This is a genomic window from Mesorhizobium amorphae (assembly GCF_014843845.1).
Lineage (GTDB): Bacteria > Pseudomonadota > Alphaproteobacteria > Rhizobiales > Rhizobiaceae > Mesorhizobium > Mesorhizobium amorphae_A.
This window is the reverse complement of the sequence record NZ_JHQS01000013.1, coordinates 1-56,729: the sequence shown is the minus strand read 5'-3', so window position 1 is coordinate 56,729 and position 56,729 is coordinate 1. Positions and strand designations below refer to the sequence as shown.

Sequence of the window (56,729 nt, the reverse complement as noted above, 5' to 3'; positions counted from 1 at the left end):
TGGATGAGATTGAGCTTGGCCTTCGGCGCGCGCTCGATCTCGGCAAGTGTCGCGTCGCCCGACCAGTTGCCGACAACGCGCAGCCCTATCTCCTCGAGCAGGATGCGCGAGGCCCAGGCGTCGCCGCCGATATTGTAGTCGCCGATCACGTTGACGTCGTAAGGGCCGGCCTCGAACTCGACGTCCTTCTTCTCGAAGACCCAGTCGCGGATCGAGTCGTTGGCGATGTGATGGCCGAGCGATTGCGAGACGCCGCGGAAGCCCTCGCAGCGCACCGGCACGATCGTCTTTCCGTGCTCCTTGGCCTTGTTACGGGATACGGCTTCGGTGTCGTCGCCAATCAGGCCGATCGGGCATTCGGATTGCACGGTGATGCCATTGTTGAGGGGAAACAGTCCCTCAATCTCGTCGATGATCTGTTCCAGCTTCTTGTCGCCGCCGAAAACAATGTCCTTCTCCTGGAAATCGGAGGTGAACTGCATTGTCCCGAACGTGTCGATGCCCGTCGTGCCGACGTAGTAGTTGCGGCGTTGCGACCAGGAATATTGTCCGCAGCCGACCGGGCCGTGCGAGATATGGACCATATCCTTGACCGGACCCCACACCACGCCCTTTGAGCCGGCATAGGCGCAGCCGCGAATCGTCATCACGCCCGGAATGGACTTGATGTTCGATTTGACGTCGCATTCAGAAAGGACCTCGCCTTCCTCGCCAGCCTCGTCCTCGCTCTTTGCGACGCTGAGGTGCTTTTTGCGGCGCTTCGCCGCTTTGTCGGGATACTGCGACAGCACCTCCTCGATAAGCTTCGCATGGAGAGCACCGTCATTCTCGTAATCCAGGCTCATGGGACCCCTTTCAATTCAGGTGACGCCTCACCGACGAGGCGCCGTTCTTTGAAAGGCGCGCCAGCTCAAGGCCGCGCCTCATGTCGGCAGTGTTCGTTACTGTGCGGCCGCCTTCGGCGCTTCCTTGGCCTGAAGCTCGGCAAGCATCTGCTCGTCGGTCTTCATGATGCCGAAGTCGAGCAGCATCTCCTCAAGCTCCTCCATGGTGATCGGGGTCGGGATGGTGCCCTGCCCCGAATTGGCATGGATCTTCTCGGCCAGCGCCCGGTATTCCCCCGCCTGCTTGGAGTCCGGCGCATACTGGATAACGGACATCTTCCTGAGCTCGGCGTGCTGGACGATGTTGTCGCGCGGCACGAAATGGATGAGCTTGGAATTGAGCCTGGAAGCCAGCGCTTCGGCGAGGTCGAGCTCGCGGTCGGTTTGGCGCTCGTTGCAAATCAGGCCGCCGAGCCGCACGCCGCCCGAATGGGCATATTTCAGGATGCCCTTGGCGATGTTGTTGGCGGCGTAGAGCGCCATCATCTCGCCGGACATGACGATATAGATTTCCTGGGCCTTGCCCTCGCGGATCGGCATCGCGAAGCCGCCGCACACCACGTCCCCGAGCACGTCGTAGGAGACATAATCGACATCGTCATAGGCGCCGTTCTCCTCGAGGAAGTTGATCGAGGTGATGACGCCGCGGCCGGCGCAGCCGACACCCGGCTCGGGACCGCCGGATTCCACGCACTTGATGCCCTTATAGCCGACCTTGAGCACGTCCTGGAGCTCGAGGTCTTCGACCGAACCTTCCTGCGCCGCGAGGTGCAGGACCGTATCCTGCGCCTTCGAGTTCAGGATCAGGCGGGTGGAGTCGGCTTTGGGGTCGCAGCCGACGATGAGGATCCTCTGCCCGAGGTCGACAAGGGCGGCGAGCGTATTTTGGGAGGTGGTGGACTTGCCGATGCCGCCCTTGCCGTAAAAGGCGATCTGACGCAGACCTGACATGTAGCTTTCCTTCCTTCGTTCAATCCATCGCGGCTGCCCGCGACATGAATGCCGGTCGGCAGCTCTCGCCGCCTCGCACCAAAGGGTTTCAAGACTCGTGCCAACTTGGCCGATCGGGTCGTAGAAAAATTTCGTGGTTGCTTTTCAGGGATTTAACTTGAAGCCGAACAAGCGATTGTCCGAACAAGCCGTGTTGCAGACCAGACAATGGCGACACAAAGCGTCGGATAGCGATCCTCGAGACCGGTACCAGCTCACCTCGGAGACCTGGAACATGTTGGGGCAGCGAGTCGGGTGCGATTTGATGGGAGACCGGTCCAGAGGACATCGGGTCCGCGCGTGCTTGAGCAGCCGACGCTGAAAGGATTCCACCTGGCGCTCCAATCTGGGTGTCAGCCACTTGGCTGTCGGCGCCGGTTGTCGCGTAGAGCGCGGTCCGGGTCGGCCAAGCAGCCCCGACAGTGTGCGCTCCGCTAGAGCGCCGGCATGTGAGCCCCATATGCCGCGGCAGTGAAGTAGTATCTGCATTCTGTTGGGGAGAAGTGATTGCAAATCTCGCCAATGGCCTGCCACAGAGCGTCGGTTGTTCTGGATGGGACTTGGCGGCGCAGACGCCGTGAACCACTGGATGTAAGGGGTGACGGCGATGCGGCCATTCGTCAATTTGCTTTCCAGACGATGGTTTTCAATGGCCAGGAAATCATGACTCACTTCGGGAGCAGAGGCCGCCGCCGTTCCCCTCCAATGCGACCGCACCCGCCGCAATCGCCCGCGCTTTTAGTCCTTGGGGCTGCAGAGGGGAGTTCTAGAGATGGTCGTTAAGCCATAGTGGCTGCACTGCTGACGGCGGCGCAGGCAGGCTGCGAGCACAGACCGAGGGTCAGCAGCGGGTCACTACACTGCGGTGATCGGTCGCGCCGACGGGGCGCTGGTCGGCCAAGACATCGGCGGCAACACCATAAGCACAATGATCGGTGCGGCGAGCGGCGCGCTGATTGGCCCAGTGGGCGGTGATAGCGCCACCGCGACGCAACACCGCGACAACCAGCTCAGCCGCTACCCTCCTCTGGCCTATCTCCTTGCACCCTGCGACGACCGTTACTACAAGGGCGACTCTTCACCTCGACGGGAAGGGAGGTCGGTGATTGCGCCCTTTTCCCTTTCAACCGCAATGCTATGAATCTAAAAGAAGGGGTCGAAATGAGGACCAGCCTTGGCGCTATGAAAGTCCACGGGAAGCAGGCAGTAAAGCGGGTGCTTCGTTATGATTCCCGCAACTGGCTGCGCATCCGTCAGATCCAAGCCTTCACTACTTTTCCTCGAAGCAGCCAAATGCAAATCGCGCGACGTGATCGAAATCTCGCCAGGCTGGAACCGCTATTGGCGGGCGATGTGCCCGGACTACCGATCGGTGGACTTCCCCGACTTCGACATCTGTCGTGACCGCACCGACGAGCAATATTCTATCGTCATTGCCGACCAGGTGCTGGAGCATGTGCAGCGGCCGCAGGCAGCCGCCGCCAACATCCATGCCATGACCAAGTCCGGCGGCTGGGCGATGGTGGCGACGCCATTCCTCTTCCGGGTCCATGCCAGGCCGCACGATTATAACCGTTGGACGCCCGCAGGGTTGAAACAGCTGATGGTCGAAGGCGGCTTCGCCGAGAAGGACGTGCAAGCCTTCGGCTGGGGCAACAAGGCCTGCGCCAAGGCTCATATCGGCGGACCCGTGCGCGCCTATGGCCTGTGGCGGGACCTCAGCAACGACGAGGAATACCCGCTGATGGTTTGGGCGTTCGCCAAGAAGGCAAGAGCGCGCATTTGCAGCCGCAGCGTATGAACAGCTCCGAGGGAGTCCCTTCCTCGACGATGCGCCCATTGTCGAGCACGACGATCCTGTCCACGCTGGCAATCGTCGACAGGCGGGTGTGCAATCGCCATCATCGTCTTGCCCTCCATCAGAAAGGCGAGCTTGTCCTGGACCGCCGCCTCGGCTTCAGGGTCCAGCGCGGAAGTCGCCTCGTCGAGAAGGAGGATTGGCGCGTCCTTAAGCAGCACCCGAGCGATGGCGACGAGCTGACGCTGGCCGCCAGAAAGCTGTCCCCCGGGTCGCCGACGAGTTGGAGCTCACGGGATGAGGCAAAGGACGTGCTGAAGCTGGCCTTTAAGGGCGAAACGTTTTCAGCTACATAGCCACGAAAGGGTGTGAGGGGACCAAGCTGTGGCTAAGGAGACATTGGAGGAGCAACTCGCGGCATTTGATAAGATGCTGAGCGATGCTCTCGATGACGAGCTGAAGCAGGTGGGTGAGAGCATCAACGATGAGTCCGCGACCCTTCAGCAAGAGCGCGACCTCGATCGGGAAACTGCCCGCTTCAAAGCTAATGCCCTCGATCGGGCGCCTGGCCTGCTGCCGGTTTTTCGGACACGCTGTTAAGCTAGCATAGCTTGTTCCTCGAACTCGACGGGACTGAGATAGCCCAGTGTCGAGTGCCTTCGCCGGGGATTGTAGAAGCGCTCGATGTAATCGAACACGTCGGCCCTGGCGTCATCCCTCGTCCTGTAGATCTTGCGGGCCGTGCGCTCGGTCTTGAGCGACGAGAAGAAGCTGTCCATCGCAGCATTGTCCCAGACGTTGCCCGACCGGCTCATTGAGCAGGTGATGCCGTGATCGGCCATCAGGCGCTGGAACTGCTCGCTGGTGTATTGGGCGGATTCAAACGGTCGCTACCGATCTTTTTGACCTACCGCAGCCACTCGTCAAGCGCCTCCGCGGGCGTTTTCCAGTGCAGTGTTTTTCGTGGCCTGGAGTTTAGGGCTGCCGCCACGGCGGCGATCTCCTCGGCGCTGTGCGCGCTGAGATCAGTGCCTTTCGGAAAGTACTGGCGCAGCAGTCCATTGGTGTTCTCGTTGGTGCCGCGCTGCCATGGGCTTTGTGGATCGCAGAAGTAGACCTGGACGCCGGCATCGATCGTCAAGCGCGCATGCTGAGCCATTTCGGCTCCTTGATCCCACGTCAGCGATCGGCGCAGCTCTTCGGGCAAGGTGATTATGGTGCGCGTGATCGCGTCGCGCAGGCCGCGCTCGATAGTCTCACGATGGCCGAGCGCATCCGGCACGTCGGGATAGTCGTCGGCGCTTGGCTGAAAGGTTCAATGATACCCTGCCAGCAACTCAACCCGCCTTGGCGGATGCGGAGCTGGACGCAATCATGAATGATTTCACGATCTTGACTTCGTTATCTGGGTTCAGCCCCGCTGGACCCTGCCCTTCGGCGAGAATGGGGGTGGCGCGGACAAGGATCAGCGTGGGGGGCGCACAAGCCGAAGGCGCGGAGCCTCGGGAGACCGCGCCCTTGTGCGTGCCTGGGGCGAAGCCCCAATGGCCTGAGCCCCGTATTTTCTGTACACTTTAACCACGCTGCCCGGGCGGCGTTTGGTAAGGAGAATGAATGGGAACAGAGATCGCATTGTCGATCGGCGGAATGGACGTCGCGTGGAGTAAGAACCATCGGGGGATCGACCATGGCTCATTGTTCCAACAGTCCGACCGTGGACGGGCACCTTCAGATCAGACCGATTACGAATATTATCAAGACCGGGATGACCCGGAACTTGCTTTGATGGAGGCGTCCTTTGTCCGCAAGCTTGCCGACATGGTTCCACGTCTCGAACTGCTTGGCCACACCCTGCCTTCGATCGAATTAGAATATGCCCGTGCGGTTGAGTACTGGGCGGAAAATCAGTCTGAAGAAGAGCCAACAAAGGAAGCGCTGAGCTTTCAAGAATTCATCGCGTTTGCAACGAAGCATGCTGTGGGTGATCTCGACGACACGCTCGACTTGAAACTCGACGATGAGAAGAGAAAGGGACGCTTCGCCTCGTTGTCCTTGGTGGATAACGTGCCGAACGCGAATCTTTGGGATAGGAGCTTTTATTCGGAACGCTCGTATTTCGGGAGCATTCTCGACTTCCTTCACCCATACAGCATTTTACGCGTGCTCTCGAATAACGCAGAAAACCTCGAACTTAATGTGACGTGGCAGTACGGCCCGCTCGTGGAAGCTGGCTGGGCCGAACTTGACGAGTTCGTGGGCGATGCGCGGCGAAGAGAGCGATTCCTAATTGCAACCGAAGGCAGCTCAGATGTCCATGTGCTTCAGCATGCCTTCAACCTCCTGCGCCCTGGAGTTAGTGACTTCTTCCGTTTTGTCGATGTGAGTGAGGGGCACCCTTTCTCTGGCACTGGCCAGCTTCGCAAGTTTGCCGAAGGGCTCGCGAAGATCGATGTGCAGAATCAGACCGTGTTTGTCTTCGACAACGATGCCGAAGGCGTTGAGGCATCGCAAAAGGTGGCCTCCATGAAATTGCCCGCAAACATGCGCAATATGGTGCTACCCGATCACGATACACTGAGGTCGTTTCCGATCCTTGGTCCCGACGGAGTGCAAACGCCGATATCAACGGTCGCGCCGCCGCGATTGAATGTTACCTCGATCTCGCGCTTCCTGGTCGGCCGACCGCACAGGCGACGCGGAGCAACTTCAAGAAAGAACTCGGCCGCTGGCACGGCGCTCTCGATTTCAAGGAGAGCTATCTTCAGCCATTCCGGACGCTTACCCCTGAAACACTGCCGAGTTCTGGGTATGACACGCAGCGTATCGAAGTGGTGCTCGATGCGATCATAATGCAATGCCGCGACATCGCCGGCTCGAACCGTGTAGGGAGTGACACTTGAACGAGTATGGGCACGGCATCGAGCACCTCATTGAGCCGATTGCGCTCGAGTTCTTCGCAACGTTTTCGCGCTTCGAATTCGCCCTGAAGCGCGGAGGGTATGTGTAAGGCCAGGTCGGCGGGAGAGCGAGTCCGAATTGGATAAATTCGGCACAGACCTTGGCGATCCATTCTTTCAGAGAATGAAGGGCGAGGACGGCGCACGCATCTTTTTCGAAGCTCCGCCCAAGCGACTCACAGTCACGCTGGTGCAAGGCGTCGAGTTCACAGAGTAGGCCAATATCGTGAATTCACAGATGCTACTTGAAGCCATTGGCCTCGTCCGCAATATCGTGTTCCACGGCGAGAAGCCCTATATCGGCGAGCGCGATGGCAAGCTTCTCCGCGCATCGCTTTTTGTGCTCGACAGCACGTTTGCGGCGGCGCAAGTCCGGGACGATCTGCGCACTGTGTGCGATGCCTTCCGCTACGCTCCCATCAACGCACATTAAAGGGATGCGGCTTGGGGCTTGGCCCAAACTTCTCTGATTGTCGGAAACGGAAGAAAAATCGGCGAGGGACGCGGAAGGGGCTGGCCCTAGTCTTCGTTTCTTGCGAGGGATCGATGCCCTCTGGCCGAGACTTCGGCTCGGTTCACGAGAGCCCGCTCAGCCTAAGCCGACGCGACATAATGAGACCTTCCCTTCGTTTGGGTATTTATGGGTCCTTTATTGGGTGACCACGGCTTCTTGATTTTTTGGGTATTTTTGGGTATATTTTTGGGTATGACTCTGAAGATCGATTCCCTGCAAATTACCCCCGAAATCCTCTCTCTCGTATCGGAGATCGATGAGTTCAAAGGGGCCTGGCGCGCGCTGGGCACGCTCGCGCCAGAGCGCCTGTCGGCTTTGCGCCGTGTTGCGACCATCGAGAGCATTGGCTCTTCTACCCGTATCGAAGGCAGCAAGCTCACCGACGCCGAAGTTGAGCGGCTGCTTGCTAACCTCGATATTAAAACCTTCGAATCCCGCGACGAGCAGGAAGTCGCCGGATATGCGCAGGTCATGGAAACGATCTTTGCGCATTTCGATGCGATCGATCTTACCGAAAACCACGTCACGCAGCTACATCGTGACCTACTGGCATTCAGCAATAAGGATGAGCGCCATCGCGGCGCGTACAAGACGCTCGCCAACAATGTGAGTGCGTTCGATGCCGACGGAAAAGAGATCGGCGTCATCTTCGAAACGGCGATGCCTTTCGATACGCCAAAGCGGATGAAGGAACTTATCGAGTGGACGCGCGGTACGCTCAATGAGCAAAGCCTGCATCCTCTGCTCGTCGTCGCTATCTTCACCGTGGTATTCCTGGAGATCCATCCATTCCAGGACGGCAACGGTCGGCTGTCCCGCGTTCTGACGACGCTCCTGCTGATGCGCAGCGGCTATACGTATGTGCCTTACTCTTCACTCGAAAGCGTGATTGAGAACAGCAAGGAGGGTTACTACCTGGCGCTCCGCCAGACCCAGAAAACGATCCGCAGTCCGAAGCCAAATTGGCAGCCGTGGGCTGTGTATTTTCTGCGCGTCCTTCAGCAGCAAAAACGCCGCCTTGAGAAAAAGATTGAACGCGAAGGTCTCGTGCTCGGCACGTTGCCGAAACTCTCACTTCAAATCGTTGAGGCCATCAAAGAGCGCGGGCGCATGACGATTGGCGAGATCGTCAACCTGACAGGCGCAAACCGCAACACCGTCAAAAAGCATCTGGCGATGTTGGTTGATGCAAAGCACCTGGCGCAGCATGGAACCAGGAAGGGCACATGGTATGGCAATGGTCAGAGTGGCTAGTCGGAGATAGCTGGAATGGATGACGCGTATTTAGAAAAGTATCTTACCCGGCTCTACCTCGAGGCAATCCAGATCCTGGTGCGTCAGGCCAAGCGGTACGGCATCGCGGCTCGTGCTGTAAGAACTCGAAGCCGCAGAAAAACTGCCAATGAGGGTTCTCCACCCAACACTCCACCACTCTTCGTCGGACAGGTCGTGGACGTGCTTGAGGTAATGCAGACCGACCATCAGCCGCGTCGGCTTGGCTGGCCTGCCGACCGGGCGATATCAAAGCGCGACCACTTCAATGCCGACAACCGGACCAGCGGATGGCGCGGATTGATGATGGTATCGAGGCGTTCGCGGAACAAATCATTCTTACCGGACGACGGACGGGCATTGCAAAAGCACCGGGAAACGACGGGATCGAAGGTGGTTTCCGGCATTCTCCAATACTTCAAACCCGCCGGATCGTGCCGGTTGCAGCCGAAACCCTATATCTCGTGGAAATGAGACCTCAGCCATGTGCGGAATTTCCGTACCTTTTTGATTGACAAACATGCGGAAATTCCGTACTTATTACGGTCATCGAAACACCCGGTTATCTGGCATCCGCGAAGGATGAGAATGTTTCCGAGGAGGAGCGAAACGAGATCGTTTCTTTCCTCGCAGCCAACCCCGATGCAGGCGATATCATGGCCGGCACCGGCGGGGCGCGAAAGCTGCGTTTCGGCGGCCGTGGCAAGGGAAAGAGCAGAGGCTATCGCATCATCACGTTCTATACCGATGAGGACATTCCAGTTTTCCTGCTCGACATCTACAGCAAGGACACACAGGCGAAGATCGCAAAGGCCGAACGTAACGAGTTTCGCAAGATTTTGACGGCGCTTCCCAAATCTGGCGGGAGACCGTCGGAGCGCAAGTGAAGAAGATCAGGAGTCGAAAATGAGCAAGGCAGGATCGAGGATTTTGCATGGCGCTCGGGAAGCTCTTGCATATGCCAAGGGCGACGCCCCAACTGAAGAATATGGCATTCATATCCCTGCAACGGTCGATGTGCGTGCCATCCGCCGGAAATTGGGATTGTCGCAGAAGGAATTCGCAGCCCGCTACGGTTTTTCCTTCGGTCGTGTTCGTGATTGGGAACAGGGCCGCTCGAATATCGACGCGCCGTCTCGCATCCTTCTCACTGTCATTGAGAAAGAACCCGAAGCCGTGGAACGCGCATTGTCAGCGGCCTAAGAAGAGCCATTGGAGAAACGCTACTTGGCTCCCCGACTTAGAGGTATCTGTCCTCGCCGATTCGCTTTCGGAGCATCATTGCTGGCTAGTCCTTTTAGCCGACGATACGCGCAGATGAGCCACTCCGGCCCGGACGAAATGCGCCAAGCTGGCCGCCGCTCGTCACAATGCGCATCGCCTTGCGATGCTGATATTTTTTCTTCAACGATTGGTCTCAATGCGAAAGCCTAGGCCGATCGTTGCCTGGCCAAGCGCGAGATCGCCGTCGTTTGCGCGAACGCTTGCGCGCGCCAGCCCTCCAATCCTGCAACTGTGAGCTCGGCGAGTACGCCTTCCCGAGAGCTGCCGTAGCGCGAGCGCACCGCGGCGGACAAACGGCTAAATCGATCCCGGGTAAGGTTCCGAAAAATCGCTTTGCTGGCGGCTGCTGGCAGGCTTTAGTGCAGACGGGGGAGCAATCAGCATGCCGTCACTTGATTTTGAGGCCGAGAAGGCCGCATTCCGCAACTACTACAACGACAACGCACAGCGCCTTGAGCAGGCGAAGGACGCCTTCCTCACCCTGCTCAGCTCACTTCTCGCCCATGGCGATCTTGCGGTGGCTGCCGCTACCGGCCGCATCAAGGACCGGGAGGAGTCGATCACGAAGTTCACACGGAAATATCAGAGCGCTCTCGAAAAGAACGAGACGCCATACGAGATCAAGGACCATATTACCGACCTGATCGGATTGCGGCTCGTGTGTCTTTACGAGGATGAGATCGAGCGGATGGGCGAACTCGTCCACCAGCACTTCAACGTGATCGAGGTCACCGACAAGACTGCCGAAATCGAAGGCACGGAGAACGCCTTCGGCTACAAGGGCCTTCACCTCGACCTGAAGCTCGACGCGGCACGCGCGGTGATGCCCGAATACCAGCTCTTTGCGCCCTTCCGCTTCGAGCTTCAGATCCGCACGATCATCCAAGACTCCTGGAGCACGCTTGACCACAAGATCAAGTACAAGAAGTCAATTCCCGCGTCGCTCAAGCGCCGCATCAACACACTCGCCGCCCTGTTCGAGCTCGCCGACCGCGAGTTCCGCCAGGTCCGCGACGAGACCGAGCTGCAGATAGAGAAGGCCGAGGCCGAGCCGGAACCGGAGCCGGAAGCGCAGGAGGCCGCGCACGGCGCAGAGCCCGCGGAGCCGACAGGTAAGGCCGACGACATCGTGCGCGGGCAGTATGCTCCGTTGGACGCCTTCAGGCTGCTGCGCATCGCCCGTCACTTCTTTCCAGACGTCGACTTCGAGCCGAAGAAGGTCGATGGCTTCACTGCGGAGGTGATCGAACGCGAGTCGAAGATCAGCCGCGGGCAGTTCAACAACTACCTTCGGTCGACGATCGGGCTCGTTCGGCGATACAAGGCGCACTTCCTTGAAAGCGGCAGAGGCGAGAAGTTCAACGCGTTCACAGAGATGCGCCACGCGCTCTACGCCGCGAACCCGGACGCGTTCACGAGCATGCTGACCAACGTCGCACGCGAGTCCTTCGACGTCTGGCGCGCCGAGGACGCCAACGAGCAGGCGCTACGCGCCCCCGCCGCGCACGAGGCCTAGGGATCGGCAGAATCGCAGTCGGTGCTCTTCAGCGACTGGGTGCGGTGCACTATAGAGCCGCCCATCCCCAAACCGTGTGGTAGGCCCGGCCCAGAATCCTGTGTCAAACTTGATGGCGAGTCGGGCCGTCTCCTTTGTTTGTCCTTGGATCCAGAAGCCGCCCCTCGGTAAACCACCAAGCAAAGACGTTCTGCGGAGGTTGGTCGCGCACATGAACGGATGGGAGCTTCCGGGATCGGCAAACACCACCCTACAATGCGGTGCATTGCCGCCGACAGCCTTTGGAACCGCTAACTGCCACTCCGCTTCCGGCGGGACGTTGACGAAACCGGACGTAGAGCGTGGGGTGGCTTCTTAGGCTGGGTTCGATTCATGGCCGATAGACGATTATCAAGACCGCCAAGTTCAACGGAGATCGATCGCGCCGGAATTGGGAAGGTCGAGCCGATGCGCAAGAGCGGTGCCCGACGGTGGCAACAGATGAAAATCTGAGCAAAAATTTGCACGCCAGATCACACGCTCGCGCGCATGATGTGTTCTGCGCCCGCGTCAGCAAATATGCAAAAAATCGATCCTGCATCGTTCTTGCACCAGGAAGAAGCGCGAGGTTGTCACGTTCAATTTCGTATTTAAGTCCATCGAAAATGGTCTTGGCGCTCTTGGCGTCAGGAACGTTGGGTAATCCGATTGTCGCAACGTGCTTAGGTTCAAGGCTTGATTCATAGTTTCTCGAAGGCGATGACAAGGACGTCACGATATGCGAACGGCATTTTCGGATTTTCGGTCACGATCGATGATACATCGTGAAACCTCTTGCGGTCGTCGCAGATCACAAAATCATTCGGCATGTTCATTTCGACCTCGCTGAGGAACCTCTTTGAGGTATCTGTAATCGTGCTCATACCGCCGGTGACGTTAACCCTCCCGATCATGTAAGAAACGATGAAATCCACCCCGTCCTGGTGAAGGCCCTCGGGTGCTGGTTTGCCGTTTACACCGTCGCGTGCAACAATCCGGTAGGGGTGGAGCTTGATATTCCAACGATCATGTCGAGCGGCTTCACATAGAATTCTGCAGAAACCTGTCAGAATCTTGTTTAAGACAGGATGATCTATAAAGGATTGTTCAAGGGGCTCGAAGTAACGCTTGAAGCCGCCATTCAAGAGGTTGATGGTTTTCGATTGCTCGTAAGGGGCATGCGGCAGGAGCCGAAAAATTCCGTCAACTGCGTCATATTCAAACGCGCTATAGCGCCTGTAGCGATATGTCCCACCGTCACGCATGTATTCATCGAGAAGCAGTCGATTCCAGTGGTCAGCAAAGTTCTTCCAGCCGGCATCAATTTCGATGCCGAAGCAGGATTCGGTGCGCTCACCTCTCGAAAACCAGGATCCATCTGTCATCAGATGATCAGTGCATTCTTGACTGAGGCTGCATAGCGCCTGAGGTGCGATCATGGGTGTCTCCCGTTTTGGCATTTGGCGAGGGGGGAAGTTTTAGAGGACGCTTCCCGGCTCGCGGCTTGGTATTCCCAAAGGTGGCGGTCCCTAATGTATTTCGGCGTGCTGGCTATGATGGACCGAGGTAAAAAGCGCGTGTTATCGACTATGTAGCTGACGCTCCCGCTGACGCCCTCGAGTGCGGACGTTATGGCCCGTTCGCACATCTTGTGAATAGTACTGCCCCATGCACCTGAAACCGCCTCCTGGGACCAGGCTTGCTCAAGCCCTTGCTTCAACACGATTGATCCGACGCCAAGGGAAGCGGTTTCGAGGTGCCGCAGCGCGTCCATGATAATGGCCGCCGCAGGGGCCTCGCGGACTTCGAGAACCTTTTCACCGGTTGAGATGTGTTCAAGGCCAACAAAGCGACCGTGTCCGAAATTGCCAACTGTTTTATTCAGGAGCGGGATTGTGTCGATCAGTGCAACATCACGGTCATCAATTGACACGAGATTTCCGTCGATAAACCCGAGTTTGATCTCTACCGGCTGCTCTGCGTTAATTTTGCGCGTCCAATCAAATGCCTCTTCCGGGATGGAAAAGTTCTCGGGATCTTCCAAAGGCCCAGACTCGAATTCCCGGCACCAGAGATTTTCGTCCCCGCTCCACGTGCGGTCCGTTACAAAAGTCAGTCCGAACTTGGAGAGGGCAGCGGCTTTCTGCTGCCGGGAAATTACCGAGCGTTCATACGGACTGCCGAAGTTACCGGAAAATCCCGAGCGCTTGATACTATTATTAAGGCGCGGAAGACTGTTTTGCGAAAGGTTTGCTGTATGAAGAAGCAGCCGTGAGCCGATTGACGTTGCATGGTCAACAACCAACGAGGCAATTACGGGACGGCTCAAGGAACTGCTTAACGGATAGTTGTCATGGTACTTGGCGTGGGCCCGAATGGCGGGTTTCACGCCTTGTTCGACAAAAGCTTCCCGCCCTTCGAGACAGACAAAGCGCGCGCCGAACCGGGCTGCCGCCTGTTCCAGCGAAGGCTTGTCGATTGACGATCCGACATCCGCTGCGACAGCTTCAATGTTCGCAAAGCCAAGGCTTTGCAGCTTGTAGAGAAGGTAGGTGCTGTCGAGACCGCCGCTGAACATGGTTGCAACTGGTGCGTTTCGGTTCGGAAAAGCCTCCAGATCTTCGAAACTCGAAATGCCGCCGATCGGTGGTTTGATCGAAGTTGAGACGGGATTCATTTGTCAGTTCCTGTTCTCGAAAAAGATGCCGGCAAAGGTTCCGGCGAGGATGAGGCCTGCTCCTATCAAGCTCGTTGCGGTCAAAGATTCTGTCAGGAGAAGGTGCGCGAGGACGAAACCAAAAAGAGGTTCTGTTCCCATCAGGAAGCCAACCCGTGTCGGGGTGGATTTTCTGACCGCGGCGTTTTGAATGTAGAATGCAGCGATGGTGCAGAAGAGTGAAAGGAAGGCGACAGCGCCCCAAAACTGAAGGTTGGCCTTCACAATAAGGCCGGAGATTCCGAATTGAGCGACGGCCAAAACGAAAGTGAGTGTTGCCACTGCCGATCCCTGGATGGCCGTCAGTGCTGCAGACGAAATCTGTCGGCCGGTCAGAAGGCGTTTGGTGGAAACGACCATAATCGCCCGCAGAATCGCAGCCCCCAGCACAAGCACGTCACCCGGACTGAACTTGCCGATCCCGCCAGTGAGAATGCCTACACCGATGCAGGATATGGCAGCACTTGCCAATATGCCCGTTGGTGGAAGTCGCCGCGATAGCCCATAGTCGATGATCGGCGTGAAAATTACACAAAGCGAAATGATCAGAGCCGTGTTCATGGCGCTTGTTGATGCAACACCGTAAGTCTCAGCAATAAAGATCAAAAAAAGTATTGTCCCCAATACGAGGCCGCGGATGCAATCGCCCCATGAGATCGATGTGATCTCATGTCTTGCCACCACTGCCGTAAAGATCGTGGTAATCAGGAAGCGATAAAAAATGACGATCAAAACCGGCGCATAGAATAGTGCGCCTTTCGCGACCGGATAGCTCGCGCCCCAAAAGAATGCGACACCCAGTAGGGCCAGGTCCGCCGAGAAGAATGACATCCGTGACCTCCTGACAGGTATTGAAACACTTTCGACAACGTCCACGGTCAAACTTTCCTTTGTGCTGGCCATCATCCATCCTACTGTGCAGAACGAGTACAAACAGATTAGGCCGTCCACCTGTCGGTATCGCGGACCTGTCCGGCCTTCCGCCAGGTCCTCATCGATGTCACACTGCTGAGCTTCCTTAAGCGGCGGGCGATTGGCGACTCCCTGAGGCTGTTTATGGAGGAACTCCTGCGCGGTTCGTGCCGTTGCTATTTGCGATTAGCGGAGCAAATGCCATGCCAATCCAGAAAGCCATTTTTAGACAACATGATCGCTCTGATAGTGCAGCGTTCCTTGTCCGACGTTGTCAGAAGGCCGACAATGAGCCCGACTGCCGGGCATGCAACCGAGCGCTGGGCGCTGTCATAGAAACGCGCTGAAGCTGCGTGCTCTGCTGTCAGCTGACCGCAGTCACGGCCTTCGACTCCGCCATTGCGTTCAGACGGGGAAGGTGGATTTGAAACGCGGAGCGTCTTGAGCGGGGTGGAACGAAGAGGTTGCGCAGGACGGAGAAGATCGAGACGAGCAGCGTTGCCGCCAGACGATCCTCATCGAGACCCAGATTCAGCGGACTGCTGTACTTCCATCTCATCGAGGTCTGCGGGATTTTCGTTATCCGTGGTGCCAGCCATTATTCTTTTCAATACATCGCCGGTGTCGGCAGTTTTATCGACGTCAAGTGACAGAAAATTCGGGCAAGATCGCAGCAACAGTTCTTCGTCTACCATTCGGCGACGGGGCGTTTTGGTGCCGATCAGTGATCGAAAAGTGGTGTCTGTTACGAGTTCGTGAAGAAGGTCGTTAAATGGGCCCCGGTAAATTGAATTGCGAAGCTCTTGCGCGTTGAGCATTATGGAGCCGGTATTCAGTCTTTCATATATTTCAAATTTCATGTTCGGTTGAGAATAAATGGAGACAAGTATAATCCTGTGAGTCCGCATTCGGCAGAACCGTTGTTCACGTTCCGGAAGCTGAAAAAAATTCTTTGCTCTATATTCCCGTAGGACCGATAGCCCGCCAAGTGCGAATTCATTATTAAAGTAACGATCTATAGAACGAACCCATTCGTGCCCATCAAACATTTCGTATCTCGCCTCCTCGGTTTCTGCGAAATACATTACGGGAATCGGAATATTAAGCAGTATCGATTCTATTAACCGGCTGGACTTTCTGTTGTCCCACAGGTATCCTCGTTGTATTACAGGGAGTATCAGAAGCCTTTTCATTCCACTGGTCATAAAGTGTTTGAACCGACAAGTCCAATGGCGGTGTGATGAGCCGTCGCTCAGACGGCGGAAATGTGAAAGTCCTCATCACCGTCATTCCAACCGCGCATTCGGTGCCTCCGTCGCTACGGGCTGATTCCGGCATACGTCAACAGCCCGGCAATTCCCGCGCCGTGATAAACTAAAGATGCGGCACCGTAGGCTTTCAACAAAAAGTCCCCGGTGTCGACCACGTCCTTCATCGTTCCGGTTTTTTCGTAGAAGGTCTTTAGGAACGCTCGAACCTTTTTCAAAACCGCCTCGGCGTCAGGCGCGACTGCGACATCCGGAAGTCCACTTTCCAAAGCAAGGTACGCGCCGATTACCTCTCGAATTGAACTTACAGTGTATCCCCATCCTAGCCACCCGATTCGTTCGAGCCGAAAGCGAACATTCCGGATACTCTCCAAAATTGCCTGCCGAACGAAATCCTGCTCTGCGAGTTGCTGCTTCTCTAGCCAGTCTTGCAGCTTCGCTAGAAGCTCTAGCAGTTCTTTCACCTCTTCGTCGTCAAGTTTGGGGTAGAAGATTTTCTGTCGAACGTAAGGAGAAAGCATCTTGATCGGCTGAACATTCTCCCTCCGAAGATGTTTTGCCCCCACATCCTGCCAGCTCTTTGAGAGTGAGTCCCGTGCAAAGGCCTGCCGTATATCCTTGAGGTGCCGTCTTGCGTCGTTCTTTAAATCATCGTCCATCTCAAGCCCCGCAATAATTTCCATTAATGCGTCGGAGCGCTCGGTTATGCAGAAAACGATCTGATAGAAATTGGTGGACCAAGCAGCGACGCCGAACTGTGAGGCCAAATGATCGTCACCGCGGCCTTTTGCACCCGGTGAAAGCCTCTCGAAGACGTCTGCAAGTTCTCTTGCCGGATCGGTTACAGAAGGCATGCTTCCCCCAAAAAAAGTATGTCACCGCTCTATGCATCAGTATCACGCCGGTTCGCCTGCTAACAATGCAGTGTGCTACCCTGACGCTTCGCCTGTATGAAGCAGTCAAGATTTCTTGCCCGGCATCGTTCGGCTGATAGAGTCGAGCCGATCGACTTGTTCCTTGAGTTGGGCAAGCGTCGTATAGCCCTGCGCACTCAGGCCCACAATTTCGATAATCATCCAGGCGACCCACTGGCTAAACTGGGCAACGTTTTCCTCCGTTACGTGGCGATGTGCGGCGCTGTGGACAGCTTTTGATCTGACGTCATAAAGTTTGCTGATTTGCTTTTTTAGGGGTTTGTATTCCGAAAGGTCGGCGTACCGAAAACCACCATAAACTAGTATGCTGGCGAGTCCCGCCGAAGCCGAATGCGTTATTTCCTCTTTTTTCAGCGAGAAGAATGCCTCGACACAACTCCAGTATTTGACGATTCTCATGACAAGTGACGAGTCTCGGTGGGCGTCTGAGAACCAGTAAATAGCCCTCTCGATGGCCTCTTCGAGAGGAGTTTTTTTCTCCTTCTGCAAGATCGCGAAAGCCAGATGCACCATCTTAATATCATCCGATACAGAAGATAGCTCGGTATCGACCGCAAACGGCTGCCCTCTTGCGAATTTGTAGTGCGTCGTAAGACTATTCTCAATGTCGTCCCAAGACATCCAGGCCGCGCGCCCCAAGGTGTCTTCCGGCGACATACTAATCCCTATCCGGAAAGCGGTGGCGCCTCCTTCGTATCTAGCTGCCGCCGCAATAGCGATCAGACCAACGGTCAAAGTAGCCTGTTCGTAAAACACCCGCTGAGCCACATTCGCAGTGCCGTGCGCTGAGCCGAAGAGCCAGAGGTTGCCTTGATTTATCTCCTGGATGGAAGAGATGTCATCGGAATTGCGCGAGACACCGGCTCTGTCCAGCAGCGGTTCCGGGTCTCGCAAAATCGACATCGATCCGACTTGAAAGGGCTCATTCCTTTCGAGTTTGAGGCCAAAAATTGGAACGATAAAATTATGTTTTCGAATGGTAGGGGTCAGACGATCCGCAATGGCGTTCACGACTTCACTCCCACTCTCTGGCTGGAGGCCATCTGAGAACCAATTTTCGACGGTAGCCTTCCAGGCGCTCCAGATATTCGAGAATTCCGCTTGCCCAGAAAAAATGTCACGTTTGTCGAGTAGCTCAACGACCTTGACGAAGTTCTTGAGCCCATGATCGGTCAAATAACTTTGTTTATTCTTGGCAATCTTTATCTCGCGCGCAAAATACTTGTCTTTCGGAATCTCAAAAAAAGACTTAGGAGCTATAAACGATTTCTTGCTGAACAAGGCATCTGCATGCGAAAATAAAGTTCTTAGCTCCTTAGTCGTGAGGTCTTTCATTGATGCATCCCTGACTGTGTCAGTGAACGGTATCGCCGCAATGTCCTCGCGACCGATGTCACGTGCCAGTTCCCGCCCCCGTAGGCCGGTAGATGACGTTCGTTCAGGAGTTTGCACATGGATCTGATTGAGATGCCCTCTGCGTCATGAAGAGCGAGTTGCGGACCAATTTGCAAGCATCGGCCTGCCCGGCGTATTTCGCTGCGAGCGATGCACCCATTTTTGCCAAGTTTGGTTCCGTGAGCCTTCGTTTAAGGCAAATTTGAATATAAGGTTGATGACCTGCAGATGTTTTTGGGCTTCACTCGATCTGTTGGCGGGTGCCCCGGTCGCTGCCGCGTGTCGCGCCGCCGCGTCGGTCAAGCTGTAGCCTTTATGATGCTGTGTGGCGTGGGAGGGGATGCGAGGCAGAAACTCGGCAACTTTTCGGGCGTCATCGCGGCTGATCGCACACAATTCAACGTTTGATCCCAACTGCTCTTCCAAGACGCGGAAGGGGATGCGTATTGGGCGGCCCTTGATTTCGTGACCCCTACCGCTCGCTGCGCCATGAATGTTGATTTCAGATCGGCTAGGGTCTTGCCGGCGACTGCGGGGAGCGAGTGTCGCGGCTGCGCGACAGGGCTGATTGTTGCACCGAACGCGTTGTAATCGATTCTAGACAGGCAGCCGGTTTCCCATGAGCGATAGCGACGATTGGCTAGCGCCAAATCGGCTTGTTCGATCAAGCGGCAGAAATATTGGAAGGCGCGATGCGTGGCCAATTCGTCCGGCCAGCCCGATCCTTTCAGTTCGTCCGCTTTGGCTTGCGCCACTACGCCGTGTTCAACCAGCAGTTCAAGGGCGCGGGGATCGGTGGTGCGACGCTCGCCGGACGCCTCATTCAAGGCTTCGCGGACGTCGGCGGCGGCCTCTGCAACCAACTCGTCATACTCAGGATGATCCGAGCTAAGGAAATATGCCCCTGTACGCGAATTCTCTTCATCTCGCTTGTGCAGGTAAGCTTTTGCTCGGAGCCGGTGCCGACGAGGTATCGCCATATCTTCTCGTAATGTGCCGGTAAATGGTACCGGCTGCGAGAACAGAATCGTTTTGAAATCAATCTCTTATAATCAGATCAATCCCTTAGGGTGGGATTGGTAGCGGGAGAGGGAAACGCTACTTGGCTGCGCGGCTTGGAGGTACCTGTCCTCGCCTATTCCCTCTCGGAGCATCATTCCTAGCTAGTCCTTTTACCCGGCGATACGCCACTTACAGCCCGGACGAATGCGCCAAGCTGGCCGCCGCTCGTCACAATGCGCACCGTCCTATATTGACGATGCTGAAATTCTTCAACGATTGGTCTCAATGCCAAAGGGCTAGGCCGATCATTGCCTGGCCGAGCGCCAGACCGCCGTCGTTTGCGGGAACGCTTGCGTGCGCCAGCCCCTCCAATCCCGCAACTGTGAGCTCGGCGAGTACGCCGTTGAGCAGCAGCCGATTCTGGAAAGCGCCACCGGACAGTGCGACCGTGCCGACGCCGTTTTCCTTAGTGAGTCCGATGGCTTTCCGCGAGATGATCTCTATCAGCGTCCTGTGGAAGCGCGCGGCAATCAGCCCGGTTTCGACGCCCGAAGCCTGATCGCGAAGAAGCGCTTCCCACAGACCTTTCCAGGAGATAACCGGCCCCTTCGGCGAGGTTGCTGGCCAAGCCTCGGCCGCATCCATGAACGGGCTGGCGAGCGCCTCCATCTCCATGCCGGCTTGCCCCTCGTAGCTCTGGCGCTCGAAACAGATGCCGAGGACTGCCGCGCAGGCATCGAAAAGGCGCCCCGCCGAGGAAGCAAGCGGAGCATTGACGCCCCTCTCGATCATCCGGTCCAGCACGCCAAGCGGCTTTTCGGCCAAGGCGCGGACGAAGGGCCGATCGACAGGAAGCTTGGCCAGGAAATCCGGACCGAAAGCCGCCCGCAGATGCGCATAGGCATTGCGCCACGGCTCGACGCTGGCCTTGTCGCCGCCGGGCATGGCGACCGGCTCGAAGTATGCCAGCCTGCGGAACCCTCGATAGCCGCCGAGCAGGAACTCGCCGCCCCAGATCGTGCCGTCATCGCCGTATCCGAGACCATCGAGGATAATGCCGAGCACCGGCGGTGCGTCGATTGCGCGGCCGTGCTGGGCAAGGCACGAGGCGAGATGCGCGTGATGGTGCTGGACCTGCACAAACCTCGCCGCGGTCTCACGGGCAAGCTCCATGGCAAGCCGGGTCGAACGGTAGCCCGGATGCCGATCGGCCGCAATGAGGTCCGGCTTCGTGTCGAACAGGCTTCGATACAGCCCCAACGCCTGCCCCCACGCGTCCTGGTTCTTCAGCTCGTCGAGGTCGCCGAGATGCTGCGACAGCAGCGCCTTACCGTCGCCCGCCAGGCAGAACGCGGCCTTTAGGTCGCCGCCCGCAGCCAGCGCCCTGACCGGGCCATCGAAGCCCGCCGGCAGCGCCAGCGGCTCCGGCGCGAAACCACGCGCGCGCCGCAACACCGAAATGCCGTGACCGTCGCGGCGCACCACGCTGTCGTCTAGCCGGTTGACAATCTCGCGGTCGTGCATCAGCCAGAAGTCGGCGATCCCGGCAAGCTCCTGCCGCGCCTCGTCGTTGTCCGTACATTGCGGCTCGCCCGAGCGATTGCCGGAGGTCATCACCACCGGAGCGGCCAGCGCTCGCAGCAAGAGATGATGCAGGGGCGTGTAGGGCAGAATGAAACCGAGCCGCTCGTGCTCCGGCGCCACGCCCGCCGCAACGCTGCAGCTGTCACGGCGCTTCACCAGCACGATCGGCGCCGCTCGGGCGGCAAGCGCCGCGCGATCCTCGCCCGACAGCTCCGCGAATTCGGCAAGCTGCTCCAAGTCGCGCGCCATCAGCGCGAACGGCTTGCCGTCGCGTTTCTTGCGGGCGCGCAGCTGCGCCACCGCCGCTTCGTCCGTCGCGTCGCAGGCGAGGTGGAACCCGCCGATGCCCTTGATCGCGACGATCCGCCCTTCCCCGATCAGCGCCGCCGCTTCCCGGATCACCGCCTGCGGGCCGCCGCCGACCACGACGCGGTCCGGACCTTCCAACCAGACGCGCGGGCCGCAGGCCGGGCAGGCGATCGGCTGGGCGTGAAAGCGGCGGTCGGCCGGATTTTCGTACTCGGCCCGGCAATCCTCGCATATCGAAAATCGTGCCATAGCGGTCGAGCGGCGGTCATAGGGGATAGCCTTGACGATCGACAGCCGCGGCCCGCAATGCGTGCAATTGGCGAAAGGGTAGAAATAGCGCCGGTCCTTGGGGTCGAGCACTTCCGCAAGACATTGCGGGCAGCAGGCGGCGTCGGGCGCGATGCCGGTCTTCACCTGCCCGCCCGCACTCGCCGTAATAGCGAAGCCGCCTGCCGGCCGCGGCCCCTCAAGCGTCGCCGCCTCGATCCCGTCGATGCGCGCCAGCGGCGGGCATTGCGCCTTTAGCCTGTCCGCGAAGGTCTCGAACTCGGCATCGCTGCACCACAGCGCGATCTCCACGCCTGCAGCATCGTTGCGGATATGGCCCGATAGCCCCATAGCAGTCGCGATGCGCCAGACTGTCGGCCGGAAGCCGACGCCTTGCACCAGCCCCGTCACCCGGACCAGGCGTCCCTCCACTGCGGGCGCGGCGAACAGCGCGCCCATCAGTGCACCGTGCACACTATGCACGGGACGTCGAAATCCTCGCTCAGGATGCGCCGCAGCGCCTCCAGCGAGCGGATTTCGTCGTCGACGGTCAATATGCCCGGCAGGTGGCTCACGATGCCTTCCTCATCTCCTCCCGGCCGGCCTGCCAGGCGACGTCGCGGTGGCGGGCGATCGTCACTGGGGTGCGCGACTTCGGCACCTTGTGCACGAAATTATGCCGCGCGACGTGGTAGCTCGGGTCGAAGCCGTAGAAATTGCGGCGCATCCGCGAAAGCTCCTCCTTGCGATAGGCCGAAAGCGGCTTGGCCGCCTCATCGGCTGCGCGCTGGGCTTGTTTTTCGGCGAGCAACCGCGGAAACTCTGCGCTCCCGGTCAGCGCGGCAGCCGACGCCCTCACTTGCGCCATGAACAGTTCGCTTGCCCCCGCGAACACCCGGTTGGCCAGATTCAGATTCAGCGCCTCTTTCGCACCCATCGGCAGGCGCGCCGCCGCGATCCGGCGGGCATTCTCAGACCCGCAGCAGTTCGGCAGGAGATAGGTCCAGAACTCCGAGCCGTAGAGATTGCCCATGTCCTTGTAATGCGGGTTGAGGATGACGCTCGAGCGCATCCAGACCTGGTCGGTGCCGCGGGCGAGAAACACGCCGCCCGCTCCCGCATTTGCGGCAAGCGCTGCTACGGTGATGTGGCTTGTCGTGCGGATGATCGCCTCGGCGAGGTCGTCGATGGCATTGATGGTGACCCAGGACTCGTCGGCCGCGCTGTCGGCCGCCTCGATCCGGTTGAGGTCGAGCCCGTTGGACCAGAACTGAGGTCCTCCGCACAGCACGATCGCCCTGGTCGGACGCTCCGTCGCTTTTGTATAAACGTCCAAAAGTCTTCGACAGGCGTCCTTTCCCATTGCACCGTTATAGAAGGGGAAGTGCAGATAGCCGACCGCACTGTCTTCTTCGTAGATGATGTCCTGATATCCGCCCGGTGAATTGGGCGGGATCTCCGGCAGGCCTGCAACTTCCTTCGCGAAGACCATGGTCGCCGGCAGCTTGAACGGGTGCGGCGAATTGGGGTGCCGGACATGGCCGATCCACAACGCGCCGTCGACGGTGGCGAGGGCGATCGCCGGCCCGCTTCTGGCGACGACCGCTCCCGGCTCCCGGAGCGATATCTTGCCCCGCTCACCCCGCGCGAGAGGCACGTCACCCCCCGGTTTACGTGCCTCTCGCGCGTCGAAAAGGAAGACCGTTTCGCCGAAAAAATTGTCCCGCACGCCCGGCGCGCCGTCCGCTGCTGCGATATTCTTCAGCACCGTTTCGGTCGTGTCGACAGCCCAATTGATCCGCCGGTCCGCCTGTTTGATCGCGTCCCGCCACCGGCCAAGGCGCGCAACAGATGGTTCTTCCGAGGCAATTGGCTTTTCGCCCTGCTCGAACCGCGCGATCGCTTCGAGCACCGCCGTCACCGCCGCGTCGGTCACCTCATTGCGGTAGAGACTCGATTTCGTCGCCTTTCGCATCGCGAAGGTGGCGCTCGCCCAGACCGGCCCGGCATCCATTTCGGCCGCCGCTTCCAGCACCGTGACACCCCACTGCGTCGCCCCGTCCATCATCGCCCAGTCCAGCGCGGAGGGGCCGCGGTCGCCGACGATGCCTGGGTGAACGATCATACAGCATTGATTTTCATAGACTTTTTTCGGGATTGCGCGCTTCAGGAAGGGGGCGATGACGAGGTCCGGCCGAAACAAATCTACCGCCTCGATGGTCCGCTCATCGTTGACGTCCATCTCGACCGAGACCTCGTGTGCGTGCTCGCCAAGTTCCACGAAAATCCTCTGGCTCAAGGCGTTGAAGGCGGTGACGAGAAGCAGAATGCGCATCTTCAGCAGATCCTCGGAAGCTGTTCCCCGGCGATCCAGTCGACCACGCGCATACCGCCAAGTCTTGTTTTCATCCGCACCAGCGCATGCTGGTCTGCGACGATTTCGCCAATGATTGCGGCATCCCGGCCCTTGGGATGAGCGCGTATAGCGGCGAGCAAAGTCTCCGCGTCTTCCGCCGTGCAGATGGCGATCAGCTTGCCTTCGTTGGCAACATTCAGCGGGTCGAGGCCGAGCAGTTCGCACGCCGCCGCGACCTCCGGCTTCACCGGAACCGCCGCTTCCCGGATTACCATTCCGACGTTGGACTGCTGCGCGATTTCGTTCAGCGTCGCCGACAGTCCGCCGCGCGTGGGGTCACGCAGCACCAGGATACCGGGAATGGTAGCAAGCATCGCCGCCACCAAATCGTGCAGCGGCTGGCTATCGGAGGTGATTTCCGTTTCAAAATCAAGGTGTTCGCGCTTCGACAGGATAGCGACTCCGTGGTCGCCCATGCTGCCGGAGACAAGGATTGCATCGCCCGGCCGGGCATTGCTTCCGGAGACGTAAGTGCCGTTCGCCAGCACGCCAACACCGGTCGTGGAGATGAAAACGCCGTCGCCTTTGCCCTTCTCCACCACCTTAGTGTCGCCCGTAACCACGGGCACGCCTGCTTCCCGGGCGGCAAAAGCCATTGAAACAACTATTCTTTCCAGTTCGGCTAACGGAAAACCTTCCTCCAGGATGAAGGACGCGGACAGCCAGAGCGGCCGCGCGCCCATCATGGCGACGTCGTTGATCGTGCCGTGGACCGCCAGCGCGCCGATATCCCCGCCCGGAAAGAACAGAGGCGAGATGACATGCGCGTCCGTTGCCATCACCAGGCGTCCGCAGACGGTGCCGAGCAGGGCCGCGTCGTTGCCCTGGGCCAGGAACTCGTTGGCCAGATGTCTTTGAAAAATATCCCGAATCAGCTCGGCCATCGCACGGCCGCCCGCGCCATGCGTCATGTCCACCGCGCCGCGGACCGACGAGGTGGTGACGGCTAGCCTGGGATCGTTCGCGCTCATTATTCCGCCGCCTCCAACGGCTTCGGCTCGCGGAAACGGCCATAGGTCCAGTAGGCCGCGCAGGCGCCCTCGGAGGAGACCATGCATGAGCCAATCGGGTTCTGCGGCAAGCACACGGTGCCGAACAGCTTGCAGTCGGTCGGCTTCTTCACCCCGCGCAGGATCGACTGGCATTCGCAGGACTTCACCTCGCGCGAAGCCTTGACCGACAGCTCGAAGCGCTTCTCGGCGTCGAAATCGGCATAAGCGTCGCGGATGCGCAGAGCGCTGTAGGGCACGGTGCCGAGGCCGCGCCAGTCAAAGGTCTTGCGCAGTTCGAAGACCTCGCTCACCAGTGCCTGCGCCCTGAGGTTGCCCTCCTCGGTCACGACGCGGGTATATTCGTTCTCGACCTCGTGCCGGTCTTCATTGACCTGCCGGATCAGCATCAGAACGGACTGCATGACGTCCAGCGGCTCGAAGCCGGCGATGACAACCGGCTTCTGGAATTCCTCAGCAAAGAATTCATATGGCTGCGAGCCGATCACGGAGGAGACGTGCGAAGGTCCCAGGAACCCGTCGATCTTGACGACGCCCAGCTTCCGCACTTCCGGCGATTCAAGAATGTGAGAGATCGCGGCCGGCGTGAGCACATGGTTGCAGAACACGCTGAAATTCTTGAACCCCTCGGCTTGCGCCGTCTTGATCGCGACGGCCGTCGGCGGCGTCGTGGTTTCGAAGCCGATGGCGAAGAAGACGATTTGCCGCTCGGGGTTTTCACGCGCGATCTTCAAGGCATCGAGCGTTGAATAGACCATGCGGACATCCGCTCCGTCCGCCTTGGCGCGGATCAGGCTGCGTTGCTTGGTGCCCGGCACGCGCATCATGTCGCCATAGGTGCAAAGGATGACCCCGTGCCGCTCGGCGAGTTCCACCGCATCGTCGAGGCGAGAGATGGGAAGCACGCAAACGGGGCATCCGGGTCCGTGCACGAAATGCACGTTCTGCGGTATCAGGTCCTGCACGCCGTAGCGAAAGATCGCATGCGTGTGCCCACCGCAGAACTCCATGAAATGATAGCTCTTTTCCGGATCAGCCTCGGTCGCGATGGCGCCGGCGATGGTCTTCGCAAGCTCGTGGTCGCGATATTCATCGATATATTTCACGCCGAAATCTCCTCCAGCTCCCCCTCCAGCTCCCCCGCTTCGGCCATTAGCTGCAGCGTGCGCTCGGCCTCCTCGGGGCTCACCTTGTGGAGCGCATAACCGACATGGACGAGCACGAAATCGCCGACCGCAACGTCGTCGACAAGCGCGAGCGAGATGCGCTTCCTGACCGTGTCGAACGCGACCACGGCCATGTCGTCATCGAGCAGTTCAACGACGCGGGCGGGAATGGCCAGGCACATCAGGCTGCGCCCTTGAGCTCGGCCGCCAGCGGATGGCCGGCTAGCGCCATGGCGCGGGCCGCCCCGATCCAGGCCGTCCAGTCCGACATCCCCTCGCCCGTGCGCGCGGAAACCCTCAGCACCTTAATCCGCGGGTTCACCTTTCGGGCGTTGGCGATGCAGGCCTCCACGTCGAAGTCGAGATGCGGCAACAGGTCTGTCTTGTTGAGGATCATGAGATCGGCGGCGGCGAACATGTCGGGATATTTCAATGGCTTGTCCTCGCCCTCGGTGACTGAGAGCACCACCACCTTGTGCGCCTCGCCGAGATCGAACCCCGCCGGACAGACGAGGTTTCCCACGTTTTCGACGAGGAGCAGGCCGCCTTCGGCAAGGTCGAGGTGATTTGCGGCATGGCCGACCATATGCGCGTCGAGGTGGCAGCCCTTGCCGGTGTTGACCTGGATCGCGGGCGCACCGGTGGCGCGGATGCGGTCGGCATCGTTGGAAGTCTGCTGGTCGCCCTCAATCACGGCGATCGGCAACTTGCCCCTCAGTGCGTCGATCGTGCGGCAAAGCAGCGTCGTTTTGCCAGAGCCGGGGCTGGAGACGAGGTTGAGCGCAAGCACGCCGCGCTTGGCGAACATTTTTCTGTTCGCATCGGCATACTCGTTGTTCTTGGAAAGGATATCCTTTTCCAGCTTGACCATCCGCGCCTGGCTCATGCCCGGCGCATGGGTGCCAGCGGGGCCCGAGCCACAATCGTGCACATGATCGTGATGATGATGATGGGGGCCATGATCATGATCGTGGTGGTGATCATGGCCCTCGTGGCCGTGATGATGGTGACGGCCATGCGCCTTGCCCTCGATCCGGACCTCGCCCTCGCCACATCCGCAAACAGTGCACATCAGCTCACCTCCAATTCCCTGATCTTCATTTCCCCGCCGCCGGTCACCTGCAACTGATGGCTTCCGCAGTCGGGGCATGGATCGAAGCGGGCCGCGATCGGCACGCTCTGACCGCAAGGCATGCACCAGGCCCTGCCTTCCGTCTCGACGATTTCCAGTCTTGCGTCTTCCGCCAGAGAGCCACGCATGACGACATCGAAGCCGAACTTCAGCGCCTCGACCTCGACATCGGATAGCCGCCCGATTTCCAGGCAGACGCGGCCCACCTTCCGAAAATCCTGTCTGGCGGCCTCTTCCTCGAGGATGCCACGGATGCTCTCGCATATCGCCATCTCGTGCATCAGCCGAACCTCACATCGTAGCCGACGCAGGGGTCGATGGCCCGGACCAGGAGATCGGCCTGGACCGCCAGATCTTCACGCCTGGATGCAGCGAGCGCCGAAAGCGAGCGCGCGGCAATGCCGCTCTCGGCGAAATGAATGCTGGTCGGAGCCGTGATAGCGTAGTCGGCGATACGGTCGTCGTTCAAAACAATCCGATGTTCCAGCCGGCCGCGTGCTGCCTCGGCGAAGGCGGTAGCAAAGCGGCCCCCGTTCTCGTCGCGAAAGACTTCGCACGTAGGCACTTCGGACCCGTCCGCGACATCCCGCAGGGCCGCGAGCTCTCCGGCGATCTGCCCCGGCAGCTTCGATGCCTCGACCAAGCGGGCGGCCAGCCGTGCGGCCAGCCCGGCTCCACCGTTTTCGGAAAGGAAAGCGCGAACGAGCGGCGCACCGGCCTGCCTGGCGAGGCAGCTCGTGTCGGCCGACGCTTCCTTCAGAAAATGTCCGTTTCCCCCATTTGTCGTTTCGGGGTGGCCTATCATGGCCCAGCCCCTTGCCAGGACCGGCGCGATGAGGCGGGCCGCAACCGTGCTGCGCTCCATAGCCCACCCCGCGAAGGCATCGCGATCCATCTCGCCAAGCGGCTTTTCGCCCTCGTAGACCACGGACTGCGTTAGATTGCTCGCTTCGGCGGCCGTTTCGGCGGCTTCCGCACCCGGCATCCCCACGCATACGCCGGGAACGAACGCATTCCCGCCTGGAAAAAGCGCCTGCTTGAGGCGCTGCGGCAGGGCCATAGCCCGGCGCAGGGTTTTACCGTGCGCAGATTTACCGTCCGCAGGCTCGCCCGCGAGACTGGCAGTATCCAAGCCAATGCGCAGCAGATGCTCGCGCAGCGTCTCGGCAAAGACAAGAAGCCGCCGCGCTTGTTTCGTGCGCCGGTCCGTCCCGATCTCCAGGGCCGCTTCGGCTGCCTCGACGCTCGCCGCCGACTGCGCAATACCACAGACACTGAACAGCGAGCCGATCACCGAGACGACCTCCCTCGCCGGCCGGCCTCGCACGACCGGACCAAGCGCAATCGGGCGCGGCGGCATAACGATGGCTTCCACAACGCGACCGCCATCGCAGACGAGATCGATGGAGACGCGGCCATCAACGCTCACTGGTGCACCTTTGGGCTGGCGGGTGCGAAGCGATCAAGTGGCGTAGCATCCGCCAGCCCGAGCATCTGCAGTGACGGCCAAGCGCGCTTGCCGGTTGACGGCCCGTATGAGACCCGCCGCGCGGCAGGTGCCGGGAGACCGCGACGGACCATGTCGCCGTCTTCGTCTTCTTCCGCCTCACGATTGAACAGTTCCGCAAGCACCTGCCGCCCGGCCTCTTGCGCACCGTCCTGGTCGGCGAATTCGAACATTGGCGAGAACAGCGAGCACATGCGGTAGCAGCCGAGCTGCTCTTCATAGGCCTGGATGAACTCGAACCGGCCCGCCGGGAATGAAACATGCTCCTTCGTGCCCGTGGGCACGCGCGGGGGCGCTTGCCCGTCGTCAGAAGGTAGAAACACGAGGTTCATAAACCAGGGCGTGACGAGAACCGCGAGCCATTCGCCCTGCCACTGCCGCATGCCCACCGCGCTGACGCAAAGTGCCGGATTGAGGATCGGAATTCCTGCCATGGCCGTCCGTTCGATCCGCTGAAACACGAACTCTAGACGGGCAGCGACGGTTTGCGAATGATCCATGTCAATCGCTCACGACCATGAAGCCCTGCTTGGAGCCGTCGCAGGTAGGGCAGCTCCAGTGCGCCGGCAGTTCGGCGAAGGGCGTGCCGGGCGAGATCTGCCAGTAGTCGTCGCCCTCGGCCGGGTCGTAGACATGCCAGCAAATCCTGCATTCGAGCCGCGACATCGGGTCGATCTTGGCATTGTCGCCGCCATAGGAACCGGCAAAGAAGGAGTCGTTCACTGGTAGACCTCCAGGATTTCGAGGAGCCGCTGGCGGCTGTCGGCAATATCCTCGGGCGCGGCGCGGACCACCTCCGGCAAGGCCGTGACCTCGATCGTGTTGAGGATGAGATCGTCGGTCGAATTGAAGAAGCGCACCCACCAGACGCAGCGCGTCGCCGTCGAGGTCACGCGGCAATTGCCGTAGCCACGCGACAGCACGATCACCGGCCCCTGGCCAAGCAGGCCGTCGAAGAAGGTCAGGTCCTCTTCAGTGTGCGGCAGCAGCGACAGGTTTATGACGTGCGGCCCGACGCCGAGCCCGACGAGCGGGATGCGGTCATTGAGCTCCGAAATCAGCGGCGGCGCGTTGAAGACGCCCATCGGATAGGTCGTCGGCACAGCGAGCGTATTGCGGCAGCCGGCGAAGGCCCTCTCCAGCACGGCCGAGGGAAAGGCGCCGATCTCGACGAAATCGCGCACGAGCCTGCCATCCGGTCCGGTCTGGCGCACGCGCCAGATACCGGTGAGCACCGACTCCTGAGCCTGCAGGTCGTCACCGCAGATGATCGAGACCTCGCCCTCGCCCAGCGCCTGGTCGATCAGCGCACGATTGGCGCGGTCGAGGCCGGAAAGATCATGCACCGCGTTTTCGCAATCCGGCGAGGACCGGCCGAGGCTTTCGGCTAGCGCGGAGAGCACCGCCAAAGCAGCTTCGAGGCCGGCGACATTTTCCTTCTCCGGCAACACGGGTGTCGCAGAGGTCGCCATGCCCTTCGGCATTTCCATATACTGCAAGTCGCCGCCGTCCTCTTCGCCTGGCTGTGAACCCGGCCCGATGCCGCCGAATAGTGATGCTGCCATGGCGCGCCCTCCCCGGCCGCTTTCGCTCAGTGGAAATGATCATAGTCGCGACGGTCATGCGTGGCGCAGGCTTCGGGAAGCTCGAAAGGCGGCGGCGCGCTCGGCTCGCGCGTCAGCATGCCGGCGATCTCGGTGAGGTAGTCTTCCCAGTCGAGCACGCGCTTTATGGTGCCGAGATATTCGCCGTTCCTCAGGAAGACGAGCGCCGGAAAGGCGTTGAAGCGATAGCGGCTTTGCAGCTTGCGCTCGGACTCGCGCGATACCACGGCCGGCTTGAATAGGCCTTGGAAGGCCTGCACCAGCTCCGGCAGGATCACCGCCACATCGTTGCTCTCGGCGAGCCGCAGCCAGTCACCGGGGAAAAACAGCGCGGTGAAGTCGTGAGCCTCGGCGAACGCGTCGATGTTCGTCTCGTCAACCACCGGGATGCGGTGGCGCTCCATCATCATGGTGAGAATGGGTGAAAACATGGACTCAGGCGTCCTCCGTGCCTTGCGGTGAAAGGGCTTGCGCTGGCCGCAGATGCTCCGGCAGTTGCGGCTCGCGGCCGACCAGGTCGGCGAAGAGGTGGTCGAGGTCGGTGTCGCCGGCGAGCGCACGCTCCGTCGCTTCGATGGCGTCGGCGATCAGACGCGCCGTCTCGGCTGTGACAGTCTCGCGCGCGGTGTCGAGGAAGGCGAGTATCCACGTACCCGCCGGCTGGTCGCCCACCAACGTCATATCGAGGCGCCGCGTGCCGCTGCGACCGGTGCACAGGGCAATGCCGCCGCTGCATTCAATCACCTGGAAGGGAACGCCGACACACATCAGCCCTGCCCTCCGGACGATTGCAAAAGCGCATCGACCTCGCGCTCGAAATTCGCCGGGCCAGCGAAGGCACTATTCGCGAGAAGCCGCGCGTCGCCGTGACGACAAGCCTCTTCCGGCCGGGGTCGACCGCTCTCGTAGATGCCGATGCGCATTTCGCGCGAGGCGAGCGTCTCTTCTTCGGCCAGCGGTTCGGTGCGCTTGGCGATCGTCGCGCCGTGCCCGGCGAGCCACTCGATGGCGATCTCGATTGCGGGCTCGATCTGAGCCTTCACAGCGGGCCGGAGACTGCCGCCGTAGTCGTCCAGCTCGACCGGTTGCACGCCGACGAGAAGGAGATGGGCGGGATAGTCACCCATCATCTCGGCCATGGCGAGAACTTCCTGAAAGCCAGTCTGGTGGAGCGAAATCTTCTTCACACCGAGGAAGGCCGGCACCTCGCCGCCTTCGACGAGCTTCAGCGTGCCGGGCGCCAGGCCGTAGTCGACCGCGTCGAACACGACGAGGATGTCGACCTCGCGGATATGTTGGACGAGGTAGATGCCCTGCGTGCCGCCATCCATGGCCCGGACGTTATCCGCCGTTTCGCAGAGCCGGTGGAACTCCTCCACCACGCGGACGCCGAAGCCCTCATCGGCCCATAGCAGATTTCCGATGCCGAGCACGAGCACCCGTGGCGCGCCGTTCATTGGGAAGCCTCCTCCGTACCTTTTTCTTTCCGGTAGCAAGAGGCGGGCCAATTGGCGGGGGGCCGGCAAATGGTTGCGAAATAAGGGGTGATCTCTGGATAGCAACGACGCGGAAAGCGCGATTGCGATTTTACCGCACAGACGGAAAGTATCCTTCCATTGACGGGTGCGGCATCGGCCGGACTGAACCGAAATTCCAGGCCGATGAAAAGTTTGCGTTCACTCGCCCACCCCACTCCGCCTCGTTCCGCATCTTTGCCCCTGAAAGGGACAGAGGAAGGGCGCCGGGCGTTGCGGTTGGCACTCCCCCCCGTCGAACGGACGCATGAAGGGGGAGAGCTGTCGAGGCGAAGCCGAGACGAAGTGTGCGTCGACTTGAAGGCAACCCCTCTTGAAGAAAAAAAGCCGGCGCGGGGCAAACGCCCGCGCCAGCAGGTGAGGTCACGAAAGTCCTAGTCGGAATCACGCGGGGTACCGTTGCCCCGAAAAGTCCGCCAGCCTGAGAACATCGAGGAAATGATCGTCTGTCTCGACATGATGTCCTCGCGCACCGCGACATAGATGTGGATGATGACGAAGCAGATGATCACCCACATGCCGAGATGGTGCCAGGTGTGGACGTCCTGGCTCTGACCAAACAGCGGGATCACCCGGCTCGAGAACAGCGTGTGCTGCCAGGAACCCATTCCGGTCCCTTCGCCGTAGAGTGCAAGACCGGTCACGATCATGAAGATGGTGAACCAGACGAACAGGATGTGCATGGCGATCGTGGCGAGCGGGTTGTGCCCCGAATACTTAATCGGCTCCCTGACCAGCAGGGCATACCAGAGCACCTCATGCCAGACTTCCCGCCAGAAGCGGCCGCGCCAGACAGGCGGCAGGAATATCTGCCGGGCATGCTCGTTGCCAGCGAAGGCCCAGTAGATGCGGAAGGCGAAGCCAGCAATCAGGACATAGCCGGCCGCGAAATGCAGGTATCGTATCCAGCCGAAGACGAAGCTGGCGCTGGCTTCGCCGCCGACCGATGGCGGCGGCGAACCGATGAGGTAGCCGGTTCCGGCCAGCGCAACGATCGCGACGGCGTTGACCCAGTGCCAGAGGCGCAGCGGCGCCTCGTAGACATAGACCGCCTCTTCGCTGTGAGATGTATGGTTCACGGTCGCCTCCTATCCGCCGAAGACGAGCGCGGCACCCGAGCCGGCGACCAGCATGCCGAGGCCGGTTCGCAGCCAGAGCGAAAGGCCGACGCCAAAGAGGTGGAATGCTGCGATCGACAGCGTGAACCGCCGACATAGGCAAATGTTGCTCCTGCGGCCTCGCTGGCATGCGCATGGCCGTGGAACAGCGCGAACAGCCCGGCAAGGCCTATGCCGGCGATGCCCGGTAAACCTGCACCGAAAACGATCATCAGCCCGAGCGCCAGCACCGACAGCGCGATCATGCCTTCCATCGCTGGCAGGGCGACGCCGACAAAGGCGAGCGCGGCGCCGCCGCTCATGGCCGCGAGGAAGGCGGCCGGTGCGGTCCAGACCCGCAAGGGCATGGCGACCGCCGACCAGACCCCGACCGCCGCCATGGCGAGCAGGTGGTCGAGACCGAGCAGCGGGTGCGCGAGGCCCGCGGCAATGCCGTCCGCATAGCCTGACCCGACATGGGCACAGGCCGGGCCGGCAAGGTTGGCGAGCGATGCTGCTGCGCCAAGTTTCACGACAGTGGGTCTCATCGAAAAATCCTCTCTACCGCACTTTGACATTGGCCAGTTCCCTGCCGTCCGGCCCCATCACGTGAGTCGAGCAGGCAAGGCACGGATCGAAGCTGTGTATGGTCCGCAGGATTTCGACCGGCTCCTCGGCGCGCTCGACCTTGGTGTCCATCAACGAGGCCTCGAAGGCGCCGATATTGCCGGCATTGTCGCGGGGAGAGCCGTTCCAGGTGGTCGGCACGACGCACTGGTAGTTCTCGATGCGCCCGTTCTTGATCCGGATCCAGTGACCCAGCGCGCCACGCGGCGCCTCGGTGAAGCCGACGCCCTTGATCTCGGCCGGCCAGGTCTTCGGGTCCCACTTCTCGGTGTTGGCCGTGGAGGAGTCGCCGGCCTTGATGTTGGCGATCAGCTTGTCCAGGAAGTAGGCCTGCTTGCGGGCCGCCCACTGCGCTTCTAGAGCGCGCGCAGCGGTGCGGCCGAGCGTGGAAAAGAGCGCGTTGAGCGGCGCGCCGAGCACGCGCAGCGTGGAATCGACTTGTTCCTTGATTTCCTCGTGGCCCTGAGCATAGCCAACGACATAGCGGGCGAGCGGGCCGACCTCCATGGCGTGGCCCCGCCATCGCGGTGCCTTGATCCAGGAATATTTTGCCGACTCGTCCAGCTCGATGATGTTGGTGCGTGTGCCCTTGGCATTGGGCCCCAGTTCGTAATGCGGCTCGGTGATGCCGTCCCAGGGGTGCAGGCCCTTGGCCTCGTCCGGATACTTATACCAGGAGTGCGGCACGAATTCCTGGATCTGCTCGGGATCGCGTACGTCGACCGGCAGCACCTCTTTGAGATTGCCGTTGATGATGGCACCTTGCGGCATCATCAGGTTAGCGGCAGAATAATCGTTGGCCTTGTCGGGGATATCGCCATAGGCAAGCACGCTCTTGCCCGACAGCCCGCCACCGTAGAGCCAGGCCTTGTAGAGATTGCCGATCGCGATGATGTCGGGGATGTAGACGTTGTCGACGAAGGCGATGGTGCGCTCGATGACGCTGCGGACGTAGTTCAGCCGCTCCATGTTGATCGGCGCGCCGGCCGCCATCTCACCGTCGATGTTGATCGCACAGGGCACGCCCCCCACCAGCCAGTTGGGATGGATGTCCTTGCCGCCGAAGATCGTGCGCGTGGTCATGATCTCCTTCTGGAAGTCAAGTGCTTCCAGATAGTGCGTCACCGCCATCAGGTCGGCTTCCGGCGGCAGCAGATAGGCCGGGTTGGTCCAGTAGCCGTTCTTGAATGGCCCGAGTTGGCCGCTCTCCACGAACTTCTTCAGCCGGTTCTGAATGTCACGGAAATAGCCCGGCGAGGACATCGGGTGGCTCGGCGAAACCGCCTGCTGCAGCTCCGACGTCGCCTTCGGGTCGGCTCTCAATGCGTGGACCGGGTTGACCCAGTCGAGCGCGTGCAGGTGGTAGAAGTGGACCAGATGGTCGTGAACCTGCAGCGAGAGCTGCATGATGTTGCGGATCGAATTGGCGTTCTCCGGGATTATGATGCCCAGCGCGTCCTCGACCGCACGCACCGAGGTGAGCGCGTGCGTGCCGGTGCACACCCCGCAGATGCGCTGGGTGAAGGCCCAGGCGTCGCGCGGGTCGCGGCCCTTGAGGATGACCTCGAGCCCGCGCCACATGGTGCCGGTCGAGACCGCGTTGCGGATGATGTTGTTCTCGTCGATGTTGACCTCGCAGCGCATGTGGCCTTCGATCCGCGTGACCGGATCGACGACGACGCGCTGGCCGGAGGTGTCGAGATTGAAGCCGTTCGGCGTCCGGATGCCCATCAGTTGTTCCCTCCCTTTCCGCGCATCCGCTTGACCACGCTTGCCGCCGCATGCGCAGCCGCGGCGGCGCCGACCACGGTCGCGGCCGTCGTGCCGATCCTGTCGGCGTCGGCCTCGATGCCGAAGCCGTGGACGCGGGTCAGGCGGCTGTAGAAATCGCCCTTGTCCCAGAAGCCGTCCTCGGAGCAGCCGATGCAGGGATGGCCGGCCTGGATGGGGAAGGAGAGGCCGCCGTTCCAACCCACGGTCGAGCAAGCATTGTAGGTGGTCGGTCCCTTGCAGCCGACCTTGTAGAGGCAATAGCCCTTGCGCGCGCCCTCGTCATCGAAGGACTCGACGAACTGGCCGGCGTCGAAATGCGGGCGCCGATAGCATTTGTCGTGGATGCGCTGGCTGTAGAACATCTTCGGCCGGCCTTGCCGGTCGAGTTCGGGGAGTTTCTCGAAGGTCAGGATATAAGTGATGACGGCCGTCATCACTTCTGCGATCGGCGGGCAACCGGGCACCTTGATGATCGGCTTGTCCGGCAGGCCAGGGACCTTATGGACGGGCGTGGCCCGCGTCGGGTTCGGCCGCGCGGCCTGCACGCAGCCCCAGGAGGCGCAGGAGCCCCAGGAGATGATCGCCTTGGCGTTGGAGGCGGCATGCTTGAGCTGTTCGACGAAGGGCTTGCCGCCGATGATGCAGAACATGCCGTCCTCGTTGAGCGGCGGATTGCCTTCGACCGCGAGGATGTAGTTGCCCTTGTACTGTTCGACGACCTCGTCGACGATCGCCTCGGCCTGGTGGCCGGCGGCCGCCATGAGCGTGTCGTCATAATCGAGTGAAAGCATCGACAGCACGACGTCCTTGGCGAGCGGGTGCGCCGAGCGGATGAAGCTTTCGGAGCAGCAGGTGCATTCGAGCCCGTGCAGCCACAGCACCGGAATGCGCGGCTTGGACTCCATCGCGTAAGCTATTTTCGGCGCGAAGGTTGGTCCAAGGCCGAGGGAAGCCGCCGTCAGGCTGCAGAATTTCAGGAAACTTCGGCGAGTGATCCCCTGCCGGCGCATGACCTCGTAGAATGTTTCTGGCGTCAGGACTTCCTCCACAGGCGGCGGCATCTCTTGTTGCCGGGATATGCGAAGGCGAAGCAAGTCCGGTGCCAGACTTGAAAAGTCGAACAAATTAAATACTCAGATGCTTTTCGAAGGCGTTGCCTTGTTCCGGTCGCCGGCAATGGAGTGGCAACCGGGCTGGCAGATTGCAGAGAAAGCTTCCGCGATGCGGCGAGACGCGCGAGGGGGCCTGGCGACGGGCCGACGGGATTTCGGCGGGCCTCCGACCGACCGCGCCCATGAGCTTGAAACAAAGACTGATCTCGCAAGCGCAGGGCCGCACGCATGCAGGACATCGTCGAGATCGAAGACCCTTGCATCACGCCGCTGCATTCCATGCCGTTCCTCTATGGCCAGAAGGCGGATATCGCATGGCGGCCTAGCCCCTTACCGCAAATGTATCTCGGCCCGAAAACGCCATCTGACCCGGTAGCCTAAGCGCACCAGAACGGCGCGGACCACGCGCCGTTCTCCGAAGCCAGTGGCGCTGATGCCGCCCAGCCATCCGGCTTGCCGGTGTGGCGGCGGCGTTCGGCGGCGTGCCCGGGCTGCATGGTGTTGATCTCAATGTCGGCAAGGGCGAGGCCGTCCGCAATCTGCCGACGCACAAGGCGCCGGCGTGCGCGAAGCGATCGAACAGGCAGCCGAGGCGACTCTCCTGTTCCTGCCACCCAACAGTCGCGACTACAATCTGATCGAGAACGCCTTTTCCAAGCTCAAGGCGCTGCTGCGCGCCAAGGCCGAGCGGGGCCATCAAGGCCCTGTGGGACGCCGTGGACTCGGTCCTCGACCAATTCACCCCCGTCGAGTGCGATTTGAACCGGATTAAACAGGACGCGCTCTAGCGTGGCCAAGGACATCACGATTAGTGGGCGACCTGCCAACCTCGCACCGTGATATAGCTTGTGCACTGTCGCGATCCCGACAGAATTGTATCGTCGCTAACAAACGGAACCAGCCGCGCAAAGCCAACTATTGCAATAACAACGGCTTTTTAGCTGGCATGGCTCTTGCCACTTGAACTGTAACGTGCGCCCCGGCACAGAGCCGCTTCCAGCGGATCTCACGACCATTGCGCATATGTAGGCCAAAGGACTTTTCTACAGCGAGGTCAGGGCGACGATGAGTAATCATCCCGTTTCACCGAGTTCATTGGACCTGAGTTTATGGAGGAGGTCATACAATGAGCAAGGCGATTTCGTTTGGAGCGCAAGTCTTGCCGGTGACGGGGTCATCGATGACCCTTCGCGAGCTCATTCTTTCCAATGACCTGACATTTTTGATGGAAGCGCATGATGGGCTCTCGGCAGCGATTGCCGAGCGTGCCGGCTTTCGAGGGCTCTGGGCCTCTGGTCTTTCCATCGCCTCGGCGCTCGGCTATCGCGACGCCAATGAAGCGAGTTGGACGCAAGTCGTCGACGTCGTCGAGCGCATAGTCGATGCGACGCACATCCCCGTTCTTGTCGACGGTGACAGCGGCTTCGGAAATTTCAACAATGCTCGCTTGGTCGCGCGGAAGCTTGAGCAACGCGGCGCCAGCGGCGTCTGCCTTGAAGACAAGGGGTTCCCGAAAATAAACTCCTTCGTCGGCGATCGGCATCCGCTTGCTGACATTGACGAATTCTGCGGCCGGCTCAAGGCCGTGAACGACACGACGGGACCGGATTTCGTCGTCGTCGCGCGGATCGAGGCGCTGATCGCCGGTCACGGTCTCGATGAGGCGCTGTCCCGGGCCAACGCTTATGCAGAAGCCGGCGCCGACGCAATTCTCATCCACTCCCGCGAGGCCGTCGCAGACGAAATCCTGACCTTCGCCAAGGAATGGAACAACAAGCTGCCGGTCGTCATCGTCCCCACCAAATACTACAAAACACCGGCTTCGGTCTATCGTGGCGCCGGCATTTCGGCCGTGATCTGGGCCAACCATTCGATGCGGGCGGCGATCGCTGGCATGCGTGACATCTGCGTCCGCATCTGGTCGGAAGAAAGCATCGCCGGGATCGAGGACCAGGTTGCCGGCCTCGACGAGCTGTTCAGCCTGATCGGCTACGACGAACTGGCTCAGGCGGAAGGGCGGTATCTGCCGAAGCAGATCACACAGCCCCAGGCATTGAAAGAACCAACCAAACTTGGTTGTGGAGGGTGCACATGCTTGCGCGACGGATGAGCTTGTTCGGCTCAAGCGGCACGGCAGCAGCGCGCGCTGCAGCAAACGCGGCCGCTGATGTCGGGATGGAGATTGTTGATCTCACGGCCGGCGAGATCTGGAGCGATCTGGCACCGACGATCCGGGACGGAGCGATCGAGGCGATTCGACAAGGCCTGAACCGCTACACTGACACCATCGGTTTGATGGAGTTGCGCGAGGCGCTGGCACGGAAGGTATCGGTCGAGACAGGGCAGCTCTGGCGGGCCGACGAGCTCGCCGTGACGAACGGCGCCAAGCAGGCTCTTTTCAACGTGGCGATGACGCTGATCAATCCCGGCGACCAGGTCATCATTCCCGCACCCTACTGGACGACATTCCCAGCGCAGGTCCAGATCGCCGGCGGCACCCCAGTCCATATCGACACGCGAGGAAACGGCTACGTTCCACGGATCGACGACATCCAACGCGTCATCACGCCGATGACCCGGGCCATCGTCGTCAACACGCCCGCCAACCCCAGCGGCGCCGTCTACGACGCGGAGACTCTTTCGGGCATCGCCCAGCTGGCGATCGAGCGGGACCTCTGGATCATCTTCGATGAATGTTACGGCCCCTTCACCCATGATGGCCATCGGCATCATCCGGTCGTGTCACTGGCCCCGGAGGTCCGGGCCCGGACGGTGATCGTCAATGCCTTCTCCAAAAGCCTGGCCCTCGCCGGCTGGCGCATCGGGTATCTCGCTGCGCCGAAGGAACTGATCTCCGCTGTCAAGGCGCTTCAGTCGCACACGACATCGAACCCTAATGTCGTTGCCCAGCACGCCGTGCTGCACCACCTGCGTGAGGGAGATGGCGCCTTTGAAGCCCGGCTCAAGGGTCAATTGACGGCGGCGCGGCAGGCTGGGCTTACCGCCCTCTCCGAGCTGCGGCGCGTGCCGATACCTGAAGCACAGGGCGGGTTCTATTTCTATCTCGATCTGTCCGGCCTGTTGCGGCCGACGCTCGCCAATGGTCGCGCCAGGACGGCCGACGACATCGTGGCCGCACTGCTCGCGCAGGCCGGCGTGGCCGGCGTGCCAGGCACTGCCTTCGGCGATCCCATGGGGCTCAGGCTCTCCTATGGCATTCCGCCGGAGCAACTCGAGCCGGGCCTTGAGCGTGTGGTCAGCGTCCTTAACGCCTGGAACCGAAGGAATCGTCGCAGCAACCAAAAAAGTGGGGCTTAGACCCATGACTGCAATTGCTCCGAGAAAGGCGGTGATTCTTGCCGCCGGGTTTGGCTCGCGCCTGCGTCCGCTCACCGATCTGAGGCCGAAGCCGCTGGTCGAAGTCAATGGCACGCCGATCCTTCACAACGCCTTGCAGAACCTCGAGGCAGTCGGCGTGCGGGAGGTGACGATCGTCGTCGGCTATCGCAAAGACGCGATCCAATATTCCTGCGGCCGACGCTTCGGTGGGCTCGATATCAATTATGTCGAGTCGACGGTCTTCGACCGCACGGGCAGCGCCTATTCGCTCTGGCTGGCACGCGACGCGTTACTATCGGGAGACTGCTATCTTCTCGAGGGCGACGTCTTCTTTGAGGAGGACGCGCTTCGGCGCTTGACGATAGATGACTCGGCGAATTCAGCCGCAGTAGCGCCTTTCCATCCGTCGATGGAGGGCTCTGCAGTAATCTTGTCCGAAGGCGGATTTATTTCCGAGGTTCGGCTTAAACAAACAGCTGCGGACCTAGTTTCCGGCGGCCCGGCTCTCTTCAAGACAATGAATCTCATTCGCTTCTCCGACGCCACGCTGCGCACGATAATCGTGCCTGCCCTTGATGATCTCATCGGTTCCGGTGCGATCAAGGCTTACATGGAGGAGCTTCTTGCTCATCTCATCGAAAGCCGCGGCCTCCGGCTTGCGGCTGCCCGCTGCGATGAGCTCCGATGGTACGAGATAGACAGCGAGGCCGATCTAAGAACTGCAGAAAACATATTTTCACCTTATGCGGATCCCCTTTTCCGGCATCAAATCGTGTCGAGATAGGATCGGAGGGCTTCCAATGATCATCTATCTCTCAGACCGCGCGAACCAGATCACGATGCTTGGCCTCCTGGCATCAGGAACCGCGCTCTATTTTGCGCAATCGGGCAAACCGGAGCTTGCCATCGCGGCAGCGCTCTGGGCGGTCTTAGCAGACCATTTCGACGGAGTGGTCGCGAAGCGAACGAAAAACCGGTCGGCAGAGACGGCCAATATGGGGAAGAGTCTGGATGGATTTGCTGACCTCCTGTACGGCGCCGTCATTCCGGCTGCGGTACTAATGCAAATCGGAACAGGCGGTGTCTTACCGTTTGTAACGGGGCTCGCTCTAATACTCGCTGGTGCTTTGCGATTGAGTTATTTCAGCAATTTCGGGATGTCCGCAAAAGGGTATTTCACCGGCGTTCCGCTTTCCTACGACGTTCCGCTTATGGCAGTTCTTCTGCTTATCGCAGCGTGGATTCCTGTCCCACTGTGGAACACTGCTACATGCGGACTCTTCTTGTTGCTTGCGGTTCTGCACGTGCTGCCAATCGCCGTGCCAAGTATGAATCGCACAATGTATGCAGCGGTCACCGTCTTCGCGGTCGTGGCATCAATATTCCTAGCTTATCGCGGCTTTTCGGCGGGGTAGCCAGCCGAAGCCAGTCCGTCTCTCACCTCGCGGTAAAGCAGCTCGCAAATGAATAGTCCGATCAAATGGGGCGATCTAGGCGCTGTCGCCGAACACTATGTTAGCTGCCCTCTTTCTGCGGCGGCAGCGCTCGATATGATCTCCTCTTTCATCCTGGCAAGACGACCGGGCGCAGTCGTTGCAGATGTCGAGGCGGGAAGCTCACCGGCATGTTGGCCCAACGGGGTTTGCATGGTTACGCAATCGAACCGAGCAAGGGAATGTCGGATCAGCGACCCGCATTCGGACCGGCCGTCGAACGGTTCGAATGGACAGTGGGTTCACCGGAGGAAACCGGACCCCCGGACGCATCTGTGACTGGGTCTGCATGGGAACCGCATCCCATTGGACAGACGGGTTCGAAACAACGTCTACAAATTATTTGGCCAAATCGAGATGGTGCACATCAAACCGGGCCGATTCGGCAAGTGCTTTCGATTGCCATGCCGCATTATGAGGCTATGACGGCACCCACCTACTTGGAAATGTGGAGATCCTACCACGATGTCCCGAGCCAAATCGGCTCCGAACGCTGGGGCGAGATCTTAAAACCTGTGCTGGATCGCGTAGCTGGGAAAACCAACGTCATCACACTCCACCACACTCATGCATGGACGGGTCGGTCAATCTGGACCGAACCAAAATTGATGGAGGCCTAGATTATGCAACCTACACCTTTGCCTAGCGAGCCCCTTAGTCGTTCACTCGTTCATGATTTTCCCGGCGGATATTGGCGCTATGGTGTCACCGATCATGTTCTGCTGGTAAATCTATACTTTCCGCCCCATGGTTTCTATACCGCGCTTGGCGAGCGGCTTCCCGAGCTCATCAGTTGCTATCCGTCACCGCAGCCACATCTTGCTGAGCAGTTGGGCAGCTTGATTTCCCAAGATCCGCTGAACCTCGCTGTTGGCAATGGCGTTGCGGAACTGATTCATGCGAGCATCCAAGCGCTAAACTGGCGCTTAGCCGTTCCGACACCGACCTTCAATCCATACGAGCAGGTGGTGTCGCCCGAACGGCTGGCGCGGTTTCCTTTACCTGCTCCGGACTTCGAGCTCGATGTCGAGAAGTTCGCCTGGCATGCGATAGCGCATAACGCCGACGCGGTCGTTGTCATTTCGCCGAACAATCCAACCTCTAGGGGAGTTTTGCGGCAGGAGCTTCTCCACCTCACAAAAATACTTTTAGCGCGAAATATTCGAATCATCGTCGATGAATCGTTCGTCGAATTCACCCCAGAGGGTGCTTCCGGAAGTATCGAGGACAGAATCCAAGAATATCCAAACCTGGTGATATTCAAAAGCCTGGGGAAGATATTCGGCGTTTGCGGGCTACGTCTCGGTTACATGCTCGCAAGCGATCAAAAGCTGATCTCTGCCGTGCGAAGAAATTTGCCGGCTTGGAATGTAAGTACATTAGGAGAGTTTTTCCTCCACGCTCTGCCGAGCTACCAGCGCGAAGCGGAGGAAAGCTGGACTCAGGTGCGTCGGGATCGCGACCAGCTCTATTCAGAACTCGCGAAGATCCCTGATATGCATGTACTTCGGCCGGATGCAAACTTCGTCTTCTGCCGCCTTCCAGATGATTGGCCAGATGGAGCCGCGCTCGCGGAAAAGCTCCTTGCGCACCATCGAGTCCTGATTCGCCACAGCGGGGCTAAAACGCTCAGCAAGGGAACTCGGTACCTGCGTATTGCTGCGCGGACGTTCGACGAAAACAGGCTTCTTGTAGAGCGCCTTCAGGAGGTCGCCGAAACGTAGTGTCGGTACGAAACGGGGAAAGAAAAATGGCAAACCAATGGAAAATCCAGCGTGTCTCCCAGGTGTGGCCCGGGAGAAGCACGGGATCGGCTTTTGGTCCGCTGACATGACATGGTTGGTCGCGATCGCCGGCGTCTACAACGGCGACATCGCCGAGCAAACAGAGCTGGATCGATTGTTGCAGGAACAAGGGACTGGCAAGCAGAATCTCCTTTCCATCTTAATCTATCTCAGCGACCTCAAAGAGAAGCTTTCGACGATATCTGGGTGGAGTGGGTTGGTGCGGACCATGCCCATGGGCCTCAGCGCGCATGCGTCCAAGTCGAGCTGGAACATGGCATACGAGTGGAGGTCGCGTTGGAAAGGCGCATCAAGCATCGGCGCATCACGTTTATGGTCGCCTTTTCTTTCGTCGAAGGCTTGCCTCTGCGCAAACATGCGGTCCTATCATTCCGCCGTTCCGCTCTCGATGTAGGTCGAGGCTCCGACCTGGACACGCCGAAGAACCTGCCTGAAACGGCCAAGCCCCGTATCAAAAGCTTCACTGCGACTTTCGGGAGCGGCCTTCTGTCCTGGCTCCACAACTTCGGTCAGAATCCGGCCGGTCATGCTTTCCGGCTGCGCTATCTCCAAGAGGTGCAGAATGGTCGGTGCGAAATCGCAGATCCCAGATGGGACCACGGAAACGGACCCCTGCCCGGGGAAAGCCGAACCGGCAACAACACCGAGGGCGACCAGTTCCCTAGGATGAAGACCACCATGAACGCCGAGGCCTGCACGGCGGTTGTTTTCGTAGAACGTGCCGCCGACAAGGCCGAATGGATCGACACTGTCATTCGCGCGGAAGCAAAAGGACACGTCCGGCGCGCGGACATGATCGATGAAAACAAGGTGGCTGCCGAGACTGCCGAGGGCGATGCCCTCGATGTCATTCTTAGCGCGGGTAAAGACCGGCCCGCACCACGGCTCGCCGGTGATCGTGGCCACGATCCGAGCGATCCGTTCGTCGCTTGGGTCAGCGAGATAGAGCGCGCCGACCTGCCCGGGCACCACCACGACATCGACATCCGGTGCGGGTGCCGTACCGGGTCGGTAGCCCGCATCGCGCAGGCGCTCGACGACCGAAACCTGGGTATGACCCGTTATGTGTCCGTGGTCGGAGATCGCGATGATCTGTACGCCTTCAGCACGTCCCTCCGCTTCCCACCAGTCGAGCACCCGGCCAAACTGGCGGTCGCAATGCGCGATGATGGCCCGAGTCGCCTCAGCGCCTGTGCCGTGGAAGTGCGAGCTGAGGTCTGGCTCGCCATAGGAGAGGACCGTGACGTCCGGCCGGTATTTCGGCCAAATGACATCGAGAAACGCTGAAGTGATCCAGTCTTGGCCGGCCTTGTCAGGCTTAGTGCTGGGCGGTTTCGGCGGCAACGGCCCGACAAGCTCTTCGGCTTCAGCCAGCAGATCGTCCGGCGTGCAGACCTCGCGGAAATGCCCCGAGAGCCGAACATGCCCGAAATCCTCCGCCTTGTGGTGGAAAAAGCGCGTGGTGCCGGGCGAGTTGGTGGCCAAGACGGCAAGACTCCGACCGGCCGAAGCGAGGATTTCCCCTAGTGTCTGTGTGGACATCAGCCGCCCACCGCTTTCCAGGTCAAGCTTGCGCAGGAGAACCGCGTCTTCTGTGTCGATGTAGCGGGACGGAGTGACTGAACGGTCGACATATATGTTCCCAACCATGCCGTGCCGGCTCGTGGTCGAACCGGTCACCAAGCTGGGAAAGGCCGAGCGGGTTTCGCTTGGATAGACCGTGCGATGGTTCGACAGAGTGATGCCCTGGGCCTGTAGACGGCAGAGGTTCGGCGTCAGGTCGGGTGCGACTAGGTCAGGGCGCAGGCCGTCGAAACTGACGATGAGGAAGCGCATACCGTGTATCTCGCAGTTCACGTTGACAAAGACGCCATTTCGCTAGCAGTCGCATATCGCGAGATCACGCGACAAAGACCAGCATGGTTCGGAAGAGTCGGCGCCGATGATGAATTGATTTTCCAAGCATGAACGCTCCGAGACCGCGGACATACCAGGGCCACTCATATGGGAGCACCATGCCGGGCTCGATTTCCGTCGTTTCGTTCGAGCAACCGATTGCCCCACGCTCCAATAACAATCGTTTCATTTGTGAAACCTTGCATCTGTTTGATCATCTTGTCCCTGATGAGGCGGCAGCCTTCGCTGCATTCCCACGTTACTGCAGTCCCTTGTCCAACCGGTCGCGCAGCCAGTCGCCCAACAAGCTGATGGAGAGCGTCGTGGTAACGATCAACGTAGCTGGCGCAAACATGATCCATGGCGCACGTGTCATATACTCCCGGCCATAGCCGAGCATGTTTCCGAGGCTCGTCATCGGGGGCTGAACACCAAGGCCCAGAAACGACAGGCTGCTTTCCATGAGGATGATCTCCGGGAAGGTCAGCGTCATGGAAACAATGAGCGTCGACGCGATATTCGGGAGGATGTGCCGCAGATATATCCGCCTTGGGCTCGCTCCCAATTGACGAACGGCGCCGGCGTAGCCTTGCGCACTGGCGGAGATCGCAAGCCCGCGTGCGATACGGGCATAGCGCTCCCAGCCGTAAAGCCCCATCAGCCCGATGAACAACGGCAAAGCGTTTCCGAAAAACGCAAGTACCGATAGCGATAGGACGAGGAACGGCATGGCTGCCTGGAAGTCAGCGAGCATCAGGATGAACTGCTCGACGCGCCCACGAAAGTGGGCCGCCGCAAAGCCCATGGTCGTGCCAAAGCAAGCCGAAATCAGCGTTGCGCCCAGAGCAACCAGAACCGAGATACGAACGGACACGATCAATCGCGACAGAATATCGCGTCCCAGTTCGTCCGTTCCGAGCAGATGTTGCGGGTGGAATGGCGAGGCCAGCCGGTTTGGCAGATCAAGCGCGGTGTATTGGTACGGGGCGATCTGGTACGCGAGCAGCGCTACAACGACGATAAAAGCAATCCAGAGGGCGCTGACGGAAACGGAGATTGGGATACGGCGGTGCTTGGTGTTCTCTCGCTCGCCAGCCGCCGTTTCGGTCACTTTTTCCATCATGTTCATGTCTCAGCGCCCCCGGTCGAGAGACGCGGATCGAGGAAACCGTAGAGGAAGTCGACGATGAGATTTGAAAGCACCATTGCGACGGCCACCAGCAGCAGAATGCATTGTACGACCGCCAGATCCCGCGCCGTCACCGACACGACCAGCAGATTGCCGACACCCGGCCAGGAGAACACGCTCTCGACCACAACCGAACCAGCGATCAGATTGCCAACCATGAAGCCGACAATGGTAACGGTAGGAATTGCGGCATTCGGCAGGGCGTGACCCCGCACAACTGCGGCCCAGGGGATTCCCTTGGCACTCGCAGTGCGAATGTACGGCTGCCCCAGCACCTCCAGCATCGCACTGCGAACGAAGCGGGCGAGCACCGCGGCACCGCCAACGCCGAGAGTAATGATCGGCAGGATGAGATGCTGTAGACTGCCCGTGCCGCCGGTCGGTAGCCAGGCAAACCAGATTGCCAGGACTTGAACCAATACCAGGCCGAGGACAAAGCTTGGCACCGTATAGCCTGCAACGGCCGTGACCATGACGGCGCGGTCAATGGCGCTGTCCCGATGCAAAGCGGCATAGATACCGGCTGGAATACCGATCGCCAGTTTCATCAGAAGCGCAGGCAGGGTCAGCATGAGCGTTGCCGGGATACGTCCCAGGACAAGGTCAAGCGCAGGCCCGCCGCCACGCATCGAGCGGCCGAGTTCGCCCTGAAAAATTGCTGCGAAGTAGTGGAGGTATTGCATCCAGAGAGGCTGATCGAGACCCCACTCCCGGCGAAAGGCAGCCATGGCCTCGGGCGAGGCGTCGTCCCCCATGATGCTGCGCGCTGGATCTCCGGAAAGCCTGAGCACGAGGAAGGCAAATGTCACCACCAGCGCGATTGTCAGAACAGCACGGAGGATACGGATAGCAGCGAACCGAAGCATCAGATTCCAACCTCCTTGGTCGGTTGGGCGGCATCGACGGCATGACAGGCGACGGAGCGTCCGTCCGGCAGAGTTGAGAATGTGGGGGAGACGCTCATGCACTCCGGCCGCACGACGGGACAGCGAGGGTGGAACGCGCAGCCCGTCGGACGGTCTGCGGGATTGGGTGGTTCGCCTTTGAGGATGATGCGCTCGCGTGTGCGCCGGCCGGCAACAGGGACTGCCGAGACCAAGGCTCTGGTGTAGGGGTGGGTGGGGTTCGAGAGCAGAAGATTTGTCTCGCCATATTCGACGATACGGCCGAGATACATCACAGCCATACGCTGACTGACCTGGCGAACCACTTTCAAATCGTGACTGATAAAGAGAAGACTGAGACGTAGGTCCTTTTGGAGGTCCATGAGCAGGTTCACCACCTGGGCCTGGATCGATACATCCAGAGCCGAGACCGGTTCGTCGCAGACCAGCAACGCCGGTTGCATGATCAGCGCCCGGGCAAGAACAGCACGCTGACGCTGCCCACCCGACAGCTGATGCGGCAGGCTTGAGGCATGACTGGCATTCAAGCCGACCGCGTCAAGCATGGCCAGCGCCTTAATGTTCCGCTCGGACGCAGAAGCGATGTCATGAACGTCGAGTGGTTCGCGGACCTGATCGAGGATGGACAAACGGCGGTCCAGCGCTGCGAGCGGATCCTGGTAGATCATTTGCATTTGCGTGCGCATACGGCGCCACGCTGGTGTGTCGACCGGCGGCAGTTCAGACCCGCGGAAGAGCACATGTCCGCCGTTCGGCCGTTCAAGCCCGAGCGCTATCCGTCCTGTCGTTGATTTTCCCGAACCGGATTCGCCGACGAGCGCCAGCGTCTGGCCCTGTTGCAGCGACAGCGACACTTCATCAACGGCATGGACAGGCATCTTTCTTGCGAAGAGGCCCTGCCGCGTCGAATAGCTTCGGGAAATGCCGTGGAGTTCAAGAATATTTGCAGTCATGCCGGCACTTTTGTGCTGAGCTTTAAGGGCTGCTGGGCCTCCTTGGCGGGCCCTGCTATACAGGCGGAGAAGCGGCCGGCTTCGGTTTGCGCGAGTGGCGGAATGGCTACTTCACAAACCGCCATACGTTGCGGACAACGGGGCGCAAACGGGCACCCCGGAGGCATGTTCGCCGGCTCCGGCACCTGCCCCTCGATGGGAATGAGCCGTTGCAACGCGCCTTCGAAAGGCGGCAAGGCCGCAAGAAGCCCCTGCGTATAGGGGTGCCGCGGGTTTGCAAAGATCGAGTCTGACGGCGCCGTCTCGACGACGCGGCCGCCATACATGACCATGATGCGCTCGCAGGTTTCGGAAACGACGCCGAGATCGTGGCTGATGAGGACAAGGGCCATGCCCCTCTCGCGACGAATGGTTGTCAGGAGATCCAGTATCTGAGCCTGGATCGTGGCGTCGAGCGCGGTTGTCGGCTCGTCGGCAACCAGGACGTCCGGTTTTCCGGCGAGCGCCATGGCGATCATGACCCGCTGGTTCTGGCCGCCGGACAGCTCATGGGGATAGGCATCGAACCGGCGTGCTGCGTCCGGCAGGCCCACGAGGTCAAAAAGACGTTTCGTTTGCGCTCGAATGCTTGATCCCGACACCCCCTGATGTCGCGCGAGAACTTCGCCAACCTGTCTCCCAATCCGGATGACAGGATTGAGTGCGCTGGACGGATCCTGGAAGATCATCGCCACGCGCCCGCCCCTGATCCGATCGAGCCGCGTGGCTGCTGCTCCACGCAGTTCTTCCCCGTCCAGCCGAATGCTTCCCGACACGGTAGCCGTGCGAGGCAGAAGCCCGAGCGCGGCAAGCCAGGTGACGGACTTGCCGCTACCTGACTCGCCCACAATACCGAGTGACGCGCCCCGTGCGACCGTGAGGTCGATCCCCCGAATTACCTGGACGCCGCTGAAGTCGACGGTGAGGCCTTCGATCATGAGCAACGGTTGCGACGACCAAGCCGCCGGCAAAGCGGATGCTGGTGCGGTGCCGGCGGGATTTGCCATCGCCGTCCCTCCTCGCGTGGTCATCAGTTTTGCGTATAGGCGGCGTTAGAAGGACCGAAGTTCAGGTCGAGTGTCTGCCCCGGGACCCACGCTATATCCTTGCGCTTGCCATAGAACTGACCGGAGCCGTGCAGGATCACGCAAGGCGGATCTTCCCGGTCGACGATCTCGAGCATCCGGCGGATGATCGACCGGCGCGCCTGTGGATCGGCGGTTTCCTTGAGCTTTTCGCCAAGTGCGAAATATTCTTCGTTGCTCCAGATACCCTCTTTGACGTTCTCCCCAGATGATCCGAAGACGCGCCAAGCGTGGCCGAGCGGGTCCGGGAAGGTAGCGGTGTTTGAACTGTCGAAGATTGCGTTGATCGGCTTGCTCTCGATCTGGGCAAAGTTCTCCATCATCTGGATTTCGATATTGATGCCGACCGCTCGCCACATTTCGGTCATGATCTGCGCGCCGGCAACCTGGTTGGGATAATAGTTGTTGAGCAGTCGGTAGGTGATTGTTTCACCCTTGTAGCCGCTTTCTGCGAGGAGCTTCCGCGCCAAGTCGGGGTCGTATGCGAGACCCGGGAAGTCCTCGATATACGCATCGCCGAAGCTGGGGAGTTGGTAGCCGTTGGGAATGAGCAGCCTGTCCTGCCAGAGCGCCTGGACGATAGCCTCTCGGTCGATCGCGAGGCTGAGGGCGCGGCGCACACCTACTTTGCCGAGGATCGGACCGGTCGTATCGATATTCAGTGCACGGATATTCTGAACGGGGCCGCCGGAGACTTCGAGTTTGGGGTGCTTCTCGATTTCCGAGAACATGTCTGGAGAGAGATCCGTGATGAAGTCCACTTCGCCTGCGATGAGCGCGTTCACCCGTGAAGCCAGTTCCGGGATGATCCTGAAACGAATCCCTTCTAAGGGCGGCAGCCCACCCCAGTAGGCATCGTGCGCAGCCAGAACGACGTCGACATCAAGAGATTGGCTGACGATCCGATACGGGCCTGTTCCGACCGGCGCTGCCGTCCAGGCGTCCCAGGAACCCGCAGTTTCGAAAGCGCGTTTGCTGACGATCTCGGCGCCCCACGACGCCAGCCGCTTCTCAAGCAATGCATCGTCGCCCTTGGCATGAACGATAACGGTGTGGCTGTCGACGATCTCGACCTTGTCGATCGTGTCCAAGGTCTGCATGGCAGTGGATTTGCCTGCCATGTCGGGGCCAAGCAGGTGCTCGGGACTCAAAGTGAAGGCGACATCCTCAGCGGTGAACTCACCGTCATCATGGAACTTCACACCCTTGCGCAAGAAAAGACGAACTGACTTGGCGTTCACCCGTTCCCAACGCTCCGCAAGGGCCGGACGTAACGTCATAGCGGACGTCTGGTCGAAGGCGAGCAATGTGTCGAACATCTGCGGCGCTACGCGCCGCGTCGCGGTGTGAGCGTACAAAACAGGCTCGACGGCGGGCGGGAAGCCGGACATGCCGATTCTAAGTGTCCGGCGAGCGGCGCCCTGGCCCTTCGCTGAAGGTACTCCAGTCATTGCCAGAAGACTGCTTGCCGCCCCGGCTACCAATAGATTACGTCGCGTTATCGAAATCATGTGCGTACCTGGCTCCTGTGTAGCTGCGCAAAGCAACGATGTCGCTTCGGGCTGTGGGATCTCTTTGTTTACGGCCTTCGGCACTTCTAGGTGCCCGGCGAGAACGAGCGGGATTACTCAATCTGATGTGCTACAACAGCATGACAATCATCGAATAATGCGATAACAAACACGCTCTTTTGGATGAATCCAGGAAGGCGGCTAAAACCGGCCATGTCAGACGGTAAAGATCTTTCGCTCAATGCTGTTCGGGCTTTCGTGCAGGTCGCACGCGACAACAGCGTCACCCGGGCTTCGAAAACCCTTGGCATCACCCAGAGCTCGGTGAGCCGCCACCTCGCGGTATTGGAAGAGTATTTCGGCGCCAAGCTGCTCGAACGGCACGGACGCCAGAGTCAGTTGACGGATTTCGGGCGGCTATTCGCCGATGCCGTTGGCGAGCCGCTCGACACGATTTTCTTTACGGCAAAGCGGATGCGCCGCGGTGACGGGAAAGATGCCAACCGGCTCGTCGTGAGGACGTCGCTCTCGACGTTCGCCTATACGCTGCTGATTCCCAATTTGAGCGACTTCTCGAAGGAAATGGGCGGCGTCACGGTCGACGTCATCAGCACCCTGTCGGCCCCCGCCTCAACCGACAGCTTCGACGTGCTTCTGACCCGAGACCTGACGCTGAGCGAACCGGGAGATCGATGGGATTTCTACGACGAACAACTCGTCTGCGTCGGGGCGCCCGACTGTGTCGCCGGCCGCGGGCTCGAAGCGCTGCGCACCACACCGGTGATTGCCGTCACGTCGCGGCCGGACATCCTGCCGACCTGGCTTCGCGGCATGGACCTGAAGACGTCGGACATCATCTCCGGGGCACGCTACGACCACCACTACCTGGCCCTGTCGGCGGTAACGACCGGTCAGACCTTGCTGGTGACACCCAATATCATCGTCGCGGATCTGATCAGGCAGGGCCTCCTGGACGTGCTGCCCAGCTCGCGCGCGCCGAGCGGCATGCAGTACCGGGCCTATGCGGTCGATCGCAGCGGCAATCCGGATCTCGCCCGCGCCTTCTGCCGCTGGCTCATTAGGCTCTGCCGGAAAAAGACCGAGGAGGAGAACACCGGAAAATAATTTTTGACCGCAATGACGCATCGCAAAACGCGATCCTTTTGGCCGCTTTCCGCGATGCCTAAACTGGCGAGCTAAGGGCGCCTCATCTAGCTCTGGGCATTAACTCCCCTGCTTTGAGGAAAGTCCATTGCCGCTACTCGCCAAAAGACTGCAGGCCGTCCGCCCCTCCCAGACAAAAGCCATGACCGCCAAGGCGGGCGCCTTGCGCGAACAAGGCGTCGATATCATCACGCTGAGCCAGGGCGAACCGGACTTCGACACGCCAGAATCCGTTCAGCAGGCCGGCATCGCCGCCATCCTCGATGGCAAGACGCGCTATACGCCGGTCGCCGGGGTCAAGCTGCTGCGCGAGGCGATCAGGGAGAAGCTCTCGCGCGACAACGGGCTTGATTATGACATCGACCAGATAACCGTCGGCTGTGGCGCCAAGCAGATCGTCTTCAACGGCCTCTTCGCCACCCTCGATGCCGGAGACGAGGTCATCGTTCCCACGCCCTGCTGGGTGTCTTATCCGGACATGGTGCGGCTCGCCGGCGGCCAACCGGTGCTCGTCGCCTGCCACGAGCGGTCGGGTTTCAAGCTGAAGCCTGAACACCTGGAAGCGGCTATCACGCCGCGCACCAAATGGCTGATGCTGAATTCGCCGAACAATCCCACCGGCGCGGTCTATTCCAAGGCCGATCTGGCCGCTCTGGCCGACGTCCTGCGCCGACACAGCCATGTCCACGTCCTTTCCGACGATATCTATGAAAAGCTCGTCTATGACGTGCCTTTCGCAACGATGGCTGGGGCCGCGCCGGACCTCGTTGAAAGGGTGCTGACGGTCAACGGCGTTTCCAAGTCCAGCGCCATGACGGGCTGGCGCCTTGGCTACGGGGCCGGTCCGAAAGACCTCATCAAGGCGATGAACACGATCGAGGGCCAAACGTCGTCGCACACCAGTTCGATCTCGCAATATGCGGCGATCGAGGCCATTGCCGGCAACCAGGACCACATCGTCGATTTCGTATCCGCTTTCCGCAAGCGCCGCGATCTCGTCGTCGAGCAGATTAATCAAGCCGAGGGCCTGAAGTGTCGCGTGCCGGACGGCGCCTTCTATGTCTTCGTTTCCTGCGCCGGTGTTATCGGCAAAGTGACCGGCAAGGGCAAGGTGATCAAAAACGACATGGATTTCGCCATGCATCTGCTGGAAGAGTTCGGCGTGGCGGTCGTGCCCGGCAGCGGCTTCATGGCCTCACCCTATTTCCGCATTTCCTATGCCGCCTCAGAGGACGAGTTGAAGCGCGCCTGCGGCCGCATTCTCGCTGCCTGCACCGCCCTGTCCGAAAGCGAGAAGACGTATGAGCAAAGCGAAGCAACTGCGTGACCGCATGGCCGAACGCGGCCTCGTCCACATCATGGCGGCCCATAGCCCGCTTTCGGCCGTCTTGGCCGAGGAAGCCGGTTTCGACGGGATTTGGGCCTCAGGCTTCGAGCTCTCCGCCCTCTACGGTCTGCCGGACATGAGCCTCATTTCGATGACGCAGCACCTCGACATGCTGCGGGCGATCGCCGGCCGGTCGTCGCTGCCGATCGTCGCCGATATCGACACCGGCTATGGCAATGCGATCAATGTTATCCATGCCATCTCCGAATATGAACGCGCCGGCGCCTCGGCGGTTGTCATCGAGGACAAGACTTTCCCGAAGGTCACCAGCCTCGCCGCCGGCGGCCGCCAGGAACTACTTCGGGTCGAGGAGTTTCAGGGCAAGATCGAGGCGGCCATCAGCACCCGCACCGACCCTAACTTCCTCGTCATCGCCCGGACAGAAGCGCTGATCGCCAGTCTCGGCGAAGAGGAGGCGCTGAAGCGCGCCAGGGCCTATGTCCAGGCCGGGGCCGACATGATCCTGATCCATTCGAAGAAAAAGGATCCGTCCGAGATCAAAAGCTTCGCGCGGGCCTGGGATGGCCATGTGCCGCTCACCATAGTGCCGAATGCCTATCCGGATCTCGACGCAACCCGAATAAATGCGCTCGGCAATATCCGCATGGTGATCTACGGCAACTACGGCATCCGCGCCGCCACGACCGCCATGCAGGATGCCTTTCGCCGCATCGTCGCCGAGGGTGGCGTGCAGAACGTCCATAAGGACATCGTCTCGGTTGAAGAAATCTTTCGGCTTCAGGGCATGGAGAGGACCGAGGCGGACGAGAAACGTTTCCTGTGGTAGGCCGACTTTTGGAAGGGGGAAGCGCGGATGATACGGCGGTGGTCGAAACGAGGATTGTTGCGGCTGGGCGGCCCGGTAAGGCGGTCTAGGGGTTCGGCTTCAGGGGAGAGTTTTATTGTCGTAAAGGAGGTGCTCGAGGCCGAAAAGGAGGAGGCGCTGGGAGGCCCGGGCGCCTACGATTACGCTGAAGACCTTCGAATTCGCGAAGAGAAGGAGCACCTCGAGAAGGATCGCAACGATCCGGCGTCTCAACGCAGCTCGCTGATAGGCCTGCTCAGCGCGCACACCACCATCGCTCATATCGAGGATGGCCCACCGAGGATCACTACACCACAGTCGAGCTTCGCGACATCCAGCCTGAGCACATAGCGCTCATGTCCGACCGACGGAGTTTGCGCGAATACCTGCTCCAGAATCTTCCGATCGCTTTCTCACCCTCCTTTCTTACGGCGCCGTCATTGATGCCCGGCTGCGCGAGATAGTGCCTGGCTACAATCCGATTATCGTCAAGCTCCAGCTGGACGGTCAGCCCGAGGAGACCATTCAAAAGTAGACCCCGACGCACTGCTCGAGACAGCGTGCAGATCTTTGCCTAATGGCCCGACGTGGTGGGCTGCCGAACTGTGGCTCCCCCGTTCGAAAACCGCACCAGAGGACGACAACCAGCTACAAGCAACGCGGTCGTTAGCACATAATCCAAGGAGGAACCGATATGGAAATCATGAAATTGTCTGAGCAACTGATCGAGAAATCTCCTGAAACACTCAAATGGCTGCTTCTTATTGCGGTTATTGCCATTTATCAATAACAGTGCAGGGTGCGATAAAAGGGGCCGCGTTTGTTTTGACCGATCCGAGGGTTCATGAAGCCGGCCGGATCGTCAAGAATGGAGTTCGGATCATTTTCGCTGAAATAAAGAGACAGACAGTTTCCAAGTTTTACGACTCGCGCAGACCACCATCAGGAATTCAAAGTATTGTATCGACATTTTGGTTGTTTGTCGTTTCATTCATCTTAATAATTATGTCTATTTACTTTATCACCTTTGCGGCGTCTCTCGGGGTTCTAATGGCATTGAAGCCCGACATTCCGTTTTCTGCCATGAGTACCGGTCTTGTGATCGTGCCGTTTTTGGGCTGGCAAGGCCTGGCCTTGTGGGTTCACGGCGCCGATGAAATTCGCGGATGGCTTCGGTCCAGGAACGGAAGGGACAAACCATAATTTGTGAAATCGGAGAAATGAGAAAAGAGATTGCGGGACGAGAGGCGGCCGCGGGGAAGGGTCCAGAAGGGCAGAAGATGATAGTGACATCGAGAGGATGAGCCACCCTCCCAGCCCGACGAGGCTCAAGGAGCCAGGACCTGCATCTCGGCAAAGCGAATTTGCCGGTGACCGCGTCGCTCACAGTTTGGTCGGGTGCACCGTTCCCCGCGCGACCAGCGACGTCTCGATCTTGATCTCTGCGCCGCCCTGCCAAGCCAGACGTGTCGTTGTTGCCGCCGCCAGCAATCTGCTGGACGGCGACGGTCATCCCTCACGCCGAGTCCGCCGCGCGATTGGGGACGCCCCCCAAGCGTTGCTCAGTGACCGTGGACGCTATCCGGTTATCGCCGCCAACAGAAAACGAACCTTGTCATTCTGCGGAATATTGGCATCGAGGAGAACAGTTCTTGCTCCAGCTCCTTGCGGATGGAAGCGGTAAATGACCGTGCATCTGGTGTCAGGCTCAGGTCAGAATAATACGCGCCGCACGGCGCAGTACTGCAAGCTCAAGAATTGGCGTCGCATCGCAACACGATACGATCGCCATGCACAGAACTACCTCTCAGCCCTTGCCCTCGCTAGCAAAAAAGACCGGCACAATCTGGAGGGATTGGGTGCCGGGTTTTTAAGGTCACATTTCGATTGGGCCAGCGACGCTTCTTGGCTATGCCCCGCATGATTAACGAGCGACTAACTGCGGGCATATTCCTCAGCTTCTATTCGGCGACAAGGCGTCCAGATGGTCGTCTTGGTGACCGAGAATAACCGATACGTCCCGATAGTGTGCCGGTGTCGATTCTCGGGTGCCTTGTTGCGTTCATGGATGATTTGATTTCGCCGTTTTCGGTGTCGGTCAAGACTGGCTACACGGGAGGCGCCGCTGGCGGAGATGTTTTGAGCCGGTGGGGACGAGCGACTGGCAGCAGAGATGCAGAAAGAGCTTTCTCCTCACGTTAAAGGGGCCGGTGCTTCAGCGCCGATTCCAAAATCTTTTGCTCTTCGCCCCTCCCCTCTTCCGTCTTGACTAGTACCAACCGAGGGCCTATTTCACCGGCACGTTAGCACTCGCCATCGGTGAGTGCCAACCAAGGGTCCGGCGCTGCCGGGCTTGTTTGTCCGGCTTCGCCGGACGGAGGAACAGTTCTCACCGTTCTCATTCGAGGAAGAAAAAATGGCAAAGTCGAAGTTCCGGCCGCTTCATGACCGCGTGGTCGTTCGCCGGGTTGAATCCGAATCCAAGACCGCTGGCGGGATCATCATCCCGGATACGGCGAAGGAAAAGCCGCAGGAAGGCGAGATCATCGCCGTCGGTT

At 59.9% G+C, this 56,729-nt stretch carries 54 protein-coding genes and 9 pseudogenes (1 of these 63 running past the window's edge); 24 read left to right on the top strand and 39 right to left on the bottom strand.

The features are described from left to right. Nucleotides 1-845: the 5' portion of a nitrogenase molybdenum-iron protein alpha chain gene (gene nifD, locus DH08_RS06760; RefSeq protein ID WP_192178566.1), read on the bottom strand. 658 nt of this gene lie to the left of the window's left edge; 845 of the gene's 1,503 nt are visible here — the first part of the coding sequence; the start codon lies at nt 843-845; its stop codon lies off the left edge, out of view. A 96-nt stretch (nt 846-941) separates the two neighbouring features. Next, nucleotides 942-1,835: a nitrogenase iron protein gene (nifH, locus tag DH08_RS06755; RefSeq protein ID WP_192178564.1), complete on the bottom strand. Its 894-nt coding sequence runs from the start codon at nt 1,833-1,835 to the stop codon at nt 942-944. 904 nt (nt 1,836-2,739) lie between these two features. Between nifH and DH08_RS06750 the strand changes: the two genes are divergently transcribed. Both DH08_RS06750 and DH08_RS06745 read left to right on the top strand, forming a co-directional pair. After that, nucleotides 2,740-3,015: a hypothetical protein gene (locus DH08_RS06750; protein ID WP_428338287.1), complete on the top strand. Its 276-nt coding sequence runs from the start codon at nt 2,740-2,742 to the stop codon at nt 3,013-3,015. Between the two features lie 20 nt (nt 3,016-3,035). Beyond that, nucleotides 3,036-3,675 (top strand): annotated as a pseudogene (locus DH08_RS06745) (class I SAM-dependent methyltransferase). On the opposite strand, the pseudogene DH08_RS06740 reads toward DH08_RS06745, so the two are convergent. Then, nucleotides 3,593-3,941: pseudogene (locus DH08_RS06740) on the bottom strand (ATP-binding cassette domain-containing protein); the annotation flags it as partial. The pseudogenes DH08_RS06745 and DH08_RS06740 overlap by 83 nt on opposite strands. Nucleotides 3,942-4,056: 115 nt before the next feature. Between DH08_RS06740 and DH08_RS06735 the strand changes: the two are divergent. Then, nucleotides 4,057-4,272 carry a hypothetical protein gene (locus DH08_RS06735; protein WP_192178562.1) on the top strand — a complete coding sequence of 72 codons (216 nt, stop codon included), beginning with the start codon at nt 4,057-4,059 and terminating at the stop codon, nt 4,270-4,272. On the opposite strand, the pseudogene DH08_RS06730 reads toward DH08_RS06735, so the two are convergent. Together DH08_RS06730 and DH08_RS06725 are read right to left on the bottom strand one after the other, a co-directional pair. After that, a pseudogene (locus tag DH08_RS06730) lies at nt 4,269-4,553 on the bottom strand (IS3 family transposase); the annotation flags it as partial. The gene DH08_RS06735 and the pseudogene DH08_RS06730 overlap by 4 nt on opposite strands. Before the next feature lie 26 nt (nt 4,554-4,579). Then, a pseudogene (locus DH08_RS06725) lies at nt 4,580-4,912 on the bottom strand (IS30 family transposase); the annotation flags it as partial. A gap of 374 nt (nt 4,913-5,286) precedes the next feature. Here DH08_RS06725 and DH08_RS06720 point away from each other — a divergent pair. The 3 genes from DH08_RS06720 (at nt 5,287) to DH08_RS06710 (ending at nt 8,397) form a co-directional block, all read left to right on the top strand. Beyond that, a complete protein-coding gene (locus DH08_RS06720; protein WP_210328556.1) occupies nt 5,287-6,522 on the top strand; it encodes a HEPN/Toprim-associated domain-containing protein in 1,236 nt (411 codons plus the stop codon). A gap of 333 nt (nt 6,523-6,855) precedes the next feature. Then, nucleotides 6,856-7,062 (top strand): hypothetical protein, encoded by a 207-nt coding sequence (locus tag DH08_RS06715; RefSeq protein ID WP_210328555.1) that lies wholly within the window; start codon nt 6,856-6,858, stop codon nt 7,060-7,062. Nucleotides 7,063-7,335: 273 nt separating this feature from the next. Next, entirely contained in the window at nt 7,336-8,397 is a 1,062-nt protein-coding gene (locus tag DH08_RS06710; RefSeq protein WP_192178558.1) for a Fic family protein, read from the top strand. Between the two features lie 109 nt (nt 8,398-8,506). On the opposite strand, the pseudogene DH08_RS06705 reads toward DH08_RS06710, so the two are convergent. Further along, nucleotides 8,507-8,822: pseudogene (locus DH08_RS06705) on the bottom strand (transposase); the annotation flags it as partial. Nucleotides 8,823-9,071: 249 nt separating this feature from the next. Between DH08_RS06705 and DH08_RS06700 the strand changes: the two are divergent. The 3 genes from DH08_RS06700 (at nt 9,072) to DH08_RS06690 (ending at nt 11,215) form a co-directional block, all read left to right on the top strand. After that, complete coding sequence (locus DH08_RS06700; protein ID WP_246800709.1) at nt 9,072-9,302, top strand: type II toxin-antitoxin system RelE/ParE family toxin; 231 nt, start codon at nt 9,072-9,074, stop codon at nt 9,300-9,302. Between the two features lie 19 nt (nt 9,303-9,321). Then, the gene (locus tag DH08_RS06695) at nt 9,322-9,618 is read left to right on the top strand and encodes a helix-turn-helix domain-containing protein (protein WP_192178556.1); all 297 of its coding nucleotides are present in this window, start codon (nt 9,322-9,324) and stop codon (nt 9,616-9,618) included. A gap of 463 nt (nt 9,619-10,081) precedes the next feature. Further along, nucleotides 10,082-11,215, top strand: a complete 1,134-nt coding sequence (locus DH08_RS06690) for a GTP pyrophosphokinase (protein ID WP_192178554.1) — start codon at nt 10,082-10,084, stop codon at nt 11,213-11,215. Between the two features lie 719 nt (nt 11,216-11,934). Here DH08_RS06690 and DH08_RS36080 read toward each other — a convergent pair. From DH08_RS36080 to DH08_RS06570, 26 genes and pseudogenes are all read right to left on the bottom strand, one after another. Further along, on the bottom strand, nt 11,935-12,672 hold the full coding sequence (locus DH08_RS36080) for a 2OG-Fe dioxygenase family protein (protein WP_246800708.1): 738 nt from the start codon (nt 12,670-12,672) through the stop codon (nt 11,935-11,937). After that, nucleotides 12,669-13,910 (bottom strand): argininosuccinate synthase-related protein, encoded by a 1,242-nt coding sequence (locus DH08_RS36075; protein WP_246800707.1) that lies wholly within the window; start codon nt 13,908-13,910, stop codon nt 12,669-12,671. The genes DH08_RS36080 and DH08_RS36075 overlap by 4 nt, the downstream gene beginning before the upstream one ends. A 3-nt stretch (nt 13,911-13,913) precedes the next feature. Next, complete coding sequence (locus DH08_RS06680; RefSeq protein WP_192178552.1) at nt 13,914-14,780, bottom strand: DMT family transporter; 867 nt, start codon at nt 14,778-14,780, stop codon at nt 13,914-13,916. A gap of 445 nt (nt 14,781-15,225) precedes the next feature. After that, nucleotides 15,226-15,351: pseudogene (locus DH08_RS36070) on the bottom strand (IS6 family transposase); the annotation flags it as partial. Between the two features lie 25 nt (nt 15,352-15,376). Continuing rightward, on the bottom strand, nt 15,377-16,054 hold the full coding sequence (locus DH08_RS06675) for a GmrSD restriction endonuclease domain-containing protein (RefSeq protein ID WP_192178550.1): 678 nt from the start codon (nt 16,052-16,054) through the stop codon (nt 15,377-15,379). A 125-nt stretch (nt 16,055-16,179) separates the two neighbouring features. Continuing rightward, nucleotides 16,180-16,983, bottom strand: a complete 804-nt coding sequence (locus DH08_RS06670; protein ID WP_192178548.1) for a hypothetical protein — start codon at nt 16,981-16,983, stop codon at nt 16,180-16,182. Between the two features lie 105 nt (nt 16,984-17,088). Continuing rightward, complete coding sequence (locus tag DH08_RS06665; protein ID WP_192178546.1) at nt 17,089-18,399, bottom strand: HEPN domain-containing protein; 1,311 nt, start codon at nt 18,397-18,399, stop codon at nt 17,089-17,091. Between the two features lie 359 nt (nt 18,400-18,758). Then, nucleotides 18,759-19,439 carry a hypothetical protein gene (locus DH08_RS06660; RefSeq protein WP_192178544.1) on the bottom strand — a complete coding sequence of 227 codons (681 nt, stop codon included), beginning with the start codon at nt 19,437-19,439 and terminating at the stop codon, nt 18,759-18,761. A gap of 304 nt (nt 19,440-19,743) precedes the next feature. After that, complete coding sequence (gene hypF, locus DH08_RS06655) at nt 19,744-22,104, bottom strand: carbamoyltransferase HypF (RefSeq protein ID WP_345892354.1); 2,361 nt, start codon at nt 22,102-22,104, stop codon at nt 19,744-19,746. 88 nt (nt 22,105-22,192) lie between these two features. Beyond that, on the bottom strand, nt 22,193-23,956 hold the full coding sequence (locus DH08_RS06650) for a hydrogenase maturation protein (protein ID WP_192178542.1): 1,764 nt from the start codon (nt 23,954-23,956) through the stop codon (nt 22,193-22,195). Nucleotides 23,957-23,958: 2 nt separating this feature from the next. Further along, nucleotides 23,959-25,008, bottom strand: coding sequence for a hydrogenase expression/formation protein HypE (gene hypE / locus DH08_RS06645; protein WP_192178540.1), 1,050 nt, complete (start codon nt 25,006-25,008; stop codon nt 23,959-23,961). Then, nucleotides 25,008-26,153, bottom strand: coding sequence for a hydrogenase formation protein HypD (gene hypD, locus DH08_RS06640; RefSeq protein ID WP_192178538.1), 1,146 nt, complete (start codon nt 26,151-26,153; stop codon nt 25,008-25,010). Before hypD ends, hypE begins: the two co-directional genes overlap by 1 nt. Continuing rightward, nucleotides 26,150-26,395, bottom strand: a complete 246-nt coding sequence (locus DH08_RS06635) for a HypC/HybG/HupF family hydrogenase formation chaperone (protein WP_192178536.1) — start codon at nt 26,393-26,395, stop codon at nt 26,150-26,152. Before DH08_RS06635 ends, hypD begins: the two co-directional genes overlap by 4 nt. Further along, nucleotides 26,395-27,285 (bottom strand): hydrogenase nickel incorporation protein HypB, encoded by an 891-nt coding sequence (hypB, locus tag DH08_RS06630; RefSeq protein ID WP_192178535.1) that lies wholly within the window; start codon nt 27,283-27,285, stop codon nt 26,395-26,397. The genes DH08_RS06635 and hypB overlap by 1 nt, the downstream gene beginning before the upstream one ends. Beyond that, nucleotides 27,285-27,626 (bottom strand): hydrogenase maturation nickel metallochaperone HypA, encoded by a 342-nt coding sequence (gene hypA / locus DH08_RS06625; protein WP_192178533.1) that lies wholly within the window; start codon nt 27,624-27,626, stop codon nt 27,285-27,287. Before hypA ends, hypB begins: the two co-directional genes overlap by 1 nt. Then, a complete protein-coding gene (locus DH08_RS06620; protein WP_192178531.1) occupies nt 27,626-28,774 on the bottom strand; it encodes a hypothetical protein in 1,149 nt (382 codons plus the stop codon). The genes hypA and DH08_RS06620 overlap by 1 nt, the downstream gene beginning before the upstream one ends. Next, nucleotides 28,771-29,352 (bottom strand): [NiFe]-hydrogenase assembly chaperone HybE, encoded by a 582-nt coding sequence (gene hybE / locus DH08_RS06615; protein ID WP_192178529.1) that lies wholly within the window; start codon nt 29,350-29,352, stop codon nt 28,771-28,773. The genes DH08_RS06620 and hybE overlap by 4 nt, the downstream gene beginning before the upstream one ends. Nucleotide 29,353: 1 nt before the next feature. Then, on the bottom strand, nt 29,354-29,575 hold the full coding sequence (locus tag DH08_RS06610) for a rubredoxin (protein WP_145722857.1): 222 nt from the start codon (nt 29,573-29,575) through the stop codon (nt 29,354-29,356). Next, nucleotides 29,572-30,417 (bottom strand): hydrogenase expression/formation protein, encoded by an 846-nt coding sequence (locus DH08_RS06605; RefSeq protein ID WP_192178527.1) that lies wholly within the window; start codon nt 30,415-30,417, stop codon nt 29,572-29,574. Before DH08_RS06605 ends, DH08_RS06610 begins: the two co-directional genes overlap by 4 nt. A gap of 26 nt (nt 30,418-30,443) precedes the next feature. Next, the gene (locus DH08_RS06600; RefSeq protein ID WP_192178525.1) at nt 30,444-30,887 is read right to left on the bottom strand and encodes a thioredoxin domain-containing protein; all 444 of its coding nucleotides are present in this window, start codon (nt 30,885-30,887) and stop codon (nt 30,444-30,446) included. A gap of 4 nt (nt 30,888-30,891) precedes the next feature. Further along, nucleotides 30,892-31,224 carry a HypC/HybG/HupF family hydrogenase formation chaperone gene (locus DH08_RS06595; RefSeq protein ID WP_192178523.1) on the bottom strand — a complete coding sequence of 111 codons (333 nt, stop codon included), beginning with the start codon at nt 31,222-31,224 and terminating at the stop codon, nt 30,892-30,894. Continuing rightward, on the bottom strand, nt 31,224-31,913 hold the full coding sequence (locus DH08_RS06590) for a HyaD/HybD family hydrogenase maturation endopeptidase (RefSeq protein WP_192178521.1): 690 nt from the start codon (nt 31,911-31,913) through the stop codon (nt 31,224-31,226). Before DH08_RS06590 ends, DH08_RS06595 begins: the two co-directional genes overlap by 1 nt. Nucleotides 31,914-32,365: 452 nt before the next feature. Continuing rightward, nucleotides 32,366-33,070 (bottom strand): Ni/Fe-hydrogenase, b-type cytochrome subunit, encoded by a 705-nt coding sequence (cybH, locus tag DH08_RS06585; protein ID WP_192178519.1) that lies wholly within the window; start codon nt 33,068-33,070, stop codon nt 32,366-32,368. Then, on the bottom strand, nt 33,067-33,636 hold the full coding sequence (locus DH08_RS06580) for a HupE/UreJ family protein (RefSeq protein WP_192178517.1): 570 nt from the start codon (nt 33,634-33,636) through the stop codon (nt 33,067-33,069). The genes cybH and DH08_RS06580 overlap by 4 nt, the downstream gene beginning before the upstream one ends. Before the next feature lie 13 nt (nt 33,637-33,649). Further along, nucleotides 33,650-35,446, bottom strand: coding sequence for a nickel-dependent hydrogenase large subunit (locus DH08_RS06575; RefSeq protein ID WP_192178515.1), 1,797 nt, complete (start codon nt 35,444-35,446; stop codon nt 33,650-33,652). Then, nucleotides 35,446-36,549: a hydrogenase small subunit gene (locus tag DH08_RS06570; RefSeq protein WP_192178513.1), complete on the bottom strand. Its 1,104-nt coding sequence runs from the start codon at nt 36,547-36,549 to the stop codon at nt 35,446-35,448. Before DH08_RS06570 ends, DH08_RS06575 begins: the two co-directional genes overlap by 1 nt. Nucleotides 36,550-36,828: 279 nt before the next feature. Between DH08_RS06570 and DH08_RS06565 the strand changes: the two genes are divergently transcribed. Beyond that, nucleotides 36,829-36,981 carry a hypothetical protein gene (locus DH08_RS06565; RefSeq protein ID WP_246800706.1) on the top strand — a complete coding sequence of 51 codons (153 nt, stop codon included), beginning with the start codon at nt 36,829-36,831 and terminating at the stop codon, nt 36,979-36,981. On the opposite strand, the gene DH08_RS06560 is transcribed toward DH08_RS06565, so the two are convergent. Then, complete coding sequence (locus DH08_RS06560; RefSeq protein ID WP_192178511.1) at nt 36,978-37,151, bottom strand: hypothetical protein; 174 nt, start codon at nt 37,149-37,151, stop codon at nt 36,978-36,980. The two genes, DH08_RS06565 and DH08_RS06560, sit on opposite strands and share 4 nt — an antisense overlap. Here DH08_RS06560 and DH08_RS06555 point away from each other — a divergent pair. The 7 genes and pseudogenes from DH08_RS06555 to DH08_RS06525 all read left to right on the top strand — a co-directional run. Continuing rightward, nucleotides 37,134-37,388: pseudogene (locus DH08_RS06555) on the top strand (transposase); the annotation flags it as partial. The gene DH08_RS06560 and the pseudogene DH08_RS06555 overlap by 18 nt on opposite strands. A gap of 338 nt (nt 37,389-37,726) precedes the next feature. Further along, entirely contained in the window at nt 37,727-38,710 is a 984-nt protein-coding gene (aepX, locus tag DH08_RS06550; protein WP_246800705.1) for a phosphoenolpyruvate mutase, read from the top strand. Further along, on the top strand, nt 38,692-39,918 hold the full coding sequence (locus tag DH08_RS06545) for an aminotransferase class I/II-fold pyridoxal phosphate-dependent enzyme (RefSeq protein ID WP_192178508.1): 1,227 nt from the start codon (nt 38,692-38,694) through the stop codon (nt 39,916-39,918). Before aepX ends, DH08_RS06545 begins: the two co-directional genes overlap by 19 nt. A gap of 4 nt (nt 39,919-39,922) precedes the next feature. Continuing rightward, nucleotides 39,923-40,723, top strand: coding sequence for a phosphocholine cytidylyltransferase family protein (locus tag DH08_RS06540; protein WP_192178506.1), 801 nt, complete (start codon nt 39,923-39,925; stop codon nt 40,721-40,723). 16 nt (nt 40,724-40,739) lie between these two features. After that, complete coding sequence (locus DH08_RS06535; protein ID WP_192178504.1) at nt 40,740-41,354, top strand: CDP-alcohol phosphatidyltransferase family protein; 615 nt, start codon at nt 40,740-40,742, stop codon at nt 41,352-41,354. Nucleotides 41,355-42,055: 701 nt separating this feature from the next. Then, nucleotides 42,056-43,156, top strand: coding sequence for a pyridoxal phosphate-dependent aminotransferase (locus DH08_RS06530; protein WP_192178502.1), 1,101 nt, complete (start codon nt 42,056-42,058; stop codon nt 43,154-43,156). A gap of 37 nt (nt 43,157-43,193) precedes the next feature. Next, entirely contained in the window at nt 43,194-43,631 is a 438-nt protein-coding gene (locus DH08_RS06525; protein WP_192178500.1) for a RidA family protein, read from the top strand. On the opposite strand, the gene DH08_RS06520 is transcribed toward DH08_RS06525, so the two are convergent. From DH08_RS06520 to DH08_RS06495, 6 genes are all read right to left on the bottom strand, one after another. Further along, nucleotides 43,604-45,073 carry an alkaline phosphatase family protein gene (locus DH08_RS06520; protein WP_192178498.1) on the bottom strand — a complete coding sequence of 490 codons (1,470 nt, stop codon included), beginning with the start codon at nt 45,071-45,073 and terminating at the stop codon, nt 43,604-43,606. The two genes, DH08_RS06525 and DH08_RS06520, sit on opposite strands and share 28 nt — an antisense overlap. 319 nt (nt 45,074-45,392) lie before the next feature. After that, nucleotides 45,393-46,256 (bottom strand): ABC transporter permease, encoded by an 864-nt coding sequence (locus DH08_RS06515; RefSeq protein ID WP_192178663.1) that lies wholly within the window; start codon nt 46,254-46,256, stop codon nt 45,393-45,395. Between the two features lie 2 nt (nt 46,257-46,258). Next, entirely contained in the window at nt 46,259-47,188 is a 930-nt protein-coding gene (locus tag DH08_RS06510) for an ABC transporter permease (protein WP_192178489.1), read from the bottom strand. Next, nucleotides 47,188-48,180, bottom strand: a complete 993-nt coding sequence (locus tag DH08_RS06505) for an ABC transporter ATP-binding protein (protein ID WP_192178487.1) — start codon at nt 48,178-48,180, stop codon at nt 47,188-47,190. Before DH08_RS06505 ends, DH08_RS06510 begins: the two co-directional genes overlap by 1 nt. Further along, entirely contained in the window at nt 48,177-49,226 is a 1,050-nt protein-coding gene (locus tag DH08_RS06500) for an ABC transporter ATP-binding protein (protein WP_192178485.1), read from the bottom strand. Before DH08_RS06500 ends, DH08_RS06505 begins: the two co-directional genes overlap by 4 nt. Nucleotides 49,227-49,249: 23 nt before the next feature. Next, the gene (locus DH08_RS06495; protein ID WP_246505820.1) at nt 49,250-50,695 is read right to left on the bottom strand and encodes an ABC transporter substrate-binding protein; all 1,446 of its coding nucleotides are present in this window, start codon (nt 50,693-50,695) and stop codon (nt 49,250-49,252) included. A gap of 333 nt (nt 50,696-51,028) precedes the next feature. Between DH08_RS06495 and DH08_RS06490 the strand changes: the two genes are divergently transcribed. The 7 genes and pseudogenes from DH08_RS06490 to DH08_RS06460 all read left to right on the top strand — a co-directional run. Further along, nucleotides 51,029-51,940, top strand: coding sequence for a LysR family transcriptional regulator (locus DH08_RS06490; protein WP_192178481.1), 912 nt, complete (start codon nt 51,029-51,031; stop codon nt 51,938-51,940). A 181-nt stretch (nt 51,941-52,121) separates the two neighbouring features. Beyond that, nucleotides 52,122-53,306, top strand: a complete 1,185-nt coding sequence (locus tag DH08_RS06485; RefSeq protein ID WP_192178480.1) for a pyridoxal phosphate-dependent aminotransferase — start codon at nt 52,122-52,124, stop codon at nt 53,304-53,306. After that, nucleotides 53,281-54,153, top strand: coding sequence for an isocitrate lyase/phosphoenolpyruvate mutase family protein (locus tag DH08_RS06480; RefSeq protein WP_192178478.1), 873 nt, complete (start codon nt 53,281-53,283; stop codon nt 54,151-54,153). Before DH08_RS06485 ends, DH08_RS06480 begins: the two co-directional genes overlap by 26 nt. A 129-nt stretch (nt 54,154-54,282) precedes the next feature. Next, complete coding sequence (locus DH08_RS06475; RefSeq protein WP_192178476.1) at nt 54,283-54,522, top strand: hypothetical protein; 240 nt, start codon at nt 54,283-54,285, stop codon at nt 54,520-54,522. A 399-nt stretch (nt 54,523-54,921) separates the two neighbouring features. After that, a complete protein-coding gene (locus DH08_RS06470) occupies nt 54,922-55,374 on the top strand; it encodes a hypothetical protein (RefSeq protein ID WP_192178474.1) in 453 nt (150 codons plus the stop codon). Between the two features lie 523 nt (nt 55,375-55,897). Beyond that, nucleotides 55,898-55,999: pseudogene (locus DH08_RS06465) on the top strand (IS5/IS1182 family transposase); the annotation flags it as partial. A gap of 588 nt (nt 56,000-56,587) precedes the next feature. After that, nucleotides 56,588-56,729 (top strand): annotated as a pseudogene (locus DH08_RS06460) (co-chaperone GroES); the annotation flags it as partial.

Coding starts and splice junctions, on each gene's coding strand:
- nifH (WP_192178564.1), bottom strand. CDS start 1,835: ATGTCAGGTCTGCGTCAGATCGCCTTTTACGGCAAGGGCGGCATCGGC.
- DH08_RS06720 (WP_210328556.1), top strand. CDS start 5,287: ATGGGAACAGAGATCGCATTGTCGATCGGCGGAATGGACGTCGCGTGG.
- DH08_RS06710 (WP_192178558.1), top strand. CDS start 7,336: ATGACTCTGAAGATCGATTCCCTGCAAATTACCCCCGAAATCCTCTCT.
- DH08_RS06700 (WP_246800709.1), top strand. CDS start 9,072: ATGGCCGGCACCGGCGGGGCGCGAAAGCTGCGTTTCGGCGGCCGTGGC.
- DH08_RS06695 (WP_192178556.1), top strand. CDS start 9,322: ATGAGCAAGGCAGGATCGAGGATTTTGCATGGCGCTCGGGAAGCTCTT.
- DH08_RS06690 (WP_192178554.1), top strand. CDS start 10,082: ATGCCGTCACTTGATTTTGAGGCCGAGAAGGCCGCATTCCGCAACTAC.
- DH08_RS36080 (WP_246800708.1), bottom strand. CDS start 12,672: ATGATCGCACCTCAGGCGCTATGCAGCCTCAGTCAAGAATGCACTGAT.
- DH08_RS36075 (WP_246800707.1), bottom strand. CDS start 13,910: ATGAATCCCGTCTCAACTTCGATCAAACCACCGATCGGCGGCATTTCG.
- DH08_RS06680 (WP_192178552.1), bottom strand. CDS start 14,780: ATGTCATTCTTCTCGGCGGACCTGGCCCTACTGGGTGTCGCATTCTTT.
- DH08_RS06675 (WP_192178550.1), bottom strand. CDS start 16,054: ATGAAAAGGCTTCTGATACTCCCTGTAATACAACGAGGATACCTGTGG.
- DH08_RS06670 (WP_192178548.1), bottom strand. CDS start 16,983: ATGCCTTCTGTAACCGATCCGGCAAGAGAACTTGCAGACGTCTTCGAG.
- DH08_RS06665 (WP_192178546.1), bottom strand. CDS start 18,399: ATGAAAGACCTCACGACTAAGGAGCTAAGAACTTTATTTTCGCATGCA.
- DH08_RS06660 (WP_192178544.1), bottom strand. CDS start 19,439: ATGGCGATACCTCGTCGGCACCGGCTCCGAGCAAAAGCTTACCTGCAC.
- DH08_RS06650 (WP_192178542.1), bottom strand. CDS start 23,956: ATGCGCATTCTGCTTCTCGTCACCGCCTTCAACGCCTTGAGCCAGAGG.
- hypE (WP_192178540.1), bottom strand. CDS start 25,008: ATGAGCGCGAACGATCCCAGGCTAGCCGTCACCACCTCGTCGGTCCGC.
- DH08_RS06635 (WP_192178536.1), bottom strand. CDS start 26,395: ATGTGCCTGGCCATTCCCGCCCGCGTCGTTGAACTGCTCGATGACGAC.
- hypB (WP_192178535.1), bottom strand. CDS start 27,285: ATGTGCACTGTTTGCGGATGTGGCGAGGGCGAGGTCCGGATCGAGGGC.
- hypA (WP_192178533.1), bottom strand. CDS start 27,626: ATGCACGAGATGGCGATATGCGAGAGCATCCGTGGCATCCTCGAGGAA.
- hybE (WP_192178529.1), bottom strand. CDS start 29,352: ATGGATCATTCGCAAACCGTCGCTGCCCGTCTAGAGTTCGTGTTTCAG.
- DH08_RS06605 (WP_192178527.1), bottom strand. CDS start 30,417: ATGGCAGCATCACTATTCGGCGGCATCGGGCCGGGTTCACAGCCAGGC.
- DH08_RS06600 (WP_192178525.1), bottom strand. CDS start 30,887: ATGTTTTCACCCATTCTCACCATGATGATGGAGCGCCACCGCATCCCG.
- DH08_RS06595 (WP_192178523.1), bottom strand. CDS start 31,224: ATGTGTGTCGGCGTTCCCTTCCAGGTGATTGAATGCAGCGGCGGCATT.
- DH08_RS06590 (WP_192178521.1), bottom strand. CDS start 31,913: ATGAACGGCGCGCCACGGGTGCTCGTGCTCGGCATCGGAAATCTGCTA.
- DH08_RS06580 (WP_192178517.1), bottom strand. CDS start 33,636: ATGAGACCCACTGTCGTGAAACTTGGCGCAGCAGCATCGCTCGCCAAC.
- DH08_RS06575 (WP_192178515.1), bottom strand. CDS start 35,446: ATGGGCATCCGGACGCCGAACGGCTTCAATCTCGACACCTCCGGCCAG.
- DH08_RS06570 (WP_192178513.1), bottom strand. CDS start 36,549: ATGCCGCCGCCTGTGGAGGAAGTCCTGACGCCAGAAACATTCTACGAG.
- DH08_RS06565 (WP_246800706.1), top strand. CDS start 36,829: ATGCAGGACATCGTCGAGATCGAAGACCCTTGCATCACGCCGCTGCAT.
- aepX (WP_246800705.1), top strand. CDS start 37,727: ATGAGCAAGGCGATTTCGTTTGGAGCGCAAGTCTTGCCGGTGACGGGG.
- DH08_RS06545 (WP_192178508.1), top strand. CDS start 38,692: ATGCTTGCGCGACGGATGAGCTTGTTCGGCTCAAGCGGCACGGCAGCA.
- DH08_RS06540 (WP_192178506.1), top strand. CDS start 39,923: ATGACTGCAATTGCTCCGAGAAAGGCGGTGATTCTTGCCGCCGGGTTT.
- DH08_RS06535 (WP_192178504.1), top strand. CDS start 40,740: ATGATCATCTATCTCTCAGACCGCGCGAACCAGATCACGATGCTTGGC.
- DH08_RS06530 (WP_192178502.1), top strand. CDS start 42,056: ATGCAACCTACACCTTTGCCTAGCGAGCCCCTTAGTCGTTCACTCGTT.
- DH08_RS06525 (WP_192178500.1), top strand. CDS start 43,194: ATGGAAAATCCAGCGTGTCTCCCAGGTGTGGCCCGGGAGAAGCACGGG.
- DH08_RS06520 (WP_192178498.1), bottom strand. CDS start 45,073: ATGCGCTTCCTCATCGTCAGTTTCGACGGCCTGCGCCCTGACCTAGTC.
- DH08_RS06515 (WP_192178663.1), bottom strand. CDS start 46,256: ATGATGGAAAAAGTGACCGAAACGGCGGCTGGCGAGCGAGAGAACACC.
- DH08_RS06510 (WP_192178489.1), bottom strand. CDS start 47,188: ATGCTTCGGTTCGCTGCTATCCGTATCCTCCGTGCTGTTCTGACAATC.
- DH08_RS06505 (WP_192178487.1), bottom strand. CDS start 48,180: ATGACTGCAAATATTCTTGAACTCCACGGCATTTCCCGAAGCTATTCG.
- DH08_RS06500 (WP_192178485.1), bottom strand. CDS start 49,226: ATGGCAAATCCCGCCGGCACCGCACCAGCATCCGCTTTGCCGGCGGCT.
- DH08_RS06495 (WP_246505820.1), bottom strand. CDS start 50,695: ATGTCCGGCTTCCCGCCCGCCGTCGAGCCTGTTTTGTACGCTCACACC.
- DH08_RS06490 (WP_192178481.1), top strand. CDS start 51,029: ATGTCAGACGGTAAAGATCTTTCGCTCAATGCTGTTCGGGCTTTCGTG.
- DH08_RS06485 (WP_192178480.1), top strand. CDS start 52,122: ATGACCGCCAAGGCGGGCGCCTTGCGCGAACAAGGCGTCGATATCATC.
- DH08_RS06480 (WP_192178478.1), top strand. CDS start 53,281: ATGAGCAAAGCGAAGCAACTGCGTGACCGCATGGCCGAACGCGGCCTC.
- DH08_RS06470 (WP_192178474.1), top strand. CDS start 54,922: ATGGCTGCTTCTTATTGCGGTTATTGCCATTTATCAATAACAGTGCAG.